This is a genomic window from Paenibacillus dakarensis (assembly GCF_001373415.1).
Taxonomy (GTDB): Bacteria; Bacillota; Bacilli; order Paenibacillales; family Paenibacillaceae; genus Paenibacillus_AQ; species Paenibacillus_AQ dakarensis.
This window is the reverse complement of record NZ_CDSE01000085.1, coordinates 1-57,671: the sequence shown is the minus strand read 5'-3', so window position 1 is coordinate 57,671 and position 57,671 is coordinate 1. Positions and strand designations below refer to the sequence as shown.

Annotated in this window: 51 protein-coding genes (1 of these 51 running past the window's edge); 31 read left to right on the top strand and 20 right to left on the bottom strand. The window is 48.9% G+C overall.

Annotation, left to right across the window (positions count from 1 at the left end; all coding sequences use genetic code 11):
• Positions 1-574: the 3' end of an ABC transporter ATP-binding protein gene (locus BN1234_RS18315; RefSeq protein WP_054958092.1), read on the top strand. Its footprint begins 1,154 nt before the window's first position; the window shows 574 of its 1,728 coding nt (coding positions 1,155-1,728); the start codon falls outside the window, past its left edge; its stop codon occupies positions 572-574.
• Complete coding sequence (locus tag BN1234_RS18310; protein ID WP_054958091.1) at positions 571-2,427, top strand: ABC transporter ATP-binding protein; 1,857 nt, start codon at positions 571-573, stop codon at positions 2,425-2,427. Before BN1234_RS18315 ends, BN1234_RS18310 begins: the two co-directional genes overlap by 4 nt.
• Before the next feature lie 156 nt (positions 2,428-2,583).
• On the opposite strand, the gene BN1234_RS18305 is transcribed toward BN1234_RS18310, so the two are convergent.
• The 6 genes from BN1234_RS18305 to BN1234_RS18280 all read right to left on the bottom strand — a co-directional run bounded on the left by BN1234_RS18305 (position 2,584) and on the right by BN1234_RS18280 (position 7,748).
• A complete protein-coding gene (locus BN1234_RS18305) occupies positions 2,584-3,324 on the bottom strand; it encodes an ABC transporter ATP-binding protein (protein ID WP_054958090.1) in 741 nt (246 codons plus the stop codon).
• Positions 3,317-4,195 (bottom strand): ABC transporter permease, encoded by an 879-nt coding sequence (locus tag BN1234_RS18300; RefSeq protein ID WP_082423277.1) that lies wholly within the window; start codon positions 4,193-4,195, stop codon positions 3,317-3,319. The genes BN1234_RS18305 and BN1234_RS18300 overlap by 8 nt, the downstream gene beginning before the upstream one ends.
• A gap of 30 nt (positions 4,196-4,225) precedes the next feature.
• Entirely contained in the window at positions 4,226-4,768 is a 543-nt protein-coding gene (locus tag BN1234_RS18295; protein WP_054958089.1) for a nitrous oxide reductase accessory protein NosL, read from the bottom strand.
• Positions 4,765-6,117 (bottom strand): right-handed parallel beta-helix repeat-containing protein, encoded by a 1,353-nt coding sequence (locus BN1234_RS18290; protein ID WP_054958088.1) that lies wholly within the window; start codon positions 6,115-6,117, stop codon positions 4,765-4,767. Before BN1234_RS18290 ends, BN1234_RS18295 begins: the two co-directional genes overlap by 4 nt.
• A 159-nt stretch (positions 6,118-6,276) precedes the next feature.
• Entirely contained in the window at positions 6,277-6,915 is a 639-nt protein-coding gene (locus BN1234_RS18285; RefSeq protein WP_082423275.1) for a response regulator, read from the bottom strand.
• A gap of 5 nt (positions 6,916-6,920) precedes the next feature.
• On the bottom strand, positions 6,921-7,748 hold the full coding sequence (locus tag BN1234_RS18280; protein WP_054958086.1) for a sensor histidine kinase: 828 nt from the start codon (positions 7,746-7,748) through the stop codon (positions 6,921-6,923).
• Between the two features lie 309 nt (positions 7,749-8,057).
• Here BN1234_RS18280 and BN1234_RS18275 point away from each other — a divergent pair, with 309 nt between their 5' ends.
• Positions 8,058-8,708, top strand: coding sequence for a hypothetical protein (locus BN1234_RS18275; protein WP_054958085.1), 651 nt, complete (start codon positions 8,058-8,060; stop codon positions 8,706-8,708).
• Positions 8,709-8,938: 230 nt separating this feature from the next.
• Positions 8,939-9,826, top strand: coding sequence for a diacylglycerol/lipid kinase family protein (locus tag BN1234_RS18270; RefSeq protein WP_054958084.1), 888 nt, complete (start codon positions 8,939-8,941; stop codon positions 9,824-9,826).
• An 88-nt stretch (positions 9,827-9,914) separates the two neighbouring features.
• Here BN1234_RS18270 and BN1234_RS18265 read toward each other — a convergent pair whose 3' ends face one another.
• The gene (locus BN1234_RS18265) at positions 9,915-10,520 is read right to left on the bottom strand and encodes a TetR/AcrR family transcriptional regulator (RefSeq protein WP_054958083.1); all 606 of its coding nucleotides are present in this window, start codon (positions 10,518-10,520) and stop codon (positions 9,915-9,917) included.
• Between the two features lie 203 nt (positions 10,521-10,723).
• Here BN1234_RS18265 and BN1234_RS18260 point away from each other — a divergent pair, with 203 nt between their 5' ends.
• Both BN1234_RS18260 and BN1234_RS18255 read left to right on the top strand, forming a co-directional pair.
• A complete protein-coding gene (locus BN1234_RS18260) occupies positions 10,724-12,949 on the top strand; it encodes an MMPL family transporter (protein ID WP_054958082.1) in 2,226 nt (741 codons plus the stop codon).
• A 131-nt stretch (positions 12,950-13,080) separates the two neighbouring features.
• The gene (locus tag BN1234_RS18255; protein WP_054958081.1) at positions 13,081-13,533 is read left to right on the top strand and encodes a hypothetical protein; all 453 of its coding nucleotides are present in this window, start codon (positions 13,081-13,083) and stop codon (positions 13,531-13,533) included.
• A gap of 129 nt (positions 13,534-13,662) precedes the next feature.
• Here BN1234_RS18255 and BN1234_RS18250 read toward each other — a convergent pair whose 3' ends face one another.
• Complete coding sequence (locus tag BN1234_RS18250) at positions 13,663-15,213, bottom strand: FAD-dependent oxidoreductase (RefSeq protein ID WP_054958080.1); 1,551 nt, start codon at positions 15,211-15,213, stop codon at positions 13,663-13,665.
• A gap of 192 nt (positions 15,214-15,405) precedes the next feature.
• Here BN1234_RS18250 and BN1234_RS18245 point away from each other — a divergent pair, with 192 nt between their 5' ends.
• The 10 genes from BN1234_RS18245 (at position 15,406) to BN1234_RS18200 (ending at position 26,187) form a co-directional block, all read left to right on the top strand.
• Positions 15,406-16,767, top strand: a complete 1,362-nt coding sequence (locus tag BN1234_RS18245; RefSeq protein WP_054958079.1) for a spore germination protein — start codon at positions 15,406-15,408, stop codon at positions 16,765-16,767.
• Positions 16,760-17,872 (top strand): GerAB/ArcD/ProY family transporter, encoded by a 1,113-nt coding sequence (locus tag BN1234_RS18240; protein ID WP_054958078.1) that lies wholly within the window; start codon positions 16,760-16,762, stop codon positions 17,870-17,872. Before BN1234_RS18245 ends, BN1234_RS18240 begins: the two co-directional genes overlap by 8 nt.
• Positions 17,869-18,978: a Ger(x)C family spore germination protein gene (locus tag BN1234_RS18235; RefSeq protein ID WP_156337269.1), complete on the top strand. Its 1,110-nt coding sequence runs from the start codon at positions 17,869-17,871 to the stop codon at positions 18,976-18,978. The genes BN1234_RS18240 and BN1234_RS18235 overlap by 4 nt, the downstream gene beginning before the upstream one ends.
• A gap of 77 nt (positions 18,979-19,055) precedes the next feature.
• On the top strand, positions 19,056-19,994 hold the full coding sequence (locus BN1234_RS18230; RefSeq protein WP_054958077.1) for an aldo/keto reductase family protein: 939 nt from the start codon (positions 19,056-19,058) through the stop codon (positions 19,992-19,994).
• 166 nt (positions 19,995-20,160) lie between these two features.
• On the top strand, positions 20,161-20,556 hold the full coding sequence (locus BN1234_RS18225; protein ID WP_054958076.1) for a Fur family transcriptional regulator: 396 nt from the start codon (positions 20,161-20,163) through the stop codon (positions 20,554-20,556).
• Positions 20,532-21,362, top strand: a complete 831-nt coding sequence (locus BN1234_RS18220; RefSeq protein ID WP_054958075.1) for a winged helix-turn-helix domain-containing protein — start codon at positions 20,532-20,534, stop codon at positions 21,360-21,362. Before BN1234_RS18225 ends, BN1234_RS18220 begins: the two co-directional genes overlap by 25 nt.
• A 157-nt stretch (positions 21,363-21,519) precedes the next feature.
• Positions 21,520-22,983 carry a catalase gene (locus tag BN1234_RS18215; RefSeq protein ID WP_054958074.1) on the top strand — a complete coding sequence of 488 codons (1,464 nt, stop codon included), beginning with the start codon at positions 21,520-21,522 and terminating at the stop codon, positions 22,981-22,983.
• Between the two features lie 440 nt (positions 22,984-23,423).
• Positions 23,424-24,062, top strand: coding sequence for a ThuA domain-containing protein (locus BN1234_RS18210; RefSeq protein ID WP_054958073.1), 639 nt, complete (start codon positions 23,424-23,426; stop codon positions 24,060-24,062).
• A gap of 136 nt (positions 24,063-24,198) precedes the next feature.
• Positions 24,199-24,516, top strand: a complete 318-nt coding sequence (locus BN1234_RS18205; protein WP_054958072.1) for a phasin family protein — start codon at positions 24,199-24,201, stop codon at positions 24,514-24,516.
• Positions 24,517-26,187: an ABC1 kinase family protein gene (locus BN1234_RS18200; RefSeq protein WP_054958071.1), complete on the top strand. Its 1,671-nt coding sequence runs from the start codon at positions 24,517-24,519 to the stop codon at positions 26,185-26,187.
• A 9-nt stretch (positions 26,188-26,196) separates the two neighbouring features.
• On the opposite strand, the gene BN1234_RS18195 is transcribed toward BN1234_RS18200, so the two are convergent.
• Complete coding sequence (locus BN1234_RS18195) at positions 26,197-26,754, bottom strand: hypothetical protein (RefSeq protein WP_054958070.1); 558 nt, start codon at positions 26,752-26,754, stop codon at positions 26,197-26,199.
• A gap of 136 nt (positions 26,755-26,890) precedes the next feature.
• Here BN1234_RS18195 and BN1234_RS18190 point away from each other — a divergent pair, with 136 nt between their 5' ends.
• The 3 genes from BN1234_RS18190 (at position 26,891) to BN1234_RS18180 (ending at position 30,255) form a co-directional block, all read left to right on the top strand.
• The gene (locus tag BN1234_RS18190) at positions 26,891-28,447 is read left to right on the top strand and encodes a DEAD/DEAH box helicase (RefSeq protein WP_170308081.1); all 1,557 of its coding nucleotides are present in this window, start codon (positions 26,891-26,893) and stop codon (positions 28,445-28,447) included.
• A gap of 98 nt (positions 28,448-28,545) precedes the next feature.
• Complete coding sequence (locus tag BN1234_RS18185; protein WP_054958068.1) at positions 28,546-28,893, top strand: DUF3243 domain-containing protein; 348 nt, start codon at positions 28,546-28,548, stop codon at positions 28,891-28,893.
• 126 nt (positions 28,894-29,019) lie between these two features.
• Positions 29,020-30,255 carry a hypothetical protein gene (locus BN1234_RS18180; protein ID WP_054958067.1) on the top strand — a complete coding sequence of 412 codons (1,236 nt, stop codon included), beginning with the start codon at positions 29,020-29,022 and terminating at the stop codon, positions 30,253-30,255.
• 34 nt (positions 30,256-30,289) lie between these two features.
• On the opposite strand, the gene BN1234_RS18175 is transcribed toward BN1234_RS18180, so the two are convergent.
• Complete coding sequence (locus tag BN1234_RS18175) at positions 30,290-30,832, bottom strand: hypothetical protein (protein WP_054958066.1); 543 nt, start codon at positions 30,830-30,832, stop codon at positions 30,290-30,292.
• Positions 30,833-31,061: 229 nt separating this feature from the next.
• Between BN1234_RS18175 and BN1234_RS18170 the strand changes: the two genes are divergently transcribed.
• The 9 genes from BN1234_RS18170 to BN1234_RS18130 all read left to right on the top strand — a co-directional run bounded on the left by BN1234_RS18170 (position 31,062) and on the right by BN1234_RS18130 (position 42,126).
• On the top strand, positions 31,062-32,807 hold the full coding sequence (locus BN1234_RS18170) for an ATP-binding protein (RefSeq protein ID WP_054958065.1): 1,746 nt from the start codon (positions 31,062-31,064) through the stop codon (positions 32,805-32,807).
• The gene (locus tag BN1234_RS18165; protein WP_054958064.1) at positions 32,804-33,283 is read left to right on the top strand and encodes a glutathione peroxidase; all 480 of its coding nucleotides are present in this window, start codon (positions 32,804-32,806) and stop codon (positions 33,281-33,283) included. Before BN1234_RS18170 ends, BN1234_RS18165 begins: the two co-directional genes overlap by 4 nt.
• Before the next feature lie 200 nt (positions 33,284-33,483).
• Entirely contained in the window at positions 33,484-34,845 is a 1,362-nt protein-coding gene (locus tag BN1234_RS18160) for an FAD-dependent oxidoreductase (protein WP_054958063.1), read from the top strand.
• Between the two features lie 446 nt (positions 34,846-35,291).
• The gene (locus tag BN1234_RS18155; RefSeq protein ID WP_054958062.1) at positions 35,292-35,927 is read left to right on the top strand and encodes a DUF4352 domain-containing protein; all 636 of its coding nucleotides are present in this window, start codon (positions 35,292-35,294) and stop codon (positions 35,925-35,927) included.
• Positions 35,928-36,154: 227 nt separating this feature from the next.
• Entirely contained in the window at positions 36,155-37,015 is an 861-nt protein-coding gene (locus BN1234_RS18150; RefSeq protein WP_054958061.1) for a formate/nitrite transporter family protein, read from the top strand.
• A 309-nt stretch (positions 37,016-37,324) separates the two neighbouring features.
• On the top strand, positions 37,325-39,409 hold the full coding sequence (locus tag BN1234_RS18145; RefSeq protein WP_082423274.1) for a molybdopterin-containing oxidoreductase family protein: 2,085 nt from the start codon (positions 37,325-37,327) through the stop codon (positions 39,407-39,409).
• A gap of 201 nt (positions 39,410-39,610) precedes the next feature.
• Positions 39,611-40,855, top strand: coding sequence for an MFS transporter (locus BN1234_RS18140; RefSeq protein ID WP_054958059.1), 1,245 nt, complete (start codon positions 39,611-39,613; stop codon positions 40,853-40,855).
• A 69-nt stretch (positions 40,856-40,924) separates the two neighbouring features.
• Entirely contained in the window at positions 40,925-41,419 is a 495-nt protein-coding gene (locus tag BN1234_RS18135; protein WP_054958058.1) for a GNAT family N-acetyltransferase, read from the top strand.
• Between the two features lie 59 nt (positions 41,420-41,478).
• Positions 41,479-42,126, top strand: a complete 648-nt coding sequence (locus tag BN1234_RS18130; RefSeq protein ID WP_054958057.1) for an MOSC domain-containing protein — start codon at positions 41,479-41,481, stop codon at positions 42,124-42,126.
• A gap of 64 nt (positions 42,127-42,190) precedes the next feature.
• On the opposite strand, the gene BN1234_RS18125 is transcribed toward BN1234_RS18130, so the two are convergent.
• Positions 42,191-42,739 carry a GNAT family N-acetyltransferase gene (locus tag BN1234_RS18125; RefSeq protein WP_054958056.1) on the bottom strand — a complete coding sequence of 183 codons (549 nt, stop codon included), beginning with the start codon at positions 42,737-42,739 and terminating at the stop codon, positions 42,191-42,193.
• A 13-nt stretch (positions 42,740-42,752) separates the two neighbouring features.
• A complete protein-coding gene (locus tag BN1234_RS18120; protein ID WP_054958055.1) occupies positions 42,753-43,007 on the bottom strand; it encodes a DUF2164 domain-containing protein in 255 nt (84 codons plus the stop codon).
• A gap of 248 nt (positions 43,008-43,255) precedes the next feature.
• On the opposite strand from BN1234_RS18120, the gene BN1234_RS18115 reads away from it, so the two are divergent.
• Positions 43,256-44,998, top strand: coding sequence for a glutamine--tRNA ligase/YqeY domain fusion protein (locus BN1234_RS18115; protein ID WP_054958054.1), 1,743 nt, complete (start codon positions 43,256-43,258; stop codon positions 44,996-44,998).
• A 92-nt stretch (positions 44,999-45,090) separates the two neighbouring features.
• Here BN1234_RS18115 and BN1234_RS18110 read toward each other — a convergent pair whose 3' ends face one another.
• Both BN1234_RS18110 and moaA read right to left on the bottom strand, forming a co-directional pair.
• Entirely contained in the window at positions 45,091-46,335 is a 1,245-nt protein-coding gene (locus BN1234_RS18110) for an MFS transporter (protein ID WP_054958093.1), read from the bottom strand.
• 161 nt (positions 46,336-46,496) lie between these two features.
• On the bottom strand, positions 46,497-47,510 hold the full coding sequence (moaA, locus tag BN1234_RS18105; protein WP_054958053.1) for a GTP 3',8-cyclase MoaA: 1,014 nt from the start codon (positions 47,508-47,510) through the stop codon (positions 46,497-46,499).
• Positions 47,511-47,811: 301 nt separating this feature from the next.
• On the opposite strand from moaA, the gene BN1234_RS18100 reads away from it, so the two are divergent.
• A complete protein-coding gene (locus tag BN1234_RS18100; protein WP_245640220.1) occupies positions 47,812-48,597 on the top strand; it encodes a TorD/DmsD family molecular chaperone in 786 nt (261 codons plus the stop codon).
• Between the two features lie 403 nt (positions 48,598-49,000).
• Here BN1234_RS18100 and BN1234_RS18095 read toward each other — a convergent pair whose 3' ends face one another.
• The 5 genes from BN1234_RS18095 to BN1234_RS18075 all read right to left on the bottom strand — a co-directional run bounded on the left by BN1234_RS18095 (position 49,001) and on the right by BN1234_RS18075 (position 54,668).
• A complete protein-coding gene (locus BN1234_RS18095) occupies positions 49,001-52,276 on the bottom strand; it encodes an efflux RND transporter permease subunit (protein WP_054958051.1) in 3,276 nt (1,091 codons plus the stop codon).
• Between the two features lie 38 nt (positions 52,277-52,314).
• The gene (locus BN1234_RS18090) at positions 52,315-53,265 is read right to left on the bottom strand and encodes a TetR/AcrR family transcriptional regulator (RefSeq protein ID WP_054958050.1); all 951 of its coding nucleotides are present in this window, start codon (positions 53,263-53,265) and stop codon (positions 52,315-52,317) included.
• Positions 53,266-53,393: 128 nt separating this feature from the next.
• The gene (locus BN1234_RS18085; RefSeq protein ID WP_054958049.1) at positions 53,394-53,708 is read right to left on the bottom strand and encodes a DMT family transporter; all 315 of its coding nucleotides are present in this window, start codon (positions 53,706-53,708) and stop codon (positions 53,394-53,396) included.
• Entirely contained in the window at positions 53,708-54,058 is a 351-nt protein-coding gene (locus BN1234_RS18080; RefSeq protein WP_054958048.1) for a DMT family transporter, read from the bottom strand. The genes BN1234_RS18085 and BN1234_RS18080 overlap by 1 nt, the downstream gene beginning before the upstream one ends.
• A 28-nt stretch (positions 54,059-54,086) precedes the next feature.
• Positions 54,087-54,668, bottom strand: coding sequence for a TetR/AcrR family transcriptional regulator (locus BN1234_RS18075; protein WP_054958047.1), 582 nt, complete (start codon positions 54,666-54,668; stop codon positions 54,087-54,089).
• A gap of 249 nt (positions 54,669-54,917) precedes the next feature.
• Between BN1234_RS18075 and cls the strand changes: the two genes are divergently transcribed.
• A complete protein-coding gene (cls, locus tag BN1234_RS18070) occupies positions 54,918-56,420 on the top strand; it encodes a cardiolipin synthase (protein WP_054958046.1) in 1,503 nt (500 codons plus the stop codon).
• Between the two features lie 96 nt (positions 56,421-56,516).
• Here cls and BN1234_RS18065 read toward each other — a convergent pair.
• Positions 56,517-57,671: phospholipase D-like domain-containing protein (locus tag BN1234_RS18065; protein ID WP_054958045.1), on the bottom strand; the 1,155-nt coding region annotated here is incomplete at its 5' end.

The window sequence follows — 57,671 nt, the reverse complement described above, 5'->3', positions numbered from 1 at the left end:
ATCATCGGGACGAATATTGGTTGATGGCACCGATGTCCGGGATATGACGCAGGAGGACCTTCGTGCCAAAATCGGTTTTGTTCCGCAAAAGGCACTGCTCTTTACCGGATCGATTGCGGATAATATCCGCTACGGCAAGGAAGATGCCACAGATGAGGAAGTGAAGCATGCAGCGGAGGTTGCCCAGGCGGCTGATTTCATTTCAGCCATGGAGGGTGACTACAATGCTGAAATATCCCAAGGAGGCGGCAATGTATCGGGCGGACAGAAGCAGCGTCTTTCCATTGCCCGTGCGCTCGTCCGCCGGCCGGAAATTTATGTGTTTGATGACAGCTTCTCGGCGCTCGATTTCAAGACGGATGCCAAGCTGCGCGCGGCACTGAAAGAGGAAACGACGGAGTCAACCGTATTGATTGTAGCTCAGCGGGTCAGCACCGTTATGGATGCAGATCGAATCATCGTCCTGGATGAAGGCCGCGTTGCCGGAATCGGCACACATCAGGAGCTGATGGAGAACAGCGAAGTGTATCGTGAAATTGTGTCGTCCCAGCTGTCAGAGGAGGAGATCGCATGAGTCAATCTAAAAAAAGAGGCGGACGTCCTGCCGGCGGCGGTCCATTCGGCGGCGGTCCGCATGGACCCATGATGCCTGCTCAGAAGGCCAAGGATTTTAAAGGCACCTTCAACCGGTTAACACGGTATCTTAGACCTCACTCCGGCAAGCTGTTCACCGTGCTGCTTGCTGCGATACTGAGTACGGTCTTTAGTATTATAAGCCCGAAAATTCTGGGTGAGGCCACAACCATTCTTTTCAAAGGCATTATGTCTGGAACCGGAGTCGATTTTGCAGCGATTCAGGAAATTATGCTGTGGCTTGCCGGCTTGTACGTGGTCAGTTCCTTGTTCGCCTATCTTCAGCAGTATGTCATGGCTGGTGTAGCTCAGCGGACTGTATACGATCTTCGCAAAGAAGTGAACGAGAAGCTGAACCGGCTGCCGCTTAAATATTTCGATGCCAGAACACACGGAGAGACCCTAAGCCGTGTAACGAACGATATGGATAACATCAGCAGCACACTGCAGCAAAGCTTAACGCAGATGATTACTTCCGTGGTCACTTTGGTCGGGGTCATCATCATGATGCTGACCATCAGTCCCGTGTTAACCCTGATTGTCATTCTGACATTGCCGTTTAGCGTGATCGTGACCATGATGGTTGCGAAGCGTTCGCAGAAGCATTTTGCCGCACAGCAAAAGCATCTGGGACAGCTCAACGGACATGTTGAGGAAATGTATACCGGTCACAAAGTCGTAAAGGCGTTTGGACGTGAAGATCAGTCGATTGCTGAATTTGATCAAGTGAATGAGAAGCTGTTCGATGCCGGCTGGCGTGCCCAGTTCATCTCGGGTTCAATTATGCCGCTTATGAGCTTCATTGGTAACATCGGCTATGTTATTATCGCTGTGGTTGGTGGAATTTTAGTGACCAAGAGATCTATTGAAATCGGGGATATTCAGGCGTTTATCCAGTACTCCCGCCAGTTTACCCAGCCGATTACCCAATTGGCGAATATCGCTAACGTGATTCAGTCGACGATTGCTTCCGCCGAGCGGGTATTTGAGGTTCTGGATGAGGAAGAGGAAGTGAGTGAAGAAGCTGCACCGAAGAAGCTTTCGAATCCACGCGGAGAAGTTCGCTTCGAGCATGTAAACTTTGGCTATGAAGAAGACAAGTTGCTGATCGAAGACATGAATATTGATGTGCTGCCGGGGCAGACGGTAGCTATAGTAGGTCCTACAGGCGCAGGCAAGACTACACTTGTGAACCTGCTGATGCGCTTCTATGAACTTAGCGGCGGACAAATTACGATTGATCATATCGACATTAAGAAGATGACGAGAAGCGACCTGCGAAGCATGTTTGGGATGGTGCTGCAGGATACGTGGCTCTTTAACGGGACGATCCGAGACAATATCGCCTATGGCAAGGCGGGGGTTTCGGACAAGGAAATTGTGCAGGCTGCCGAAGCTGCACATGCCGATCACTTTATCCGCACATTGCCGGATGGATACGATACGATTCTGAATGAGGAAGCGTCTAATATATCGCAGGGTCAGAAGCAGCTTCTGACGATTGCACGGGCGATTCTTGCCGATCCTGCCATTCTTATTCTGGATGAAGCAACGAGCAGCGTAGACACGCGGACAGAGCTGTATATCCAGAAAGCGATGAATCGCTTGATGGAGGGCAGAACAAGCTTTGTCATTGCCCACCGTCTATCTACAATCCGCGATGCAGATCTGATTCTTGTGATGAACCAAGGAAGCATCATTGAGCAGGGTACCCATGAGGAACTGCTTGAACAGAAAGGCTTCTATGCGGATCTGTACAACAGTCAGTTCAGTGCGGGACAGGAAGCGGGATAAAGGCTGCACCGGTTTAGGCGGCCCTAAATATAAGGCACACTAATACAAAATGCACCCCTTAGAATCAGCGGTAAACCAGAGGGTTTCCGCTCCAGATGACTAAGGGGTGCATTTATTTTATATGTGCAGCCGGGTGGAAAGCTCTGTGAACCGGATTTAATCAGGCGCGCTGCTTTTCGTATTCACGAGTGCGCTAAAAGCGCCGTACAGGCCGCCCTGATGGCGGTACTGCTGCACAAGCGGAGCAGCCGGTCCGATGTAGCGGGCATATCCGGAGTCAAGGAAGATGACCTGGTCGGCGGTCTGTTCCGCCACATTCAGCTGGTGCGTCGAAAATATCACCGCCTGCCCGTCCTCCGCACTGCGCCGTACGAGATCGGCGAAGGCGTCCATCCAGTAAGGGTCGAGCCCGTTGGTAGGCTCGTCCAGAATAAGCAGGGGCGGCTTAGCCAGCATGGCCTGTGCAAACAATAAGCGCTGGCGCATTCCCTTGGAGAAGGTGGATACTTTCCGTCCGCGGACTTCTTCAAGTCCGGCCACGCGAAGGAGCTCGCCCACCCGCTCACCGGGAACATCACGCAGGGAGCCGTAGAAGCGCAGCGTCTCTTGTGCGGTCAGCGCGTCGCCAAACTGAAAATCGTCCGGCATGTATCCGATGCTGCGCGCACATGCTTTCCGGTCCCGTTTCCAGTCCAGCCCGCGGATCCGGATGGTGCCGCTGCTTGGCCTGGAGATGCCGGCGATCATGCGCAGGATCGTGCTTTTACCGGCCCCGTTGCCGCCGCATAGAGCAAGCACGCGGCCGGGCTCAAGGGAGAAGCTGACCGGCTGAACCAGCGTCTGTTTTTTGATGCGCTTGGACACCAGTTCGAGCTCCAGTATAGGATTATCAGCCACGTCGTCTCCTCCTCTCGATTACAAGGATGGCGGCAGCCAGCATCAGGATGATCCAGAGCAGGCTGGCACCCAAGAAGGTTACCGTTCCTTCGGGACGAACCATCCAGTTTACCCACTTATAATATTCGGGACCGAGCACCGATCCGCCTCCAAGCTTGATCACGAGGAAGAGGCGCGACAGCTCCGCCGGGTTCAGAAATACGAGCAGCATGAGCAGCGGTTTGATCATACTATACGGGACAAAGCCCAGCAGTGCGACCAGCAGCGAGGGCCAGCCGAGTACAAGAAAAAACCAAAGGGCAACACCCGCTGTCAGGGCCTGCCACCGGTTCTTGCACAGTGTACCGATCAAGAGGGCCAGGCTTAAAAACATAAGCACCAGAATAGTGGAAAACAGCAGGAACAGCATGTACGATTTCCACGAATAAGTATGGCTAACCAGAGAGCTAATCAATCCGGAGACACCGAAGCCAATTGCAACAATGATTAGAAGCACATAAACCATGCCGAAGAACTTGCCGATAATGTATGACGATGACCCCAGAGGATAGGTTGACAGAAGCGTCCATCCGCCTTCCTCCTTTTCGGCGGTGATGGAGAAGGAGCCAAGCAGCAGCGTCATCAGCGGCAGCAGGTACAGGATCAGGTTGATCATAGCGCCGCTCGTGCCGGTATACTCTTGAATCCCGTACCGGGTCTGAATCGACAGCAGCGCAAGACTGAACAGCGTAAACAGCAGCATGAATGAATATGCCCACGGGTTGCGGAAGCCCAGCCGGATTTCCCGGCCCGTGATGCTCCAGATCGCACGCAGGCCTAGGAAATCCTCATCCGTGTTACGCAGCGTCTGAGTTTCCCTGAGATTTGTCATGATGCCGGCACTCCCTGCTTAGCTTCTTTATTACTCATGAGTATCCTTGTCATGCTGCTCTTCAGAAGTATGATCACCGCTCCCGGATTCGCTGTGCTTGTTATTCATCATCTTCTTATCTGACTCCCATGTGTGGCTGTCGAGATCAGAGCTGGACATGACGGTACCCGCGCCGTGCTCGCTGACGAACTTCTCGGCATCCTCCTTCTTCTGGAAGGAGATGACCCCGTAAGCCATCGGTGTCCGGATGCTCTTATCGTATACATAAGAGGCCTCCTGCAGATGTATCCATTCCTTCGTGTTGTAATCCCGGACGAACTCTGCACCGATCTGGTCGGTGCCGTTATTCTGCTTCCACTTGAAGAGATCGCCAAGATCATCAAATTTCAGCACCTTGCTGTCTTTGAGAACGATCTGGACAGCATGCTGGTCATCCTTAACCTGCATGTTGCAAACCGCACATTTATCCGCATTTTCATCGATGGCCGCAGGCTCAAATTTCGTATCGCCGCCACATCCGGCGGTTAGCATGACCAGCAGGCTCAAGGTAACGAGAATCCACATTTTTTTCATCTTTTGACCCTCCTAAAATGAATGATAGAGAGCAGACCGAGTGACAGCAGAAACGCCGAAACCGCCGCAATGCTGCCATCGGCTGCCCCGTCCTTGTTTTCCGGTGCAGTGCCCGCGGGCTGCAGCAGCGGGGAGGTATCCTTCAGCCAATCCCCGGTATGGGTGTGAAACAGCTCCTCCAGCACCGGCATGCCCGGAGAATCGAACAGCAGTTGAAAAGCGGGGACGGCTCCGGTCACCTGCAGGAAGAACGGATTGACCTCGTACGGCAGATCGCTGAAGCCGTCGCCGTCTTCATCCAGCACACTGGCGCTATCCCAATAGTTGCGGTCCGCTGTGTTTCCGGAGCTGCCGACCGATTGGGCCGGCACCACGTTAGCTTGAAACGTATTCCCGGTTATGAGATTTTCCTTGGAATCGAGAAGCTGCAGGCCGATAAAGTTACCGGCGATGTCGTTGCCCGACAGTTGATTATCCCCGGACAGCTGCACAAACAGTCCGACCCGGTTTCCCTTTACGGTGTTGTCTTCCACAAGTGATTGCTGGACGTCATACAGCAGGAGCCCTTGCGAGTTTACATTGCTGCTCTGCTTCTCAAACGTGTTGCCGAGCACCTCGGCAGCTGAAACGCTCATGATCATAGCACCGGTGATATTAGAGACGCCTTCATTTCCCTCAAGAAGCAGCTTCTTCGTAAACATAAAGTGATATCCGTACCGTGAACGGATCACGAGGTTGTCACGGACGGTGGAAGAGGAGCCTCCCTCTACATAAATCCCATCCTGCATCAGGTCGATGCGATTACCGGAGATGGTATTCCGGTTTGATTCATACAGATCAATTCCGTTGCCCCGCAGGACCGTGGACGGGTTTTGGCCGGTCATTTTGCCGCCTACAATCACGTGGTCCTGCAGCAGATTGCCGTCCGCCTTCCGCAGCTGGATGCCTGATCCGAGTGTCTTGATTGTCAGCTGCTGGAGCTTGTTGTCATCCGATTTCACGAGGACAGCGGGTATCGACGCATCCCGGTGCAGCTGGACAATGGTAAGCCCTTTTACAGTAACCCCCTCGGCGCTAATGGTAAGCGCAGGACTGCTGCTGTCGTTCACTATTTTGCCACGATCTGAAATCAGGGTAAGCGGCTTGTCGATGATGACAGGTCCACTGTAAGACGTCTCTTCCAGCTTAAGCACCCCTTGTGGAGCAGCCTGGTCAATGATCGGCTGAAGCGGAATCGGCTCTGGCTCCTCTGCCCGGGCGGTGCCGGGAAGCCGGGGAAGGGCCAGTAATAGCACGGTAATAATAAAAAAAGCACGGAGGACCGTGCGCTTCAGAATATAGCTTTGCATCATGCACCTCCTTGCCTGAGGCGTTCCGAAAAAAGACCGATACCGCCGGGCATTTCTGCCGCAGCATAAAGCCTTTTACGGATCAAAGCAGATTAGACTTCGGCTGGTCTCTTTTTATCGTAAAATAAATCTTTCAAGACATGAAATAGCCCGAAAGGGTCATTTAACCCATCCCTGGTCGCAGGCGTAGCGGGTCAGCTGCACCCGGTTTTCCAGATGGAGCTTCTTCATAATATGCTTCAGATGATTTTTGACCGTGTTCTCGGAGATGACTAAATCCTTGGATATTTCCCTGTTGGTCTTGCCTTTGGCTACCTGCTTTAGAATTTCCTGCTCGCGCGAGGTTAGAGGAGAATGGCCGGGCATGGGCATCCTCGTGGAAAACTCCCTTAGCATATGAACGGCAAGCTCTTTAGATAGAGGGGCTTCGTCAATAGAAACGGCGCGGAGGTATTCGATCCAGACATCGGGGCTCAGGTTTTTCAGCAGATAGCCCTGGGCTCCTTTTTTGATCGCCTCAAACAGGTCGGCAATATCGTCGGAAATGGTAACCATAATGATTTTGACATAAGGGTACTCATTCTTGATTAGGCGGGTTGCTTCATGTCCGCTCATGTCAGGCATATTGATATCCATCAGAATCAGATCAGGCATAAACTTTCCGGTGTATGTAAATGCTTCGTACCCATTCCAGGCCTCGGCAACGACTTCAAAGAATGGATCAGATTTCAAAATTTCACGGATACCCTCCCTGGCGTGCTGGTGATCGTCTGCAATAAGCACTCGAATCGGCTGCATGTCTGTCATCCTTTCCTTTTTTCGATCGTTAGAATGGTCTGTCCATGCCTACGCTCCAGCTGTATATCCCAGCCGAACCGCTGCGCACGCTCCTTCATAATCTGGAGACCGAAACGCTGTGGATGCTTGAAGGGATCTCCACTATAGCCGCATCCATTGTCTGTCATCCGGACCTTCCATCCCCCGGGCTGCTCGTCTCCGAGAATGCAAACCTGCTCTGCAGCAGCATGCTTCCGGATGTTATGCAGTCCCTCCTGCAGAGATGAATACAGCTCTACCTTTTCCTTGGCAGCCAGCAATTCCTCGGGAATGCTCCACCTCAGTTCAACTTCAATCCCGCTTTCCTGTTTAAAATGTCCAGCCAGATTCCGGATGGAGTCCCCCCAAGCCAGATCCGTGGTTTGCGCGGGCTGCCTGAGTCTGCTGATGGCTTGCCTGACATATTCGTTAATCTCTTGTACTGTTTTTCGAAGACTGCTGCAGTGGGCTGCATATTCTGTTTGTTCTGCATATTTCATCCGGTCCACCTTGACCGATAGTAGAAAAAGCGATTGGGCAATGCCGTCGTGAAGCTCTTTTGCCATGGCCTCGCGTTCTTCCAGTGCAGCTTTCGCAGCCTGCTCTTGGCGCAGCTGCCGCTGAAGCTCCTCCATTCTGTTGAACAGCTTAAGAAGCAGCGTGATGCTGACCAGAAAAACAAGCAGGGGAGCCAGCCAGTTCCCAAGCTCCATCGATATGTACGGCAGCAAATATTTATGGCGGACAAACTCCCAGATGCCGATCGTCAGCGTAGGAATGACCAAAATCAAAAATTTGATTGTTCTGTAGCTCATGGTTGTTCTCCTTCATATATGAAAATAAATGACCTACCATTTAATCTAATGCTATTTCATATTCTTTTCAATCGTGGAGGCGCTCCAAGCCGCAGTGGGCAGGACCGCCCTGATTATCGGCTGCAGCCTATTCCCAAGCTGCACAGCAGCGGAACAGACGACCACCTTGGAGAAGTGAACATTCACAATCTTTAATGATGAGGTAAACTTTTGCAAATTCTTTTAACTTTGAATTTAGGCAACTTTTTTTGTGGGAATGCGTTTATATATTATAGGTATACAAAATTTGTAAAAAGGGAGGGTTATGCGATGAAGAAAAATAAAAAAATTATGGGTTTAGGAATAATCCTGACGGGAGCTCTTACTGTGGGGGTAATAACATCTTTTGCAATTGATCCATTAACTTCCCAAATGACGACTATTAAAATGAACAAAGAAATCAATAATAAGGCAGCAGAAGAAGTACTAGTTGAGGTTGGATCAAGTAAAATTACATCTATTGAATTTTTGAACAATAAAGAGCAAAACAGTATCACACCTTCTAATCTAAGTGATTCGGAAATTCTTGAACATATGGTTAAAGAAGAACTATTTCTGCAACTGGCTGAAAAAGAAGGCGTATCAGCTGCATTAGAAGAGGGGATAAAGGAAGCACAGAAAAATAGAAAAATTTTGAGCCAGCAGCCTAGAGAAATACAAGACACTCATAAAAAGCTTATCAAAGAAGCTGGAGTCACAGAAGAAGAACACTGGGAAAAAATCGCCCCGCCTGAGTATCAAAATATGCTATCAAAACAAAATTTAGCCGCTAAGATAAGGGATGAAGCTGCTTCTGCTCAAAAACTTAATAATGACGAAGATGCTGTAATTTATTTAAAAGAGTTTAAAGATGATTTGCTGAAAACAGCAATTTCAGATGGCACAGTTAAAGTTGTTAGTAAAAATATTAATTTAGAATAATGGATATGCGCGAATTGGATATAATTAGATGTTCTAATACGATTAGAGAAATAGAAATATTCATAAAGAAGAAGCTGTCCTGTAGTAGATTGTTCTACTCATGGTCGGCTTCTTCTATTTTATTATGCCTGATGATGTAGGAAGCCGGAAGGGGGTGCTTGATTCCGGCGATTATCCGAATGGGTAATAGTAATAACAAATATCGGGACCCACTCTAAGGAGGAACAGTAATGTATGAACGCGCCATGCTTATATATAACGGAAATGCCGGTAACCAGAAGACGGCAGAAATGCTGGGGATGGTGACAGGCATTCTGGCTCAGCACATTCGGGAACTCGCACTGATCCAGTCACTGGAGCCGGGTGATGGGGAAAAGATATGCCGAGAGCGCGGCGGGGAATTTCAGCTGGTGCTTATTATGGGCGGCGACGGCACAGTCCATGAGTGTGTGAACGGACTGGCCGTTTTACAGAATCCTCCTGCCATCGGCATCCTGCCTGCGGGAACCTGCAACGACTTTGCCAGATCATTGAATCTGTCGGCTGATCCTGTTCAGGCTGCAGAGCAGCTTATGGCCGGGAATACAGAGAGAATCGATGTCGGAGTCGTTGGAGAGCGGGTGTTTACTAATTTTCTGGGAATCGGTTTGATTGCAGAGGCCTCTGAAAATATCAATGCTGATCTGAAGGGAATGTTCGGACGTATCAGTTACTATATCAGCACACTTCAAACCGTAGTCGAGGCAGAGCCATTTCGCTACTGGTTGGAGACAGACGAAGGGGTTCAAGAGGATGAGGCTGTTATGATCTATGTGTCCAACGGGCGTTCTTTGGGAACGAAGTCGCTTCCGTTTAGAGAAGAGGCGCTGAGGGATGGAATGCTGGATGTGTTGATCATTCGGGAAGCAGGGCTTCCCTTGTTGAAGGAGCTGCTTGCCCGTAAAGGGGAGGGGGAATGGGAGCCGAAGAATGACAGCATTCAGTATTTTCAGACAACCTCCCTTACGCTGAAGACAGAACAGCCGATGAAGATAGATACCGATGGAGAGACATATCTGGAGACACCGGTTACGGTGTCCGTTAGACCACAGGCACTCCGGTTCCTGATCGGAAAATGAAAGAGGGCATGGATTCGGTGATTTACCGGATTCATGCCCCTTTGTGCTGACTTAATCGCTTGTTTCCTTCCAACCAGTTTCCTTCCAATCAGATTGAAAGCCCGTCCCAGAACAGATCCACAATGTCTCTGGCCAGCTTGTCCGCCGGTGTACCCTTCGCAATCTCCCGGATTCCCAGCATCAGAACCGCGGAAAAAGCATGCGCAGTCAGCAGCGGATCGGTCCTGCGTATTTCCCCTGCCTCCATCGCTTGAGTTAAATGCTCAGCAAGGCACTCATGGAGCTGTTCCTCCTTGCTCGTGATTTCATCCAGCTGCTCCGGGCTAAGGGATGGGCGGGCCTCCCGCATAATTGTTTCAAAGTCGCCGTGTGAGCGGGACAGCTTGGCTTCAGATACATGAATAAGGCGTTCCCGCAGAGGCAGATCTTGATTCAGCAATTGAGAGGTGCTTGCTCTCGCGCGCTCCAGAACGGCAGAGACAGCTGCGGTAAATAACTGCGGTTTCCCGTCAAAATAATAATAGATGGAGGCTTTCGTTACATCGCAGGCCTTAGCAATCTGCTGTACGGATACCGCTTCATAACCAAGCTCCATAAACAGCTTGGAAGCGATGAACAGTATCGTTTCCCGTACAGGCTGCTGCTGCTCCAGCCGCTTGGGGCGGCCTGGTGTACGAGGTGTTGATGGCTTCATTGGGTGTCCCTCTTTTCTGGCATAAAAAAATATGTTTGATTAATTAACCGACCGGTATATATAATTAGTGAGATGTTAAATTTTTGCATGCGGATTGGCATCTGCTTATATTATTTTTTTAAAGTTTATGATGTTGATTCTGACAAACAATACTCATTTTTTCAAGTCTTAGAAATCGAACTGAGCCAAGGGGGATATTGAGGATGAAAGAGCAAACCGGGTACGGAAGATGGGTGGCCGGTCCCAAGACGAAATGGGTAACACTGGTGGTATGGATCGCTGTGGTCGCTGTTCTCAATCTCATATGGCCGATGGTTAATGAGAAAGAAAAGAACAATGCACCGAACCTGCCGGATAGCAGCTGGTCCGTTCAGGCCGAAGCTGTGGCTGCGCAGGAATTTCCGAGCGGTGAAGGGATTCCCGCCTTGTTGGTCTGGCAGAGAGAAGGCGGATTGACGGATGAGGATTTGGGACATTTTCAGGAGCTGTTCGCGAAGCTTGCTGAGGAGCCTGCTCCCCATCAGAAGGGCCTTGTTCCGTTTGACAAGATGCCGCTGCCTGCACTGAAGGCTCAATTGTCTGAAGACGGAAGTGCCATGGTGACACCTGTGTTTTTTGATTCAACGGCAGGTGCAGAACAGCTGGAGGAAGGTATTGCAGCAGTAGAGGCTCAGGTCGAACAGATCTTCGGCATGGACCCCTTCTCCACGGATATAGGTAAATCGGAACTTGCCGCCAGAGTTACCGGCCCGGCAGGTATTTCCGTTGATGCAACAGGGCTGTTCAAAAATGCCGATGTTTCCCTGCTGATCGCTACTGTATTGCTGGTGCTGATTATATTGCTTCTCATTTATCGTTCTCCGATTCTGGCACTCATTCCGCTCGTTGCAGTCGGTTTCGCCTACGGGGTAATCAGCCCGGTACTTGGCTTTATGGCCGACAAAGGATGGATTACAGTGGATAGTCAGGCAATCTCGATCATGACGGTGCTTCTGTTCGGAGCCGGAACGGATTATTGCCTGTTTATCATCTCGCGTTTCCGCCAGGACTTGCGTGAAGAGAAGAACAAGACCGCAGCGCTGTTAAAAGCCATTACGCAATCCTCCGGTGCCATCGCCATGAGCGGGATTACGGTTGTGATCGCGATGCTTGCCCTGTTATTCGCCCGGTATGGGGCGTACCACCGGTTTGCTGTACCGTTTAGTTTTGCCATTCTGGTTATGTTTATCGCGAGTCTTACACTCGTCCCGGCAATGCTGGCTATATTTGGCCGTGCATCGTTCTATCCGTTCGTGCCTCGTACACCGGAAATGGAGGAGGAACATGCACGCAGCAAAGGTAAGCCGGTGAAAATCCACAAGGAGCGCAAGGACAACTGGATCGGCCGCCTGGTGACTCGTAAGCCCTGGACGGTCGTTCTGGCAGGACTTGTTCTGCTTGGCGGCCTGGCAGCCTTTACGCCGCAGGTGAAGTTTACGTATGATATGATGTCGTCTTTCCCGAAAGATATGTCTTCCCGTGAGGGCTTTGATATGATCAGCAAGCAGTTTACACCGGGTGAGCTTGCTCCGGTTAAAGTGATGGTTGATACGGAGGGTAAGGACGTTTCGCAGTTACAAGAGAGCTTAAGCGCTCTTCCTTATATCAGTAAAACGGGTGATCCGGTTCCAGGTGAACAGAATCCGAACATCACCGCGTATGATCTGGAGTTCACGATGAATCCTTATGAGCTGGAGGCGATGAAACACATTCCTGATCTGCGGGCAACAGCAGAAGAAGCGCTCCAGGCGGCAGGCATTTCATCCCCTGAATCCAAGGTATGGATTTCCGGCCAGACAGCGGCTCAGTATGACACCGAGCAGATCGGAGAGCGTGATACGTATCTCATTATTCCGATTGTCATCGGGATGATTACGCTGCTGCTTCTGCTGTATTTACGATCTGTTGTTGCTACCGTTTATTTGGTGCTTACCGTAATCCTCTCCTATTTCTCAGCGCTTGGACTGGGCTGGATCGTTCTGCATTACGGGATGGGCGCGGATGCGATCCAAGGGGCGATTCCGCTGTATTCATTCGTATTCCTGGTTGCGCTTGGCGAGGATTATAATATCTTCATGATCTCAAGCATCTGGAAAAAGAGCCGGCACATGCCGCTGAAGCAAGCCATCCGTGAGGGAGTACATGAGACGGGACCTGTCATTACGTCCGCAGGCCTGATTCTGGCTGGCACCTTTGCCGTGCTTGCTACGCTGCCCATTCAGGTACTTGTACAATTTGGTGTCATTACGGCGATTGGCGTCCTGCTGGATACCTTTATTGTAAGGCCGTTTCTCGTGCCGGCGATTACAAGTCTGCTTGGCAAGGCAGCATTTTGGCCAGGTAAGGCTCCAGCTGAAACAGGCAATGAAGGCGTACAGCAGCGGGGCTGACGGCGGGCAGAAAGCTGGCGAGCTACGCGAATTATTCACATTTTCTGTAACAAATCATTGGTTTTCGTTGCATATTTTCATAAGGTTCTCTTATAATAAATTGTATTCTTTATTAAGGGAGCCATGAGCATTTGAAAAAGTCTGTACTGAACCGAATGGTTTCAGAATTACTTCGTCGGTCGGGCAGCAAAGTTACGGTGAAGCTTGAATCGTATTTTCCCGGGGGCCGTTTAATCGGTGGGAAATACGTGATGAATATGCACAGCGTGACAATGTATACCGAGGTCATTAAACAACAGTGTTTACAGATTTTTGGGTCGCTTGAGCACGTGCACGATTACTTTGCCATCGTGTTTGCTCACGAGCTCGGGCATGCGGCGGATTCAAGTCTGCAGGAGCTGTGTAATGAGCTGGATTTTTGCACAGATGACTTGAAGAGAAAACAGATTGCGCTGCAAATAGAGGAGAATGCGTGGAATAACGCGTTGGCATGGATTCAGGATATTGATCCTGCCATGATCCGCATCATCATCGATCAATCGCTGGAAGCGTACCGGGAGGATCTTGCACCGGCAACAGCCTAAGCGAGGCAGAATGGGCTTAACACTCGTTGTGATATAAAGAGCAGGCCAAGGAATGAATCACTCATCCCTTGGCCTGCTTATTTTATATTTCGTATGGCATTTTTCTTTAGCCAAATCACTTATTATATCCTAGTCTTCAAGGTCCAGCTTCTTCAAAGGTTCAATCGCAGGTCCCTCAATGACTTCTCCGTCATATTTAAATCGGGATCCGTGACAAGGGCAGTCCCATGACCGCTCACCCTCATTCCATTCGGTTTCACAACCCAGGTGAGTGCAGGTGGTGTCAACGAGATACAGATTCCCCTTTTCATCTTTATAAGCCCCGGCTCGCTTGCCGTTATGCCGGACAACTGTTCCCTCACCAGGCTCTATTTCTTCAATGTTTTTGTGTGCTCTTTCGAGTTTGCCGGATACAAACTCTTTGGCCACAGCTGCATTTTGGACAACAAAGGTCTTCAGTGCAGGGTCAGCCTGGAACCGCGATGGGGTGAACAGCTCGGAATAAGGATTATCCTTGCCCATAATCTGATCGGCAATGATGCAGGCTGCTGCAGTTCCGTTCGTCATTCCCCATTTCCGGAAGCCTGTAGCCACCAGAATACGGTCCTGTTTCGACGTAATCGGACCAATGTAAGGCAGCTTATCAAGTGTAATCAGATCCTGTGCAGACCAGCGGAACGGGATGGAGCGGGCACCAAGCAGCTCTCCGGCAAACGTCTCCAGATTCTCGTAATGGCGATGTGTACATTCGCTCTTGCCGGTCGGGTGACTCTCACCGCCGACAATAATCAGCTCTTCACCATTATAGGAAACCGACCGGAGAGACCGTGAAGGACTGTCAACACTAAGGTACATACCACCCGGGTATTCCGTTTCCGGCTTCACGGCAATCGCATAAGAACGCTCCACATGCAGTCTTGTAAAATAAAAACCTTTTCCGTCATAGAAAGGGAAGTGAGACGCAGACACCGCAAATTGGCACGTAATGCTGTGATTGCCCCGCTGTGTTTTGATCGTGATAGGACCTTCCGTTTCAGCCTCTTCCCCGATCGTTGTATTCTCATAAATAGCCCCGCCGAGCTGGAGGAATTCTTCGACCATCCGCTTTAAATATTGGAGAGGATGGAACTGGTATTGATCCGGCATTCGAATTGCACCCCGAACCGGAAACGGCAGCGGTATGGTTTCCAGCCATTCGCCGGGTATTCCGAGCTTCTCATACGCCTTGAATTCATCCTCCAGCTTGGAGCGCATCTCGTCATCCTGGGTATATATGTAGGCATCTTCCTGCTTTAATCCGCAGTCTATACCCCATTTCTGAACCTGCTCACGAATAAAGTCCTTCGCCTTCTCATTCGCCTCATAATAAAGCCGGGTTTTCTCCTCACCAAAGTGCTGAAGAAACTCATGATAGATCATGCTATGCTGAGCGGTTACCTTGGCCGTTGTAAACCCGGTTGTCCCATCCAGGATCCGTCCGGCATCCAGCAGAACAACCTTTTTACCCTGCTTCGCCAGTAAATAAGCTGTCGTGATCCCCGTAATCCCTGCACCTACTACGGCTACATCGGTCTCAATATCTTCTGCGAGTCTTGGGAAAGAAGGAAGTTCTGTCGTGGCTCTCCAGAGTGATTCCGGGTACTGGGGAAGACCTTGCTGCCTGTCTTTAGCATTGTTCATCTAACTGTTCCTCCTCTATGATAAGAATTTCAATCCTGCTCGTTATTCGCCTGTCTTCCATTATTACCACTCATGAGAAAAAAGAAACGAACTTGGTGCATAACTCATAAACTGGAACTATTTTGCAAAGGCTACATGAAAGAGCAAGCGACGCGAAACGGATTATGAGGACAGATAAATGAGGTGAGAGGTATGATGGCAAGCCGAAAGGAAGATACCGGCGAGACTAGACAATGGCTGCTGAAGCAGCTGGAGAATACGGGTGACACGGAGCAGGTCCATCTTATCCATGAAGGTAAAGAAATCGAGCTTATTTATTTCAAAAGCTTATGTGATCCTTCTATCGTTAGCGAGAACCTGGTCAACCGTTTCTATGAAATATTGGATGTGCAGGAGTATATGGAGTACATCAGAGCCTGTCCTTCCAGTAAGGAGGCAAAGGGCGGGGAGGAGCTGCTGGAGAGCCTGCTAAAGGGACAAGCAGCCGTTATTACAAAAGAAAGTATCTATCTGTTTGATGTGTTGCTTGTGGAGGGATCCGGTGTATCTCCTGCTGCTACAGAGGCTGTTATTCAGGGTCCAACAGATTCCTTTACGGAGAATATCGATACGAATATGAACCTGGTTCGGCGCAGATATCAATCTGCACATTTGAAATCTGAATATATGACTTTAGGGAAAACGTCCAGAACCCGGATCGCAATTTTGTATGATGACCGACGGGTGGACCATAGTGTCCTTAAGGAATTGAGAGACCGCTTATCTCTGATTGATGAAGAGGTTATTCAATCCGCTTCGGAAATTGAGCGATTTACGATGAAGCCAAGTATGCGCTTATTTCCCACGATTATGCTTAGTGAGCGGCCTGACCGCACAGTGCTTAATCTTTCTCAGGGCAAGATTGCTGTCCTTATGGATACGACAGGTTATGTTTTATTGCTGCCAGCGATATTTAATGATTTTTTCACAGCGATGGATGACCAGATTCAGCTGCCCCCCATCGGGTGGTTTCTAAAAATCATCCGTTATATCGGGTTATTTCTGACGGTTATGCTTCCCGCACTATACGTTGCCTTTACTTCGTATAATCCGGAGATATTGAAGATGCGAATTACACTGCTGATTGCGGGCAGCCGGGCGACGGTGCCGTATCCGTCCTTTGTCGAGGTGCTGTTCATGCTGCTTGCGATGGAGTTTTTGATGGAGGCCAGTGTGCGCCTGCCGAAGTCGATCGGTCCGACGGCCACGACGGTAGGCGGCTTAATTCTGGGGACAGCCGCTACAGAGGCGGGTCTGGTTAGCAATATTATGGTTATTCTCGTTGCCGCGGTTGCCATTACGAATTTTGTGATTCCCTTGACCATGATGAGCTTTTCCATTCGGGTGATGAAATATTTTTTTATTGCTCTGGCGACCTTGTTCGGGCTTGTAGGGATCGTACTGGGGATCGTTGCCACGATTATGTATCTGGCGAGTCTTCGCAGTTTCGGCAAGCCTTATTTCAAAATGTTTGCCATCGACAGGAGTGCGAAGGAGGGAAGGAACAATGGTTAAAAATATTTATTTCTTTTACCTCTTTCTATTGAATGCTCTGATCAATCTGGTGAACTATGTTCCACGGATCCTTATCCATGATCGCTATAACGGCGCTGTCCTTTCGGTGATCATCTCGATTCCTGTGGGTCTGCTGCTTCTCTATCTGTTCGCCAAAATGATCGGCAGCTTTCCTCAGCAGGGGCTGCCTGAGATTATAAACAGCGGGCTTCCAAGATGGTTTGGCAAGCTGCTGCTGCTCTTGTTGGGTTGTATCTGGTTTATGTCCAGTGTCATCACGTTGGTCGGATTCGTGGATATCACAATCCGGTATATCAGTCCGGATGTCTCTCCTTTTGTCGTGCTTGCCGGCTTTTTGATTGTGGTAGGAGTGAGCGCAAGGCTTGATTCAGAATCGATTCTATACGGACTGGAGATTGTACTGTACATGACCGTTCCGCTCATTATTTATATGGTATGGCGAGTATTCAACAGTCCGTACTTTGAATGGGATGCTGTTAGGCAAATCTTTACTTATTTATGGACCATGCCTAGATATCAAACGGTCGCAGGAGCGACTTTTATCTTTACCGGATATATCAACATGGTGATTTTTAACCGGGTATTCAAGAAGGTGAGAATCCGGCATATCTGGCTTTTCTTTATAGTAGGTTTATTCACGCTTGTCGTCTCCATGTTCGCGCCGATTGGCTTTCTTGGTGCTGAAGGATCCGGAAATCCTGTCTATCCTGCCTTTTCTACAGTGGATTCGCTGCGAATCCGTTATTTTATTATTGACCGGATGATTTATGTATTTTATGTGGTCTATATGTGCCTCTCTTTGATGAATTCGATCATTCACTGGCATGTTTCCAAGGAACTGATCATGGGAGCATTTCAGCTGAGCACTTCATCCCCTTCTGGAAAAAGGATGCGCAAGGAGCGAAGAATCGAGTGGGGGATCCTCGGCGTATTCTCTGCTCTTGTATATGCATGCACGGTGTTTGCGGATCAATTCATCATGGATAGCCTGGCGGTCACTTTTTTGAATATTCGATTTGCAGGTGAGTTTGCTGTCCTGGGGTTGATGTTTTATTTTCTGCGGAAGAGGAGGCGGAGGGTGTGAAGCAGCTCAAAGGGCTTCTGATGACATTGATGTGTTCTTCCATCATTATTACCGGTGGCTGTGAATTTCGCGATATTGACCTTCGTTTATTTGTGGTGGCGATTGGGGTAGATATCATTCCGGATCAGCCTGAGCTGCTTCGATTCAATTTCAAGATAGCGATCCCAACCGGTGACCCTAAATCCAGAGAGGGAGACGTACTGATCATTACCGAGGACTCGAGCAATATAGCGGCTGCCATTCGGCAGGCGAAGTCTAAAGTGGATAAGGAATTTGATTTCAGTCACTGTAAAGGTGTGCTGTACGGTGAAGCCTATGCACGTAAAGGAATACGAAAAATGCAGGATTGGACCATCCGGCGCAGGGATATCCAGCTGCTCATGCATCCTGCCGTTGCGGTCCCTACAGCTGAGGCTGTGCTGAGAGTTCAGCCTAAATCAGAACGTATTACCGGCAGCTCTCTATTCCTTGCGCTTAGTGAGGAGGGAACGGAGTCCCCTTACATCACCAAGGTGTATTCTTTTGATTTAGCCCGCAGGATTCAAGAGAAAGGGGAGGACCCGATCTTGCCAGTCATCGAAGCGGCAAATGAATCGTTACCCGACATTAAAAAGGTGGCATTGATGGATAAACAGAAAGTAAAGCATATCCTCTCACCAGAGGAGACCAAATGGCTCAATCTGCTCCTCTATAAGGATTTGAGAACGAACTTAGGTACAAATCTGGACGGCTATCATTATGAAATGAACGCTACAAACACCCGTTCAAAGTTCAAGATTATCGATGATGGTCACGGCAAGGGACGGATTGTCTACACGATTCGGATCAAGGGGATTCTGGAAGAGAAGGATGAAGAGGAGGAGTTGTCCAGCCGGGACCTCACTCGGCTTGAGAAAGAATTCGATAAGAGCATTGCGGAAGATGTATTACATCTGCTTACCAAAGTACAGGCAACCAAACTGGATCCGCTGGGATTCGGTCTTCGTTTCTTCGGTACCCACTGGAATAATGATTCAGAGGTTGAACAGTGGAAGGAGATGTATCCTCGAATCCAGTTCGATGTGATTGTCAAAACCGAGATCAAATCCACGGGATACACCCGCTGACATATAAAGCTGTCCATCGCTCCAGAAGATGTTAAAATATAGAAAGGCATCTATTCTTGTCACAAGGAGGTTTTTGTATGGAGTTTAGAAGATTAGGCAAGAGCGGCCTTAAGGTGAGTGAGATCAGTCTGGGCAGCTGGTTGACTTATGGCGGTTATGTTGAGCGGGAGAACGCGGTAAAGTCGATCCAGACAGCTTATGGCCTGGGCGTCAACTTCTTTGATACGGCGAATGTATATGAGCAAGGAGCAGCCGAGGTTGTCGTTGGAGAGACATTAAGGGCATTTCCGCGTGAATCTTATGTGCTGGCTACCAAAGTCTTTGGTAAAATGGGCGATGGTCCGAACGATCAGGGTCTCTCCCGCAAACATATCATGGAGCAATGCCATGCCAGCCTGAAACGGCTTGGTACAGATTATGTAGATCTCTACTACTGCCACCGTTTCCATCCTGAAACCCCGGTCGAGGAAACCCTTCGGGCCTTGGATGACCTCGTGCGTCAGGGCAAGGTGCTGTATGTCGGTGTCAGCATGTGGACAGCAGCTCAGATGGAAGAAGCTTTGGCCGTAGCTGACCGCTACCTTCTGGACCGGATTGTAGTCAATCAGCCGCTGTACAATATGTTTGAACGGGAGATCGAGAAAGAGATTATTCCGCTTGGGGAGAAAAAGGGGATTGGACAGGTCGTCTATTCACCGCTGGCACAAGGGATTCTCACAGGCAAGTATGCCTCCAGGGATCAAATCCCGGGCAATAGCCGTGCTTCCAAGCTCGGTGCCGATCGTCTGAAGCTCAGTGATGAGCGGCTCAGCCAGGTGCAGGCGCTTGGGCGCATCGCAGAGGAGCTTGGGATCAGTGTTGGTCAGCTGGCTCTTGCCTGGATTTTGCGCCAGAATAATGTATCCAGCGCCCTTGTCGGGGCCAGCCGTCCTGAGCAGGTAGAAGAGAATGTGAATGCTTCCGGCATCAAGCTGTCAGCTGACACGCTGCAAGCGATTGAGGAAATACTGAACTAATTAGGCATATTTATTAGCTGCTGCAATAAAGAAGAATGGTGGAGAAATGTAATCCACCATTCTTTTTTTATTGATTATGTCTAAACCGGGTAGCCTGGCAGAAGATTGACCTGAATACAAATAGGATTTATACTTGATCTAAAAATAAATCAAAAGGGTGAATACCTTGAAATCATTAAACTTAACAACGCAAAGGCAGGCTGTTTATGACGTTGTCCGTGAGGCCAAAGATCATCCCACAGCAGCGGACATTATGAACCGGCTGGTTGAGAAGGGATATAATCTGGCGTACGGTACGGTATATAATTCACTCCGTTACTTGACGGATAAACAGTTGATCAGTGAATTGAAGCTTGGTGAAAGTGCAAGCCGCTATGATGCCCGCACCGATGAGCATCAGCATATTATGTGTGAAGTCTGCGGCAAGGTGGACGAAGTGATGTCTGAAGTCCCTGCAGAATGGACTAAAACGGTTGCAGAAGAGACCGGTTATATCATTAATCATGCACATGTTGTGTTTGGGGGGGTATGTCCAGAGTGTCAAGCCAAGCGAAACAAATAACGGATCGAATGAACCGGGTTTATAGAGTGAAGGATTGGCAAGCAGCAAGACCCCATGGTCGTCCTCTCTCTGAAGATCAGACGGAAGACAAGTGCCCTGTATCCCTATTCCGTGCGGCTATGATCAGTAAGAATCCGAGCCGTGTTCATGAAATTGTACTAACATTATCCGAGAACTGTTTCGATGTTATGATGATGCGGAAGTGGGAACCGGGACTTCAGTCAGCGTTGAATACAGAATTGGTTATAGCGGATATGACGGCATGTATGGACGGCGAACAATTCGATGAAGAGCGAAAGCTTCTAAACCCGGCGGGAGATCGCATAAGCATTCCCGTCCTATATTTGGTAAACGAGGAACTGATGAGCCGGGCAAGCGGAAGTTTGCTGGAGGAAGAGCTTATGGTATGGATACCTCGTTCCAGGGAAACGATGATGTACCAGATTCAGCGCACGATTCGTGCAAATTCCCAAGCGTTGTTGTCGTCTGAGGACATGAGGGCGGGAAGAGGTCAGGTATTTAAAGATCTGCGTATTGATAGGGATAAGATGTCCATTCATCGCGGACGGATGCCTATTCATTTAACAAAGACAGAGTACAACCTGCTTGTCCTGCTGCTGGATAGCGGGGGTGCGGTTAGAACGCGTGAAGAGCTGATGAGTGAAATCTGGGATACTGATTTTCTGGGAGGCAGCAATGTCATTGATGTTCATATTAAAAGCTTGCGAAAAAAACTGAACGACAAAGCGGGATCTCCGCGTTATATTGCAACAGTCAGAGGAGTCGGATACCGCTTGGCGGATTAACGTCTCCCTTTTCTTTTTTAGAGGGTAAAAGTGTGTTCATCTGATCTTCATTTAAGGATCACCTTATAATCATGATGACTCATGAGACCCATGCTACAATCAATATATAAATTTAGATTAAGTCTAAAATCAATTGTATTGATTGGAGGAAATATAGATGAATCAACGTTTGACTACCAACCAGGGGGCTCCCGTAGCCGATAATCAAAACTCGAAGACAGCGGGACGCAGAGGTCCAGCACTCTTGGAGGACTACCACCTGATCGAAAAGATCGCACACTTTGACAGAGAACGAATTCCAGAGCGGGTCGTTCACGCACGCGGTGCTGGCGCACATGGAGTATTCGTGGTTGAGAACAACATGAAAGCTTACACACGAGCAGCATTTTTACAAGAAATTGGACAGGAGACACCGGTATTTGTCCGTTTCTCCACCGTAATCCACGGAGCAGGTTCACCGGAAACAGCCCGTGATCCAAGAGGCTTTGCAGTTAAGTTTTATACGGAGGAAGGCAACTACGATATTGTGGGTAACCACATTCCGGTTTTCTTTATCAGAGATGCGATCAAATTTCCGGATATGGTTCACTCTTTGAAACCATCCCCGGAGACGAATATTCAGGAGCCAGGACGTTACTGGGATTTTATGACCTTGTCGCCAGAGTCAACGCATATGATGACTTGGTTGTTTTCAGACCACGGCACGCCTGCAAACTACCGGCAAATGGACGGATTTAGCGTTCACGCCTTCAAATGGGTAAACGCAGAAGGAAAAGTCACCTACATTAAATACAAATGGGAATCCCAGCAGGGAGTAAAGACACTGAGCGCAGATGAAGTCCCGGTTGTGCAGGGTCAGGACTTTAACCATGCAACACGGGATTTGAGAGAGAACATTGCTGAAGGGAACTTCCCGAAATGGCGTCTGGTCGTGCAGATGATGTCTCCGGATCAGATGGATGAGCTGTCCTTTGATCCACTCGACCCAACTAAAACATGGCCGGAGGATCTTTTCCCATTCGTTACGGTCGGCACCATGACTTTGAATCGCAATCCGCAGAACTATTTTGCGGAGGTGGAGCAGGCTGCCTTCTCGCCAAGTGCGTTGGTACCAGGGATTGAGCCGTCCGAGGATAAATTGCTTCAGGGCAGATTGTTCTCCTACCCGGATACACAGCGTCATCGTCTCGGCGCGAACTATTTGCAAATTCCAGTTAACTGTCCTTATGCACCCGTACGGAATCATCAGCGTGATGGACTGATGAATGTCAAACAGGACCCTTCACCGATCAACTATGAGCCGAACAGCTACACCAATGGCCCGGTGGAAGATCCTTCGTATGGAGAGAGTGACGCGCCTTTGACAGGGTATGCTGTACGCCAAAAGATCGAGAAGGCGGATGACTTTACCCAGGCAGGTGAACTGTACCGTTCCTTTACATCTGAGGAAAAAGATCATTTACTCCGCAATCTGGCATCTGATTTGAGCCAAGTGAAGCAGGATATTCAGCTGCGTGCGCTCTGTAACTTCTTCCGTGCTGATGCTGGTCTGGGCGGCCGCCTTGCTGAAGGTCTTGGAGTCGATGTCGGCGCATTTGTTCCAGGTGCAACTCGCGTATAATAATGGACTTTTATATATCAACAACAGGCCAGTTCCGGATTTTTCTTGAACTGGCCTGTTATTTTTTTAGATGCTGTAAGTCAGGCATATTTCTTGCATTAAATTTGTATGGTTTAAGGACCCTTTTATAGAGAGCGTACATGTGCAGTCTTAATCCCAGGCGGGGGGCCATTAGTCTTAAAGAGACCCGGGTGACTTTATATATAACGGCAAGCCAAGTATACTGTATTAAATACCAAGACACAGCAGGTAAGCTCCAGCCTGGAAATAGCTTTATAACCGGACCGGATTTGAAGCGATATTGAAGCTTGCGGAACAGATGGAAGCCCTGAATAGTCTGTTTGAAATATTAGGAAACACTTCGATCGCCGCTAGAGGGTATAAGACAGTAAATGCTCTAAAAAAGCGCTCATAATGAGAAAGCAAGGAGGATGCAATCCATGGATAGACGAAAAGCACTTTTATTAGGAAGCTACACACATCCCAAATTTCACCCGCTGCAAGGAATCGATACACAAATTTCTCATCTGTTGAATGATATGTTCACGGTTCAATGCACTGAGAATCATAAAATGCTCAAGGAAAGCAATCTGTATCCCTATGATCTTTGCATCGCATACAGCGATCTGTGGGACGAAAAGGTATCACCGCAGCAAACGGCAGGCCTGCTGTCTTACGTAAGCGGGGGCGGGGGCCTGCTGGTCATTCATAATGGAATTACACTGGCAAACCGATATGAGCTGGCCCAATTAATTGGAGGCCGATTTGACGGTCATCCGCCGATTCAAAAGCTATCCTTCAAACCGACAGCAGCAGGACATGATATTACAGAAGGCATCGAACCGTTCGAAATGGAGGAAGAAGCATACCGCTTCAAATTTGATCCGTTTACAGATAAAACAGTGCTTCTGGAATACGAGTACGAGGGCCAGCAGTGGCCAGCCGCCTGGTGTCACACTTATGGAATCGGAAGAGTTGTATTCTTGATGCCGGGCCACCATGAGCCGTCCTTCCTGCAGCCGTCATTCAGACACATGATTACCCAGGCTGCTAAATGGGCATCGCGTTTTCCCGGATAAGGGAACAGGGTAATAATAATTAGAGGGCAAGAATGTGCGGACCTGAGATGATCAGGGGAATGAGAAGGATGTCGTTTTTTTCTTGTCCGTAATCAGGTTATAATGAAAAAAAGACAAGAAGCGGGAGGAAAAAGCCATGAGTGATCTTCTGAAAAAAGCAATCTCATTAGGATTAGGTCTAACCGTAATCAGTAAGGAAAAAGTTGAAAAGATTGTGGATGATTTGGTGGAACGGGGCGAGCTGGCTTCTTCAGAATCGAATGCGCTCGTTAACCGTTTGATTGAACGGGGAGAAGAAGAGCAGTCCCAGATCAAGGCGATCATTTATGAACAAGTGAAGCGGACTTTATCAGACATGGAGGTTCCTTCGGAGAGTGATGTAGCCAGCCTGGAACAGCGCATTGCAGCTCTGGAGGCGAAGGTAGAGGAATTGGAAGGGGCACGGTCCGAATAAATGGCTGTTCGCATCAGGCATGCCGGCAGATACCGGGAAATCGCCATGGCGCTTATGCGTCATGGCTTTGGCTATATGGTGGAGGAAATGGGGCTCTTTCATATTCTCTCGCTTCCCGTTAGATGGATATCCCACACGGAGCCGGAGAGCATTTCGCTCGGTGAGCGAATTCGGAGAGTGCTTGAGGATTTGGGTCCTGCCTTCGTCAAGTTCGGCCAATTAGCAAGTACGCGCTCCGATTTATTGCCTGACCATATTATCCAGGAATTGGTCAAGCTGCAGGAGCAAGTGCCGCCATTTTCTTCTGAAAGCGCCAAATCGCTCATTGAACAGGAATGGGGTGTACCTATTGAACAGGTGCTCCGGTCATTTGAAGAGGAGCCGATTGCGGCAGCCTCGATTGGCCAGGTTCATGCGGGAGTGTTAAAGAGCGGTGAATCCGTTGCGATAAAGATACAGCGTCCCGGAGTCGAGAAGATAATGGGCAGGGATCTGGAAATCCTTAAAGATATGGCTGCGATGGCAGAGAAGCATTGGGATTGGGTGCAGCAATATCAGATCGACCGGATTGTAGATGAATTCGCCCGTGCCGTGTTGACGGAGATGGATTACAGTCACGAAGCGCGAAATACGGAGAGGATTGCAGCCCAGTTTGTCGACAGTAAATATATTGAAATCCCGGCTGTTTACCGGGATTACTCCACATCCCGCGTATTGGTGATGGAGTATGTGGAAGGGATTACGCTCAGCCGAAGCAGGGAGCTTGTGGACAAGGGATATGACTTGAAGGCTGTGGCTGAGCATTTAACGGAAGGCATGCTTCATCAGATGTTTATGGAAGGATTCTTTCATGCCGATCCCCATCCCGGCAATATATTGGTGAAGAAGGACGGTAAGCTGGTATTCCTGGATTTTGGCCTTGTCGGGCAATTGAGCGAGGAAATGAAGGATCATCTGTCAGGATTGATTATTGCCCTTATGAGGCGGAGTACGGAGGGTATGGTCCGCTCGATTCTTCGTATGGGAATCGTACCTGATGATTGTAATCTGGAGCTCTTAAGATCGGATATAGAGCGGTTGAAAAACGATTATGTGGATCTCCCCTTTGACCAGATCAAAGTGGGGAAGGCCATTAGCGATCTGTTCGGGGTGGCTCAGCGTCACCGGATCGTGCTGCCGCCGGATTTGACACTGCTTGGAAAGGCAATGCTGACACTTGAGGGCGTCATCGAGCAGCTGGACCCGAAGATCAGCATTCTTGATCTGGCTGAGCCTTTTGGCCGGAAGCTGCTTAAAGAACGATACAATTCCAAGCGAATCGGACGCAAGGTGCTGGATGGTGTTGCGAGCCTTTCGGAAACGCTGCTTGATCTGCCTGGACAGGCTAAACAATTGTCGGCGTTAATCAGCAAAGGCAGAATAAAGGTAGAGATTAGTGTGCCGGAGCTGCAGTCTCTTATGCGAAAACTGGATCAGATCAGCAATCGTTTGTCGTTCAGCATTGTGCTGTTGGCATTCAGCATCATTATGGTCGGCTTGATCATCGGCTCGTCCTTAAGCCGTCAGCCTACGATGCTGTGGAACTTTCCGACCATTGAAATTGGTTTTATTGTTGCGCTGCTTATGGTATTATGGCTGCTCTACTCCATATTCAAATCGGGAAGGTTTTAGGGCAGAAAGTCATGCGATAGAACGGCTCTGCTTACGGCGCTGAAGCCAGGCCTGGAATCCCATGAGAAGCCATTCTATCAGATGATAGAATACCGCAATGGATAGAGCCTCCATGATTCCGGCGATTGATAGTCCTGTGATAATCATAGAAATGAAGTACAGTATGCAGGTGTCTATGAGGATCGTGATCAGCTGTTTGGTGTATATAGCTGCATCCCGGCGGAGCCACAATCGAAGCAAGGCCATGGTGATAGGGTGCACAAAGCTTTCGAAGAAGATAAATCCCAGCAGCACCATAACAGAGAAGCTGATGAGATTTCCCAGGTCCATAGAAAGACTAGCTTCCTGGTATAGGCCTTGCACGTGAAAAAGGACGGCGAACAGCACAGAAAACATGAAAACGGGAATAATGATGATCATGGACAGCACCGGAATGAGCCATAATTTTATGCGCATTGGAACAGGCACTGTTCCATCACGGCGGGAAACATAATTGAGAACCAGGTTAATGATCCCGAATAGAAGTGCCAGCACGAATAAGGACATTATAAATTGAAACGCATTCATACAGATCCTCCTATACGTTATGGATAACATATATTTACATTAACAGAGGGCGGCCTATTTGTCAGTTTGCTTTTTCAAGTGTCATTCTGGAATCCGGTTGACCATACCGGGAAATATGATAAATGAGGTGGAACGTTTGCCAAACTTTCAAGAACTGGGCATAGACGAACAATGGGTACGGACGCTAAAAGAACAAGGAATTGCCGTGCCGACGCCGGTACAGCTGGAGAGCATACCGCCGCTGCTGAAAGGCAAGGACGTCATTGCCCGTGCACGCACGGGGACAGGTAAAACACTTGCCTTTATGCTGCCGATTTTACAGCGCATAGACCCAAAACGAGCATATCCGCAAGCGCTGATCATCGCGCCTACGCGTGAGCTGGCGCTTCAAATTACTGAAGAAGCACGGAAGCTTACCTCAGGAACCGAATTGAAGATTCTGGCTGTATATGGCGGTCAGGACGTGGAGAAGCAGCTGCGTAAGCTGGAGGGTGGCCGTCACCTCATTATTGGTACACCGGGAAGAATACTCGATCACTTGCGCCGCGGTACGCTTGAGCTTGGCGGAGTAAAGCAGCTGGTGCTGGATGAGGCTGACCAGATGCTTCATATGGGATTTCTGGACGAAGTTGAAACCGTCATTGCTGCACTTCCGTACCGCCGCCAGACGATGCTCTTCTCGGCAACCATGCCGGATGGCGTCAAGCAGCTGGCAGGCAATTATATGATTGAGCCGGAGGACATCGTTGTAAAAGGTGCATCTCCTATTCCAATCGAGCAGATCAAGCAGATCGTGGTTGAATGCAGTGACCGGACGAAGCAGGATGCCCTGCGAGGCATGATCGAGGAGTATCGTCCATATCTGGCGATTATTTTCTGCCGGACGAAGCGCCGGGCGTCCACATTGAATGATGCGCTGCTGGCGTATGGCTACCAAACTGACGAGCTTCACGGTGATCTATCCCAAGCGAAACGGGAAGCTGTCATGAAACGGTTCCGCGAAGCCAAGCTTCAGCTCCTGGTTGCAACAGATGTCGCTGCACGAGGACTTGATGTTGAAGGGGTTACCCACGTATTTAACTATGATATGCCGCATGATGTGGAAAGCTATATCCACAGAATTGGCCGGACAGGCCGCGCTGGCGGCAAGGGTGTAGCTGTGACATTCGCGGCTCCGAAGGATCGCGGCGATCTGGAGCGTATTGAGCACGGAATCTCCTTGCGTCTAAAGCGTGTGCGGTGGGAAGGATCAAGCGGTGAGTTCCGCGAGTCCTTCGGATCAGGCAGCAGCATGGGCGGAGGCAAATCACGCAGATCCGCATCCGGGTCATCGAGGGATCGGGATCGCTCAGCTTCGGACCGAAGCAGTAGTGGCAGCCGTAATGGACGAGGCCGGGATATTTCCGCTGGGCGTGAGGATGGCCGGAGCGAAAGATCGGCGGGTACCGGGAGCGCCCGTAAAGGGAATAACCGCAGACAGGACAATATGCCGGGCGCAAGAGCGAATGGCAAGAGCGCAGGTGCAGGCGGCTGGAAACAGGGAGGGACAGGCTCTGGCCGCAAGGCTCAGGAGGGCGCAGGCCGAGGCAGAAATGCGGACGGACGCAGCTCAAATGAGCGGAGCCGCAGCAGTTCCGAACGTCGTCAAGGCGGTCAGAATCAGGGTGGGGGACGCCGCGGGCGTAACCGCTAACCCCTGAGGAATTAATTGTAAATTCATTGATTCAGGTAAATGAGGGAAGGTTAAGTACAATACAATACCATTCTGAAATCAAAACAGGAGGCGTTACCATGTCTGAACATAATCATGTAGTGAATAAAAACGGCGAACTGGATATGAACAAAATGGACGACGCAATAAACCGGATGGATGATGGGGAGAAGGATCGCATTCTAGCCAACTTTGATTCCTTCAAATCGTACTTGCATAAGCGGATTCAACTTGCTCAGAGCATTGGTCTGAGTGAGGAACAGGTTGCACGAGCCGCCGAGAAAGTGGCTGGATATTTGGCAGCTAACGAGGAACCGCGCAACAGCGAAGAGAAACTGCTGCAAGAGCTGTGGAAAGTCGGCACGAAAGAGGAGCAGCATCAGCTTGCTCATCTGCTGGTCAAGCTGGCTCAAGGCGGGAGTGCCTAGTAAATCAGCAAATGCTTCCCTAAATCCTTCTCCGGCCAGGCCGGGGGAGGATTTTTTAGTGTATACTTAGAATGTGTTTATATGATTTAAATCACATTTCGAAAATATATAAAAGGAGTTGCCTGAATGTCACTGAAGATTCATGAGCACCAGCAGCCGAGGATGCAGCCTTTTTATTGGATTCTGACATTTGAAATGATGACCATAGCAATGCTGCTGGGGATTGCACTGGTTGCAGGACCGATTGTTCTGCTGTCTTTATGGCCATCCGGATGGATGGGGCTGACATTGCTCGCCTTACCCTTCGGGCTTATCATTTTCATTAAAAGTTATCGCAGTTTGAAGGAGCGGGTCTGGCACAACCGCCACACGAATAGCTATGCGATGTATGAAGACAGGATCGAATACATCATATGGGACCGGAAGACGAAGGAAGCGGATCAAGGCTCCATAGAAATTCGGGATATTCAGGAGATTTATTACGGGCGGCATCTGCAGCAGTACAGTTATGCCTATAAAAAAACAACCATGACAGAAAAGGCGCCCATGTTCGAGCTTTTTCCCGTTCTCCATCTCATACATAAGAAGGGTTTGCAGCAAAAGGTATTGACCATACCCTTCATTGAATTCATGGGCGCTAACCGCTGGCTGGAGGCTTTGGCATCCTATAATATTCCCTTGTGGTTATCCTCTATTGTAGTCAGTGACTCCGCGGACGAATCGCTCGGAGACTTGCTAAAGGGGGATGAAGATAAGGCTCCGGCTGTATTTGACGGCAATATTGAAAGAGAGTTCAGACCGTATTCGGAAGAATTGATCTCAAGAGAGAGTGAGCGGGAACTTACGGATGAGGAGCTTGCTGAGCTTGAAGATCAAATGAAGCAATTAGAAAATGCGGAACTCGAAAAAAAGAAAAAGTCTGCACTGGGTAACATTGGCCTGCTAGCCTGGCTTGTCCTTCCGCTTCAATATGGGCTAAGCCGCTGGATGATGTATGAAGCGGACCGGGGAACCATCAATCCTGAAGGAATGCTCTACCCGGTACTCATGGTGGTCCTCACCAGCATCTTGTTCTTCTTGCTTGTGAAACGGATGCGCTGGCTGCAGATGATTATTTATCAGCTTGCTTCGGTCGTTGTGGCGGTGGCGGTAAATATAGACTCCCCGGAGGATGAAACGCATCCGCTCTATCAGATTACAGCGGGTATAACCGTAAGTATCGTATTCTATTCAGCACTGATATGGATTACATACTTTTCCATCAAATACTTGCGGCGCGGCAGAGATGCCAGGAAGGATACCGCAAGCCATACGGCTGCAGAATCGAGGCCTGGTCAGGGAGAACCTAGAATATACCGCTAACTCGGCATAAACCATATTTAAAGCGCAGTCCCTCTTAACGGGACTGCGCTTTAAAGTTATACCTGAAGGTATCCATCGGTTGTGTTGTGAAGGTGGATTCGATTTCTTTTTTCTCGCCTGGCTTTAATGTGATTTCTTCATAGGTTTTGGCAAACACTTCATTCCCATCGTGATCGACCAGCACTACATATAAGCTGCCGGAGTAAGACTCACTTTCATGATAGTTCCCGGCATAGACAAGCACTTTTGAACGATCTTCATCCTTAGCCTGGAATGCCCCTATATGAACCTTGATATAGGACTCCAGAGCTGAAGTGCTTGAGATCATTTCCTTGTTCTCTTCAAAACGCTGATCCAGTCCGCTAATCATGGTGTCTTTTTGATATAAGCTTTGCTCCGTAAATAAGGCGACCGGGATCGTAACGATGATGTAGAAGATAATGAGCGAGCCCCCGGTGCTTCTTAGGATGGTCCGTTTGTCGTAGCCTCCAACAACCATGGCGATGAATGCAATGAGCACAAAAATGAGCACAGCCAGGTGCCAGATAGAAAGAAACATCTCAGGATACAATTTCATGACACAGCTCCAATCATGATTAATACGGGTTATATGGAATCCAATACCCCACAGATCTGAAATCTAAACCCTGTTTTGATATGTCTTTTATTTCGTATTAGATGAAGCCATTTTGCTATAATTCGAATTATATTCCAAATTAAGCTATAATACTAGAATCCACATTCTTCTAATAATATTTCGGCCTGTTATTGAGAAACGGAGCGGCTTCAAGAAAGGGGGCAGTCCCTTGCAGCCATCAAACAATGAAATAAATGATCTGCGAAAGACGTCAGAACGCCTATCAGACCCAATTGTACGCATTAAAGCCCACGAAGAGAAAGCGTCCAATGAGTTCTCGGTAATGATTAGTGAATTGCTAGCCTTTCAGAATAAGTGTGTTAAGATGAACAAAGAGCTTCGGGAAGCCCGAAATGCATCTGAACATACTAATGAAGATGAAAGCATGCTTCTTGCCCTGATCAGTCACGAGATCAGAACTCCAATTAGCGGCATTATGGGAATGACCGAGTTATTGGAGAGTGAGGATCTGTCAGAGTCACAGAGAGAAAAGGTGAACGTTATAAAAAACTCAGCTGGATTGCTGCTGAACATGATTAATGACCTGCTGGACTTGTCCGAAATAAATGCAGGCAAAATGGAACTAAGGTTTGAACCGGTTCGGCTGAAAGCTGTGGTTGAATATATTTTTAAGCTGCTCGAAGTCCAAGTTAAAGACAATGGTAATATATTAGCTTCTCATATAGATGAGGGAATAGACGATAATCTGATCGGCGATACTGGACGAATAACTCAAATTATTCTGAATTTATTAACCAATGCGAATAAATTTACCAGCCATGGTCATATCAGCCTTCGAATTATCCTGTTAGAGGATTTGCCGGATTCTCAGTATCTGCGGTTTGAGATGAAGGATACGGGGATTGGTATATCTCCCGAAGACCAGAGCAAATTGTTCCAACCGTATATACAGACCGCCGAAGGTAGTTCCCTTCAATATGGCGGCACCGGTTTGGGACTTTTTATATGCAAATTATTTGTGGAGCTCATGCAGGGGAGGATCGGAGTCGTTAGTGAGCCAGGGAAAGGCTCGAGTTTCTGGTTTGAGCTGAAGCTCCGCAAAGGAGATCGTAATATGATATCAGCCGAAGATAGTGAAGCGGCTGATTATCCGGGGGAGCTGGAAGAGCTGGAAGAGCCTCATAATAAGGCGTCATATCATGTCTCACTCCCTGTTCTGGTGGTTGAAGATCAGCCGATTAGTCGTCAAGTGATCATCATGCTGCTGCGCAAACTGGGCATTCAACATATCGACTCAGTGGGGAATGGGGAAGAGGCGGTTCAAGCGGTAACCGAAAAGAACTACGCTTTGATTTTTATGGATCATATGATGCCGAAGATCAGCGGGTTAGAGGCTGCCAAAAGAATCAGAGAGCTGGAACGGGAAATGCAGTGTGGACATGCACGGATTATAGCGCTGACGGGCCTGGACGGCGAATATATCCGGGAGCAGTGCCTGAATGCGGGGATGGACGATTATATCTTAAAGCCCGTCAGCCTGCAATCACTGTCTGAGCTGCTGCAAAAATGGCTGCCTGCAGTCACGGAGCATACCGTTCTGGATGAAGAGGTTATTCATGAAATTCAGGAATTGAATGAGGATGATGAGAGCGATTTGCTGTCCGTCCTTTTTCAGATGTACACAGAGGATACGCCGGGTAAGTTACAGGATTTGCGGCAGCATTTATTAAATAATGAAAGTGAAAGTGTCTCGGCCCTGGCTCATAAACTGAAATCAAGCAGCCTGAGCCTGGGCATTGTGCATTTCTCCAATCTGTTATCCCGAATTGAACAGTCAGCCAATGAAGGCCGGATGGACATCTGTCAGGATACGATGGAGCTGCTGTTTCCAGCCTATGAAGAGGCATGTGATGCATTAGAAACCTATATAATCCGGGGGAGGAATGAATCATGACGTTTTATGAAATGAGTGCGCCGAATGCATCAGGACAGGAAATCTCCATGGAGAGCTACAAGGGTAAAGTACTGCTGATTGCGAATACAGCCAGTAAATGCGGTCTGACACCGCAATATGGAGAACTTCAGAAATTGGCTGACCAGTACCGGGATCAGGGATTTGAGGTGCTGGGCTTCCCGTGCAATCAGTTCGGAGCGCAGGAGCCGGGTACAAGTGAAGAAGCGGCCTCGTTCTGCCAGATGAACTACGGTGTAACCTTCCCGGTATTCGCTAAAGTCGATGTCAACGGTGAAGAAGCGCATCCGTTGTTTCGTTATTTAAAGGAAGCACAGCCGGGTGATGCTCCACAGGGAGAAATCGCATGGAATTTCACGAAATTCCTTGTGAACCGGGATGGAGAGGTAGTCGGTCGTTTTGAGCCTAGGGAAACACCGGAATCCATGAAAGAATCGATTGAAGCTCTGCTCGCTTAATGCCGTTACTACGGATTAACTTTCTTTTCATATAACCATCGGATACGATCTTTATGATCTTCCGGTGGTTTTTTGTCATGTTAACAATGAAGCCGGGATGCCAGTTAATTAATAACGTGAAATAATTCACAAAATCAAGCATGATTGTACCGTAAAAAGACCATATTAAATACCGAACCCATGCTGAGGAGGAACTAATCATGAAGGTAGCAGTCATTGGATGTACCCATGCGGGAACAGCAGCTATTGTGAATACTGCCAAGCTGTATCCGGATGCTGAAATTACCGTGTATGAGCGCAATGATAACATTTCTTTTCTGTCCTGCGGTATCGCGTTATATGTGGGTGGCCTTGTTAAGGATGCTGCCGGGTTGTTCTACTCTTCGCCAGAGAAGCTCGCTGGGCTTGGTGTGAACACCAGGATGCTTCATGAAGTAATAAAGGTCGATACAGACCGGAAGATCCTGCAGGTAAGGCGCATGGAGGACGGTGAAACCTTCGAGGACGCTTACGACAAATTAATTGTCACGACGGGCTCGTGGCCGATTGTGCCCAAGCTGGAAGGGATTGATCTTGAACATGTTTTGTTAGCGAAGAACTACAGCCACTCCAATCTTATCATCGAAAAAGCCCAGCATGCGAATCATATTACCGTTGTAGGAGCAGGATATATTGGAGTTGAGCTTGTAGAGGCATTTCAGGCGAACGGCAAGCAGGTCACCTTGATTGACAGTGAGGAGCGCGTTCTGAATAAGTATCTGGATGCTGAATTCAGCGACAAGATTGAGGAAGCATTCCGGAAGAAAGGGATTCAGCTGGCACTCGGTCAAACGGTAGAATCGTTCCAGGGGCAAAACGGTAAAGTCAGCCGCGTCATTACAGACAAAGGTGAAATTGAAACAGATCTGGTTATTCTCTGCATTGGCTTCCGTCCTAATACGGAGCTCATGAAGGGTCAAGTGGATATGCTTCCGAACGGAGCCATTATCGTTAATAAGTATATGCAGACGAGCAAAAAGGATGTATTCGCTGCCGGAGACAGCTGCTCGGTCCATTATAACCCAACCGGAAAGAACGCTTATATTCCGCTTGCAACCAATGCCGTTCGAATGGGAACGCTTGTAGCGCGGAATCTTGTGACACCGACAACAGAATATCTGGGGACACAAGGAACTTCAGGTCTGAAAATATACCATTTGAATATTGCATCCACAGGGCTCACGGAAGGAGCATGTAAGGAGGAGAGGCTGAACGTGGATTCCGTCACGATAACCGATCATTATCGCCCGGAATTCATGCCTTCCTCCGAATCCGTAACCCTGAAAGTCGTATTTGATAAAGATAGCCGCCGTATGGTGGGTGCCCAAATCATCTCGGAAGCCGAGCTTACACAATCGATGAATACCTTGTCGGTATGTATTCAAAACAGGATGACCATCGACCAGTTAGCCTTCGTCGATTTCTTCTTCCAGCCCCATTACAACAAACCCTGGAACTTCCTGAACTCGGCTGGACTTGCAGCACTGCCTGAGATCAAGGCTCCGGAGCCGGCTCATGTGTAATTGATGCATTCGGCATCACTACGAATGCGGATCATTCTTCCGATCACTGTTGTCCCCAGATTTCTTGTGAATGGTGTAATCATTGTTGAAATCCGGGGAAGCTTATGCTTTCGATGTAGCTTTCCGCAGGAAAGCTTTTAGGTGAGCGCTTCGCTTCTCCAGCATGATTCCGCCTTCTCCGTTGTAGCATATTTCTCTAAGTTCCCTTAGCCTATAAGCTGGTTCCTGTACTCTACAGGACCAGCTTGTTTAAATTTCATTGGATTCTACATAACAACCCCCCTAGAATTACATCTGATTATCCAGGGGTGTCCAATGTCTGTTGTAAGAAGTGTACTTTACTCCTCCTAGGGGCTTTTTTCTCGTTTCTGGCAGGAATATGGAATTATATGGCGAAATTGTGTGAGCTGGAGAGATATAAAGCAGAATTGGAGGGATAAGAGACGATGACGAACGCTTCACGCAAGACCATGATCTTCACAACGCTATTATGCAGTTTACTGCTGATGTCAGCATGTTCGAAAGAAACAAGCAAGGACCCGGTTACAGATACGGCCGCACCAGTGATTCAGAATGAGGAGAAGCAGAATGAGGAAGCACCGAGTGAAGAGCCACAGAGTGAGGAGCCCCAGCAGAATATAACAGACTCCAGCGCCCTCTTGCAGGAAGCTCAATCGAACACCGTCAAGGCAGCCTCGGATCAGCCGGCTCCAATCGGCGAATGGCTTAACTACCATGGGATGGTTGTTAGAGTGGATTCTGTCCGGGAATCAGCGGGAGATGACTATCTCAAGCCTCAAGAAGGGAACGTGATGAAGGTGCTTGAAATTACAGTCGCCAACATTGGAGACAAGGAGCAGGTCGTCTCCTCGGCACTCTTGTTCAAACTATCTGACGATAGCGGTCAGACCCATATGCCCGTAGTGACTTCGGACATTAAACAGAGTCTTGATGGTGTGCTTGCGCCGGACCAGGTGATGCAGGGGGAAATTCCCTATGAGGTCAGCAAGAATGCCAAAGATCTGAAGCTTACTTTCTCGGTTCCATTAATGGAGGGTGAGGCAGTCTGGACGCTTGACTAATCGTCATGCAGAATCAGGGATCATCCCGGCACGGCGATGTGCTGGGAGGATCCCTTTTTATTATTGGTGAACAGATTTACATATTTTTGGGATTCGGTAACCTCATAACGTGACATAGTTTACGTTCCAAAATGTTGGTCTGCGTTACAATGAAAGCAGTAAAGAAAACTTGTGTAAATGAGGGTTCATTCGTTTAAGTTGATCATTCATACAGAGGGGACAGAGGTATGGCATATTATAAACCGCAACAGATTGCAGAAATCACAGTGGAAAATGGTGTGAAAAAAGCACGTAATCCGCTGATGACGGTTCTAATCCTTGGATTTTTGGCCGGAGCATTTATTGCACTCGGTTTTTTACTTGATATTCGTGTGATTTCCGGCGTTTCGCCTGAGCTTGGGGGCATTGTCGGTTTTATTGGCGCAGCGGTGTTCCCGGTTGGACTCATCCTGGTACTGCTTGCCGGAGGCGAGCTGCTGACAGGGAATATGATGGCGGTGTCACTCGCGAAAGTCGCTAAGCGCATTACATGGGGTGAGGCTGCCAAGAACCTGGTGCTCATTACGCTGAGTAATTTTGCAGGTGCGTTATTTGTAGCGTTTTTCTTCGGTCACGTGGTGGGGCTGACGAGCAGTGGCGTTTATCTGGATAAGCTGGTGGATATGGCTGGGCATAAGCTGGATGACAGCTTCCTTCAGGCTTTTGTTTCCGGAATCGGCTGCAACTGGCTTGTGGCGCTCGCGGTATGGCTTTCATATGGTTCGGACTCCTTCAGCGGCAAAATTCTCGGCATCTGGTTTCCGACAATGGCTTTCGTAGCGATTGGATTTCAGCACGTTGTAGCTAATATGTTCCTGATTCCTGCAGCGATTTTCGAAGGGTATTACAGCTGGGGTGAATACGTCATGAACTTTATTCCGGTATGGCTTGGCAATATGGTCGGTGGAGCAGTGTTCGTGGCGCTGGCTTACTGGGCTGTTTATTTGAAGGATGGCAGCAAGGCAGCCAATAAATCGGTGGTTGCTCCTGCGTATATGCCGGGTAAGGACGGAGCGCATGCACCGGAAATGACGAAACAGCATGCTTAACTTCTAATTTCATCATAAAAAAACAAATTAGCCATGCCAGGTTTCGGGGGAAGAAACACGGCATGGCTAATTTTTTTGGGAGTGGTCCATGATACGGCAAGAAGAGAAAGGGTCTGGGTTCCTCTTCGTTGCTCTTGTTACGAACTTACCCGGCTGAATGCAGGTTGAAACATAAAGTAACAACAAGTTCAAATAATTAATTTTTTATTTCTGAGATGGGGCATCCCCGAAGTTCCAGTATTTCACTTTACGGAAAGGACCACTTCGCCTTAAGATGAAGGAATGATGCAGACAAGGGGAGGGGTCAGAATGATTTATGAGAAGAATGGTGTCTTTCCGGCGGTATGTCCGCTGGATTGCCCGGATACATGCGGCCTTTTGCTGCATAAACAGGACGGAAAGATTGTAAAGGTGACCGGGAATCCGGATCACCCGGTTACACAGGGAGCAATCTGCAACAAGGTGCGGAATATGGCCGAGCGGGTGTATCACCCGGAGCGCTTACAGTATCCACTCAGGCGGATTGGTGCAAAAGGGGACGGTGCCTTCGAACGGATCAGCTGGGATGAAGCCATACAGGAAATAACGGAGCGATTTAAGAATTTAACAGCGGAATATGGATCTGAGAGTATTTTGCCCTACAGCTTTTACGGCAATATGGGCTTGCTCAGCGTAGATGGAATGGATCGGCGTTTCTTTCATGCGCTTGGCGCGAGCAAGCTGAAGCAGAGCATCTGCAACTCGGCCGGTAATGCGGGCTGGACATCCGTCATGGGCTTTAACGGAGGAACCATCCCGGAGGAGACGGTCAACGCCGATTTGATCATCGTCTGGGGAGGCAACATCGTGAGTACGAATATGCATCAGGTGGTGCTGGCGGAGAAAGCGCGGAAAAAAGGGGCCAAAGTAGTCGTGATCGATGTCCACCGAAACCAGACAGGGCAGTGGGCGGACTGGTTTATTCCGCTTCATCCGGGGACCGATGCGGCGCTTGCCGTCGGAATGATGCATATATTGTTCCGGGATGGTCTGGTGAATGAGGCATTTATGAAGCAATATACGCTGGGACATGAAGAATTAAGGGAACATGTACAAGAGTACACCCCGGCTTATGTATCTTCCGTAACGGGTATACCGGCTGAGGAGATTGAGAAATTAGCTGCGCTGTACGGAAATGCAGAAGCGGCATATATTCATATCGGCAACGGACTTCAGCATCATGATAACGGAGGTATGACGGTCCGCAGCATTGCCTGTCTTCCGGCATTAACCGGACATTGGCTGAAGCCTGGCGGCGGCGCGGCCAAGTCAAACGGAGGGTATAACAGCATGAACAGCGAGGCGCTGGAGCGGCCGGATCTCCGGCCGAATCCCGAGGCGCGTATCATTAATATGAACCGGATCGGTGAGGCGCTTGCCATGACGGACAAGCCGGTTATGGGGCTGTTTGTCTATTGCAGTAATCCCCTCGTTGTGGCACCGGATACGGAGCGGGTGCGTGCCGGATTTGCAAGGGAAGATCTGTTCACTGTCGTGCATGACTTGTTTATGACCGATACGGCCAAGTACGCTGACATCGTGCTCCCCGCAACCTCTTCTTTTGAGAATACGGATGTGTTCGGCTCTTATTGGCATCAGTACATCCAGCTGCAGGAGCCTGTGATTCCCGCCTATGGAGAGAGCAAGAGCAATGTAGAGCTCTTCTCACTTCTTGGACAAGCGATGGGCTTTAATGAAGCGGCATTCACCGAGAGCGAAGAGGATATGATTGCCCGGGCACTGGATTATCCGGACAATCCCTATTTAAACGGCGTAACATTAAGTGCCTTAAAGGAGAACCGTCATGTAAAGCTGGATATGTCGCCGTATGCTTCGTATCTGGACCATCTTCCTACGGCATCGGGTAAAATCGAGCTGTACTCTGCCGCTCTGGAGGCCGCCGGTCTCCCTCCACTTCCTGCATACATGCCGCTTACAGAAGGGTATGACGGTATAAGACGGGGCCGTGGTCATAAATATCCGCTCATGTTTATTTCACCGCCGAATCATAACTTTCTGAATTCGACGTTTGCGAACGTACCGAAGCATCAGAAGCTGGAGAAGGAACCGTTCCTGCAGATCCATCCGGAGGACGCCGCAGAGCGCGGCATCGAGGACGGAGCATGGGTGACCGTGTATAACGACCGCGGCCGATTAGAGGTGCGTGCTAAAGTAACGGACAAGATGCTGCCGGGGACCGTCGTAAGCCAGGGTTTATGGTGGGAAAGCGAGGGGCGTAAGCAGCGCTCGAATGCGCTCACCTCGGACCGTCTTGCTGATCTTGGAGAAGGGGCGACTTTCTTCTCAACGGTGGTAGAGGTAAGACTTCTGCAGAACGAGCAATCCAGCTTTTAAAATGTAGCATGACTAAATTACTTGCCTGGAAGGCTGAATTGAGTAATACTGTATGTCGGACTATATAATTTTCAGCCTTTTGCAAAATGCTCATGATATGCGTACAAGTAGAAACGCTCTTTCGCCATGTTGAGTGGATCGAAAAACGGCGTTTCTATTTTATTTATTATATATTTAATTTTACGAGATACGGAGAGACAGATGAAATTTTTACAGCAGTATCCTAAGGAAGTAAAGGGTTTTCTTGCAGCAAGTCTCGTGAATTCCGCCGGCGGCTCGCTGATGTGGCCGCTGACAACGATGTATGTATTTGATGAGTTAGGGCGCAGTATGCAGGATGCGGGACTTGTTATACTGCTCCAATCGCTGGGCGGCATCGGAGGACAATTGCTTGGCGGGGCATTGTACCATCGCTTGGGCGTGAAGAAACTGATAGTAGGCTCGCTTGTGCTGAATGCACTGGGGCTGTTCTCGCTACCGTTCATTAACGGCTTCTGGCCGCTTTTGCTTCCGATGATGTTATTTATCGGGTTTTGTAATTCGGTCTCTCTGCCGGCGATTCAGGCTTTCATCGGGTTTCGTTTTGCAGATCGCCGGGGGGAATTGTTTAATGTCATTTATGTCGCCAACAATCTCGGGATTGCGCTTGGAACAGCGCTTAGTGGTGTTTTGGCCGAAATTTCCTATCACCTCAGTTTTGTGGCGAACGGACTAACCTCGTTTGGCTTTGCGATGTTCTTCCTGGTCTATTTAACAAGAATCAGCGGTTCCGAAGCCGTGGAGCAGGAGGGACATCATCCGAAAGTGAAAGCAAGTGCACCTTCCCCGGACGGACCGGGTGTTTGGGCTCTCTTGGGTAATATACGAATCTATTTATTCCTGGGATTTGGCTCACTCTTTATGTGGTTTGGGCTCTCGGTATGGCATACGGGCGTTTCGCCTTTTCTGATATCAGAGGGGATGCCCAAGACCGCATTCAGTTATTTGTGGACCATCAACGGGATCCTGATCTTTATAGCCCAACCGCTGAACACTGTAATCAAACGCTGGTTTGCCCGTACGGATACGGCCCAGATGACGATGAGCGCTGTGTTTTATACGGCGGCATACCTGGTTATTGTGGTGCTGCATAGCTATCCGGGCTTTGTTCTGGCTATGGTGCTCGGTACGCTCGGCGAAATGCTGGTGTCGCCAGCCATACCTGCGTATATTGCTGATCGCGCCGGAAAATCCGCGCCGTTCTACATTGGGGTCGCCGGAGGAATGGGCTCGGTAGGACGGGTGATTGGACCTTATGCAATGGGAACGCTGTATGACAGCGGGGGCTTGATACCTGTAGCGTGGTTGGCCGTAGCCATAGCAGGAATGTCGCTCCTTTCCTTTATCCTTCATGCAAGGCTGAGCAAGAACGATCCGTATTCCACGAACGGTAGAATGGCTGCATAGTTGGCGGGCAAGGCGGAAGCTAAGCTGATATAATGAAGGAAGAATGTTATCGAAACGAGGGATATGACGATGAGTACCAGTCAACAGACCGTAACGATTCGATTCTCCGAAATGAAGGATGCGTCCAAGGTAATGGAGCTCGATGACCTCGTATGGGACAAGAATACGACACCGGCCCCGCTTCACTGGAAATCCAGAGACAGCTTTCTCCTGCACAGTCCTCCCGGCTCACAGCTGCTGGCGGTTTGTGAAGAGGATGTGTGCGGATACATTGGATTTCGGACACCAACCAGCCTTGAGAGTAACGAACATGTGCTTGAGCTGAATATTGCAATTCATCCTGCATACCAGCGGCAGGGTCTTGGACGCCGGCTTATGCAGGCGGTTAAGGATCTGGCGCGGCTGCAGCATAAAACGAAGCTGAGACTGAGGGTGCTTTCCAGTAACCCGGGTGCTGTGGCTTTTTACAAGAAATGCGGATTCCATGAAGAGGGACGGTTAGAGCGGGAATTTTTCGTGGATGGGCATTATGTGGACGATATATTAATGAGCTGCTTTATATAGCATAGTTAATAATTCTGTTTCTGAGCTATATTGTTATTAAAAAACACATGGAGGTAAGCATGGAATCTGCACAGATTGTCTCCTTGAATGTTGGTAAACCGATTACAGTCGATTATCTCGGAAAAGAATTATCAACGGGTATTTATAAGCAGCCGGTTCAGGGCCCGGTGTTCCTAAGCTGCACTCAGCTTGAAGGGGACGGACAAGCCGATCTTGTGCATCACGGCGGTCCGGATAAAGCCGTCTGTGTATATCCTTTTGAGCATTATGCGTACTGGGAGCATACCTTGGGAAAGAAGATGGAGCATGCCTCATTCGGAGAGAATCTCACAGTGAGCGGCCTGCTGGAGGATCAGGTATACATCGGTGATGTATACCAGGTGGGTGAGGCAGTTGTGCAAGTGAGCCAGCCCCGCTACCCCTGTTTCAAGCTCTCACAGAAGCACGGTGTGAAGGATATGCCTGCCCGGGTCCTGTCAACAGGCTACAGCGGTTTCTATTTACGGGTGCTTAAAGAGGGACATATATCTGCGGGTTCTATGCTTGTACCCCTAAAATCTGATCCTGCACAGGTAACGGTTCTTGAGATTCTAAAGCTGCTTACGCATGGAAAAAAAGATGAGGAGTCACTTCGCCGAATGCTGGAGCTTGAGGCTCTGGCAGAAAGCGTACGTGCCAAGTTTAAGGGTTGGCTGGATCAACTGTAGTAACAAGTGAAGCATGCCCCAATCTTCAATAAAGGAGAGGGGGCATGCTTCATCTGGTTTTGATCTATCTCATTCGTATCCATTCACTGCGAATCATGCCATATACGGCGTGATTCACATACCCTTGAGGCAGCTTCTCTGCTTCGCGGATGATTCCCTCGAGGACGAAGCCCAGACGTTCCGGGATCGCCCGGCTGCGGCGGTTCGTTGTTGCACAGCGAATTTCCACCCGATTTAAGCCCATCCGCATAAGCGCATGATCTGTGAAAGCCCGGCAGGCACTCGTAACAAGCCCCTGTCCCTGAAATTCCTTATCCAGCCAATAACCGATGCCGACAGACCGGTTGTTCCAATCGATTTCGTGGAAGGAGATCGTTCCAGCCAGCTCCTCACGGACCCAGATTCCTGCTGAGAAGCCTCCGTTGTCGGCGGCTTGCTTCATAGCTCCTCTAATATAGTTGGCACTATGTTCTACCTCCGTTACGGAATCGACCCATGGAAGCCATTGACGAAGACGGTCGCGTGACCGGTCGGTTAGTTCAAAAAGAGCGCGAGCATGCTCGGGTGCAAGCGGACGCAGTTCTACATGAGCATCCAAGACGTATGTAAACATAATTCAACTCCTTTTAGCGTGTGGGCTTTATTTTTTGCTCCAGCGCGTAGATATCCTCCTCTATGGAGACCATCCGCTGGGTAACTAATTGTCTGCAGTCATCCAGAGCTTGATTATATACATGGGGACCTATTTGGGCCATGAAGAAATCCAGCATGTTGTCAGCCGCTAAATGTCCAAGCGTTTCACCGCGTTCGACTTCAAAATATTCCTGAATCTGCTCGATTAGAAGCTCACGCTGCTCTTTTGGGAATTTCATAGGTTTCATCGGGTTAGACGGACCTCCTATTCGCTATTTTCTTCCATGCTAACCTATAAAAAAGTCTTCGTCAAAGCCGTTTTTTTCAACTCGGGCACATGATTTTCCCTATTTTGTCGAATTAAAGAACGGAATCATATATTGCATGCTTCATTACGCGCCAATCCCTGCGGATTCCTTGAACAATCCGGGCGATACAGGTATATTTAAAAGAAACTCGTTTATACAGGAATAGAGACAATATACAGGACGAAAGGTTGATTAACGTGGAGAACCATCCTGCAACACCCTCCAACTTTATTAAAAATATCATTACTGAAGACCTGAAATCCGGTAAAGTAAAAGAAATCGTAACCCGCTTTCCGCCCGAGCCGAACGGTTACCTTCATATCGGTCATGCAAAGGCGATCTGGATTAACTTTGCCTTGGCAGCCGAGTTCGGCGGCAAGACGAACCTGCGGTTTGATGATACGAATCCGGTGAAGGAAGATGTGGAATATGTCAATTCCATTAAAGAAGATGTGAAGTGGCTCGGGTATGACTGGGCAGAGCTTCGTTTTGCATCGGACTATTTTGATGAAATGTATAACCGTGCAGTTCTTCTGATCAAGAAGGGCAAAGCGTACGTGGACGACCAGTCAGCAGATGAAATCCGTGCCAACCGCGGAACGCTGACTGAGCCTGGACAGAACAGCCCGTACCGTGACCGCAGCGTGGAAGAGAACCTTGATCTGTTCGAGCGGATGCGTGCAGGCGAGTTCGCCAATGGGGAACGCGTTCTTCGTGCCAAAATCGATATGTCCTCACCGAACATCAATCTCCGTGATCCGGTCATCTATCGGATATCTCATACGCATCATCATAATACAGGGGACAAATGGTGCATTTATCCGATGTATGCTTTTGCACACCCGATTGAGGATGCGATTGAAGGGATTACACACTCCCTCTGTTCGCTTGAATTTGAGGATCAGCGCCCCTTCTATGATTGGGTTATCGCAGAATGTGAGATGCCGAGCACGCCGCATCAGTATGAATTTGGCCGCTTGAATGTAGCTCAGACGGTGACAAGCAAGCGTAAACTCAAGCAGCTCGTCGATGAGAAATATGTGGATGGCTGGGACGATCCTCGTATGCCGACGATCTCGGGTCTTCGCCGCCTTGGATATACACCGGATGCGATCCGTAATTTTGTTTATGAGACAGGGATCTCCAAAGCATACGGTCAAGTGGACCGTCAGGTGCTGGAGCACTTTATCCGCGAGGATCTGAAGCTGAAAGCTCCGCGGACGATGGCTGTGCTGGATCCGCTCAAGGTAGTCATTACCAACTACCCTGAAGGACAGGTAGAATGGCTGGATGCTGAGAATAATACGGAAAATCCGGAGATGGGTGTACGTCAAATCCCGTTCTCGCGTGAAATATATATCGAACAGGAAGACTTTATGGAGGAGCCGCCGAGCAAGTATTTCCGGCTGTTCCCTGGCAATGAGGTTCGCCTGAAGCATGCTTATTTCATCAAGTGCAATGATGTGATTAAGGATGAGAACGGAAAGGTCGTTGAAATTCACTGCACGTATGATCCGGAGACAAAGAGCGGAACCGGATTTACGGGCCGCAAGGTGAAGGGGACAATTCACTGGGTAGAAGCAACTCAGGCTGTACCTGCTGAATTCCGCCTGTTCGAGCCTCTCATTAATGATGAAGAGGTGGATGAGGAAGTGGAAGTGGAGCAGGAGGTTGCAGGAGATGTGACTTCGGGAGACGAGGGTACTGAGGCTCCGGAGAAGACATTCCTTGACTCTGTGAATCCGAATTCTCTCCAGATTGTCCAAGGCTTTGTTGAACGGAATATGATGGATGCCAAGCCGCAGGATAAATTCCAGTTCTTCCGCCATGGATACTTCAATGTAGATTCCAAGTATTCAGAACCAGGACGCCCGGTGTTTAACCGTATCGTTTCCTTGAAGAGCTCATTCCAGCTGCCGAAGAAATCTTAGTCGCAATTGCATGTGATACAAGACTTAACAAATAAGGCCCGAAAAGCCCCTCTGATGGGTGGCTTTTCGGGCCTTGTCCTGTTTTATATTAACTAGTTGCCGGAGTAAGGTTCATCCTCATAATCTTCGCTTTCGTCAACTGTAGTCAGACTGTATTCCTGCTTGCGAAGCATATACCACATCCCGCCGAAGCCTATTGCACCGATGAGGGCCAGCATCATTCCTGTGCGGTACATCGTTTGGGCACCGAAGTTCTGGAACATCCAACCACCGGTGATACCGCCAATCACACCAGATATGCCGCTCCAGGATAAGGTGTAAACGGCTTGGCCTGAAGCGCGGTACTCCCGTGGCACGAACAGCATGGTCAGTTGGGTGCCAACGTAGAAGTAACCGCCAAAGGTAATGCAGTGCAGTATCTGAATAAACACAACTTCAAGCGGCGTAGAAGCTTCAGCCATAAGCAGCCAGCGCAGGGAGAAAAGCAGGCTTACGACAGTCAGGCATCCAATCATTACGTTAATTTTACGTTTCAGATAACGGTCGCAGAGCAGGAAGATTGCTACCTCAAAGATCGAAGAGAAGAAGATAGCGAGACCTACCATCTGTTTAGAGCCCCCGAGATCGAGAATATACAGGGACATGAAAGTGTTGTTCATCGTGTTCGGTATGGAGACCACAATGCCAAGGATGATAAACCAGATAAAATACGGATTCATAAAAATCTTGCTGAAGCCGCGTAAACTTACGGTAGCTGATCCGGTTGTCTTTTGGATATTTGGAAGAGACAACATGAATACAGCGGCAATGATCAGCATCGCGGAAAAGACGATGGAAATCCGTCCCGATCCGAGCTTGTCGATTACAGGTCCTGCGGCAACTGCCGTTAATGCCCACCCAAGTGAGCCCCACAGCCGGAAAGATCCGAATTTCTGCTGTGTACCATCAATATATCCCAGAATGAGGGTGTTCGTCTGTGAGAACATGGGTGTCTGGAAGAAGTAGAACAGAATCATGGTCGTATAAATCATGGTGTATGTACTTGCTTGAAAAACAAATTGTACAAGCAGCAGTGTACCCGTCATCATAATCAGGAGAACCCGTTTGATGTTTGCTGCCCGGTCGCTCCAATATCCCCAGAAAGGATTGGCGAACACAGATACAAAAGGGGCGATAGCCATCAGGCTTCCGATTTCCACTTTGCTCATTCCGATATCTTGCAAGTATAGTTGAAAGAACCCGGTGAATATAACCATGGTCCCATAAATGAAAAAGTTATATAGTTTTAATGAATTTAAAGATAGCTGATTGTTATTCATATCCTGCAAATAGTTCATCCCTTTCAAACCGAGTACAATCCATATAGGGATCGGAACAGCTAAATATCTCTACTCAATGTATCACGCATTGTAAGGGGATACAAACCATATCCTAAGCTTTTATCCATTTTTTTCAAATGTAATCGAAGTGTAATATATGCGCGCTTGAGCACCGGCATTTATCCTCCGATCTGCGACATGCGCCGCTGGGTAGGTGTATGAGTCTGTGCTTTTTTCTCCAGAGCGAGAGCCATTTCATGGTTTTGAGGCTTGCTGCCAAGCGCTTTACGGAACAGGTCAGCCGTTGCTTCCGGGTCGTGGGCAACACGGCGCACGTTAAACTCATCGGACCAGTACAGGCAGGCTTTAATATGCCCGTCGGCGGTAAGCCGAAGCCGGTTGCATGAGTCGCAGAAATGATCACTTACCGGATGAATAAGCCCAAACGTTCCGGCAGCACCCTGGATCTTCATATTACGGGATGGACCGTTGCCGACAGGCCCCTTATCCTCTTGAATGGACCAGCCTGCTTCCCGGCAAATATCAGTTACATGACTTAACGGAATATAGGTGTTTCTCCATTCGTCCGAAGCCTGTCCGATAGGCATATATTCAATGAAACGAACGTGAAGGGGGCGGTCAAGAGTCAGCGCTACAAAATCCCGAATCTCATCCTCGTTAAAGCCGTTCATCAGCACCATATTCAGCTTGATTGGATCAAGCCCGGCTTCGTATGCGGCTTCAATGCCTTCCAGTACCTTCTGCACCTTTCCACCTCGGGTAATGGAGGAATAACGTGCTTCTTGAAGAGAATCGAGACTGATATTAATTCGATTAAGACCTGCCTCTTTCAGAAGCCGAGCCTTGGTAGACAGCAGGAGTCCATTGGTTGTAAGCGAAATATCATGGATTCCCTCAATGGCGGAGATCATGGCAACAAGCGACTCCAGATCCTTGCGAACGAGTGGCTCACCGCCGGTTAACCGCACCTTCGATACACCCATAGGGGCAAGCACCCGCAGAACAGCAGCAATTTCCTCATAGCTCATGATTTCATCATGGGGCTGAAATTCCATTCCTTCTTCAGGCATGCAGTATATACAGCGCAGATTACAGCGATCGGTTACCGATATTCGGATATAATCATGAATCCTTCCAAAGGAGTCCGTCAGCGGTTCAATCCCTGGTCTCATCTTTCGCCAAACCCCTTTCCAATTAACATGGTCAGGTCACATTGTAGCGATTGGGGGAGTAGGAGTCAATGAAAACAGGGGTAAAAGCATTTTAAATTTGAATTGTCCAAATTATAAATAAATCCAATATTTGTGAAAAAGGTCACAGAAACCGTTTTCAAGTCACCTTATACTGTAGTTACAGGAACATAATTCTCCCCTAAGAAATATGCCCTGAATGAACGGATATGCCATCCTAGGGTGGCAGCCCGTTTTCAGAATTCTTTCAGAACATTTTTGTAAGTTTCAGGAGATATTTTTCATGAATTCACCAAAGGTCAGTCATTTGCGATATACTGTGAAGGATATCACATCCAAACAAGAGGTCACCATTAGGAGGTTCGATATGGCGATATCATCTGTTTATACATTGGAGGTACCTGACGTTTGTCACAGGTGGCTGGAAAATCGGGGAACGATTTATCAGCTGCTGACCGAGTTTATTGGCCACTCGCCTACACTATCATTAGTCGCACATTGGAGTCGAAGCAGCGGAATTAATAAGGCTGCGGAATTAACCCGCGGAGGCCGTGAATTAAGGTATTATTTGATCGGCCGTTCACCGGAAGAACTGGTTCAAATCTGTGAAAGGGAAAGTACGGAATATCACAGATTACTGCATTCGAAGCATCGTCCGTTAGCTGAATCCCGTTATTCTCCTTACTCCTGCTGTTCACAGGATTTATCGGATGTTTACGCATCAGCTGGGGTCGCTTTTAAGAAGGTTAACGGAGAGCCTGACGATCACTTGGCAATTGAGCTTGAATTTATGACTGTACTGCATGACCGTATGCTTAACAGCATACACTGCGAGGCCAGCGTGATGGAGCTGGTTGATATTCAGATAAACTTCCTGGAGGAGCACCTGCTCACCTGGATTCCTGCCCTGTGCAGAGAACTGAATGCTTCCACGACGAGTCCGGTCTATCTGGCAGTTTCGCGTTTATTGGCAGAATTCCTTGAATATGATTTGGCTATGCTGCGCACCTGGAAGCATTTTTCCGAGGCGCCGGCACATGAACCGGTTCGTGAAGCTGTGCTTGTGTAACCAGTCAGACAAAACGTATATCTTCATATATAACTAAAGACATGGCGGTGTCAGGGAGACTCTCCCCGCACCGCCATGTCTTTGTTTGGGTTATTCGCCACTTTTTCGAGTAGTAGGCGAACTCTTTTCCTCCATCCTCCCCTTTCGAAAGGCCGACCAAAGGTCGGTATCTTTGTATGGGCTGCTTTTTTTGATGGGAATGCACGAAGCAGCGGAGGGGACGAATCGATTCCGAAAAAGCGAAGCGGTTGCCTTTGTGGCCCAATTTCTCCCTTGACTAAAAACTAATTCAGGAAATTGGGCCACAACAGCAATGATAGGAACGATTCGTACCCGCAGCGTCTCCCAACAGAAAAAGAGGCCGCTCCGCAAGATACTAGATCCTTTGGAACGGCCTCTTCGATTACTCCTCGATTTGCTTTTTACGGAACTTCATCAGGAACTCATATACCACAGGTACAACGACAAGCGTCAGCAATGTAGAACTGATCAAGCCGCCGATAACGGTAATACCGAGTCCGCGTGAGATGATGCCTGCACTGTTCTCCCATCCGAATACCAGAGGGAGCAGGGCACCGATGGTTGCCAGCGCGGTCATCAGAATCGGACGAAGACGTGTCGCACCGGCTTCAAGAAGCGCATCGCGTGTAGACAAGCCTTCACGTTCCTTATGGATTACGCGGTCAATCAGTACAATAGCGTTGGTTACAACGATACCAATCAGCATCAGTACACCCATCAGGGCAGATACGTTCAGCGTTTCGCCTGTAATCAGCAGGGCAATAATTGCACCGATGACGATGAACGGAAGCGAGAACAGGATTGCAAATGGTGCAAGCGCACCGCCAAAGGTAACTACGAGAACGAAGTACACAATAGCGATGGCCGCCAGCATCGCGAGACCAAGCTGAGCGAAAGTCTCATTGATCTGTTCAGTAACCCCGCCGAAGGAGACAGAAACACCTTCCGGCAGTTTCATTTTATCGACTTCTGCCTGCAGGTTGCTGGAGGCACTGCCTACGTCTGTTGTAATAATGTCGGCATTGACGGTTACTACCATCTTGCCGTCAATACGCATGATCGAGTCTGGCGAAGTGCCTTTCTCTACTTTTGCGACATCCTTGATTGGGATTTCCATGCCGAGCGGTGAAGTTACCGTCTCATTCTGGATATCCTCGATGCTCTTGTAAGTCTGACTGTCGGCTTCGATATATACTTTATAAGATTTATTCTCGATCTTGACCTCGGTCAATACCGGACGCTCACGCACAGGGCTGAGCTTCATAGCCAGCTGTCCAGCCGTCAAGCCGAGGGAGCTTAGCTTCTCTTGATCAGCAACGAGGGTATATTGATCATAAGCTTCAGAAAGACTCGTTTCGGCATTTTCGAAGCTTTCCGTATCCTTCTTCGCGAGCTCAGTAATCTGATCTGCCACAGGTTTGATCTGATCAAGTGAATCGCCGAAGACATTAACAGTGAGCTGGTTACCGCCCATGCCGGCCATATCCAGGCTGGACCATTCGCCTTCCGGCACTTGTTCTTCCAGACCTGCCACCAGATCCTTCTTTACATCTTCAAAGTTCTTCGTATCCGGGTCATACAGAACATAGAACAATCCGGAATTGGCTGAACCCATACCGAGCGGGTTGCTTCCGCCAATGGAGTACTGCATGCTTTGGACTCCATCCTGACTCAGGATGTATTTCTCGGCATCCAGGGCACGCTGCTCTACATCTTCCAGACGGTCTCCCGGTTGCGGTGAGTATGTTACCATTGCATATTTGTCTTCTTGATCCGGCATGAAGCTGACTCCAACAAATTTGGTGAGGAACAAGCTGCCGACAAGAAGCAGAATAGCAAGACCAAAGGTGATCAGCTTGTGGTTGAGTGTCCATCTCAGCACGGATCGATAACCCCGAGCGAGTGCCCCCACATTCTCATCATGGCTCTTCTTGTTTTTAAGTCCTCTGCGGAACAGAGTATGAGCGAGCGCAGGGACGAGCGTGATCGCCACAACAAGGGAAGCGAGAAGAGCAAATACCATCGTCATTGCAAATGGTACGAACAGCTCTCCCACCATGCCGCTAACGAGTACGAGCGGCAGGAATACAGCGATCGTTACAATAGTAGATGACATAATTGGCACGAACATTTCGCGGGTAGCCGCGCTGATTAGTTCACGGCCTTTCAGCTTCTCTGATGATAATGTCATCCGCCGGTATATATTCTCGATGACGACGATGGAGTCATCGACCACCCGGCCAATGGCGACGGTCATAGCGCCAAGCGACATCATATTGAGTGTAATATCCATTTGTTGAAGACAGATCATAGCAATGAGCAGTGATAACGGGATCGATATGATCGAAATGATTGTCGAACGGATGTTACGCAGGAAAATCATAATAATGATAACAGCGAACAATGCTCCGTATACGGCCTTGAATAACATGGTATGAACAGAGTCTTCAATAGGCTTACCCTGGTCGAGCATGATCGTCATTTCCATGCCCGGATAGAGCTCTCTGAGTTCTTCCGCCTTATCTTTAACCCGGTTTACTACATCTACAGTATTGGCGTCATTGGCCTTGACCACTTGAACGCCAATGGATTCCTTCCCGTTGGTACGGGAGATGGACTCAGCTTTACCGATAACTTGAATGTCGGCAATTTCTCCAAGCTTCACCGTTGGAATGCCTATGGAAGCAGCTCCATTAGGCATTGCGGCTGCAGCGCCTCCACTTTGTCCTGCAGCACCGGCAGCTGCGCCTGCATCCGTTCCTGATGCGGCTGCGCCTCCAGCACCAGCAGCACCGCCAGCATCCGTACCGGCCGCCGGAGCTCCCTCGGCACCAGCTGCTCCAGGCATCCCGGCACCGGCAGCACCACCAGCATCAGCAGATGCACCAGCCCCGGCAGCGCCAGCACCGGTTGGCATCACAGGAATAGCGATGTTCTTCAGATCATCGATACCGATGATGCCCCCATCAACCGCAACGGCTTTCTGGGACTTTTCCATTTCGAACAGGCCAAGCGGGGCGTAAACAGCAGAGCCTTGAACGATGCCCTTAACGGTATCCTCGCTCAGTCCGAGTTCATCCATCTTCTTCTGGTTGAACTTAATGCTGACCTCGTTAACGAATTGTCCGGAAACCTGAAGGGAAGCAACACCTTCCAGATCTTCGAGTTCAGGCACAATATCGTTTTCCGTGACCCGCGTCAGTTCATCAAGCTCTGTGCCTTCCTTGTTCGCAATACTGAGCGATACAACAGGCATAGAGTTCATGCTGAACTTGGAAATCTGAGGCTTCTTCACCCCGTCAGGGAGATTCACTTCGTTGAGTGCCTCGCGAACGGCGGCTGTGGCATTATCCAGATCGGTGCCATAGTTGAATTCAATGAACAGGCTGGACGCGTTCTCCATGGAAGTGGAGGTAACGGTCTTGACCCCGTCTACGTTCCGGAGCCTTGTCTCGAGTGGCTTTGTAACATCTTGTACTACGCCTTCCGGCGCTGCCCCTGGATAAATCGCTGTAACGCTCAGGAATGGGACATTGATGTTCGGAATCGTTTCCTGTTTCATGGTCAATCCGCTGTACAAGCCGCTAAAAACAATGATGATTGTTAACAGCCAGATTGCAAACTTGTTGCGAAGCGAGAAATTAATAATTCCTTTCATAAGGCGGTTGTTTCTCCTCTCCAAAATATCTTTTTTGTCTATAAATCTACAGACCTGTCCTGAACCCGCCCATCTGATGAAAGATAGAGATCCAGCACGCTGTGGATTGTGGTTCTAAGCTCCCCGTAAAGCTCTTCGACGCCCTCGATCCCTTCCAGGTTTCGAAGCATGCCTCTCAGCACCACCCGGCGGGGATGTGCTCCAAGCAGTTCTTTTTCCATGAGACTCAAGGAATCGAGAGCATCCTGTAGCACCTCAGGTTCAAGGGGAAGCTCCTTCAGCTGCAGTCTGAGCGACTTGATGATAACCAGGGGATGGCGTGAAAAATGTGCCGTTTCAGGCTGAATACCCCCAAGCCGTTCCCATGCTTCAAGAGGTACTAAAGGCTCGGGACGTCTGCGCCGAAGACTTTCCGTAATATCATCAAGCATGGTGAGGAGATGATTAGCCAGAATACCAATATTCAGCTGCAGCCCCGGCAGGAACAGGAAGCGTATGTATGCACCCAGCATACCGCCTACAAGCATGGCAATTTCCATCGTATAAGGCTCGATCTCAGCCCCGTAAACGGAATGCAGCTTGTTTTTAAACCACACAAGAGCCTTGTTCATCTCCTGATGCGCGCATTCATGATCAAACGGAGGCTTCCCCGGGCCTGGATTATCATGAATTTGCTTCAGTAAAAATTCCCGCACCTCCAGAAAATGGACGAGCAGCACCTCGACTTGCTTGTGGAGCTGTTCTTTCGGGGCAAGGTGTGACTCCTGGTCAACCTGAATGACTTCATCCCGGATGCGAAGGGCAATATGTTCGTAGATGCTTTTTTCCAGATCCTCTTTCGATTTAAAATGGAGATAAAGGCTCCCCTTCGACATCCCGCATACCTCTGCAATTTCCTGCATCGAGGTTGCAGACACCCCTTTCGTTGAGAACAGCTGCATGGCCGTCATTAAGATCTGCTTGCGTTTCTCCGCTGTCTTATCCGACAATCCGTAATTCACCTCACATCAAACAATTAGAACTATGCAGTTCTTTAACTGACCCATTGGTCAAAAACAATTATATATAAAAGAAACGGCCAATACAACTTGAGTGTATGACCGTTTCTTGAGCCTTATTATGTGATTATTTTCAAACCTACAGCAGAGCACAGGATCATCGCGATAAACAGAACCCTGCGCCATTCCTTGGGCTCACCAAACATGAGCATCCCTGTTACTGTGCTGCCTACCGTACCGATGCCTGTCCATACAGCGTATGCGGTACCCATCGGAAGGGTTGTCATGGCGTAGGATAGAAGCGAGAAGCTTCCGGCAAAAGATAACAGCATCAGCGCCATATAAGGCCAGCCCCTGCGGTCGGATACACCTTTTATGCCAATGACACCTGTGACTTCAAAGGCTCCGGCAATAAGCAATGCAATCCATTCCATCAGCCTGTCACCTCCTTATCCGGCTGACCTGCCGAATCGTCCGTCACCAGCTTTAGCCCGATGACCCCGGCGAGCAGAACAGCAATCAGAAGAACCTTAACCGGTTTGAACGGTTCCCCGAAAAAGAGCATCTCGGCAGCAACCGTACCAGCCGTGCCTATCCCTGTAAAGACTGCGTAAACGGTACCTACCGGGAGACGCTTGGCCGATTCAATAATAAGATAGAAGCTTGCAGCGATGGCAAGGATCGTCCCGAGCCACTCCCATATCGTGCTTGAATGTTTTAATCCTGAGACCCAGACAATTTCAACAAGTCCGCTAAGAAGTACATATAACCAATTGCGATTCATAACTCATGCTCCTTACTTATTCCTATTGTTATTCTTGCGAAGTCACACCGGCCCAGTACACAGGCCATGCCTGCTCCAGCCGGCGAGCCGAGCGTGCTTCACCGCCGTACAATATTTCAACATCAATACCGTCCAGCAGGGTGATGTAGGCCAGAGCAGCTTGCCTCGGATGCTGGATGATATGGCCTTTGACAGGGCAGCCCGCAGCGAAGAGAGAAGCCAGATAATCCTCCTGTTGATCGAGAAAAGGATAAAGAAGGCCCATGACCTCATCATGAAGCGCATGTGGCGGGAAGAAGGACATCCGCAAGAGGAACTTCGCTTCCTGATCCTCGTGATATTCACGCTGCCGTTCAACCAGCAACCCTCTTAACGTCTCCTCGAGCGGGTCAGACGCATGGGCTTCGAAATACCTGCTGATTTTATCCTCCTGCCTTTGGAACACGCCCTTCAATACCTGCATAAACAAATCGCCTTTGCTCGCAAAGTGGGCATAGATCGAAGGCTTCTTGATTCCGCAATCATCTGCGATATTTTTCAAGGAGGCTCCCTCATATCCGTCTCGGGCAAAATGGACAAGAGCAGCCTGCATAATATTCGTGGAACTCATAGAATCATCTCCTACCTAACGGTCGTTAGGTACTATTGTTTCAAAATTAGAAGGTATTGTCAAGAACAAAACAGCCTCTCATCCTACGGAAAAAGGACATGTAAAGGTTACAAGTTTGTCGTAAGTGGACAATTTTGCGTTATGCCCGTAGGAAGAACGTGCGACATCATGTAGAATATGGGGGATAGACGGGAAATAACGTCAGTTTTTTTATAAAATTATTGCTCTGCGGAATTGGAGTTGCCAGATATGAGGAAAGGGATACAGGCTGTCTTAATCACTGCAATTTTGATTGCATTTTACTATTTCGGGTTCGATTATTTTGGTAACACAGCGGGTACGGTCGTCAGTGTATTCTCCACGCTGACTGTGATCTCCATAAGCGTGATGATATTCATGGAGAATCGCCGACCTTCAGCCACGATGGCGTGGATCCTGCTGCTTGCACTTATTCCGATTGTCGGACTTATCTTTTATCTGCTGTTTGGCCAGAACTACTTTAAACGGAGAAAATACGATAAAAAAGCACAGCGCGATATATTGGCTTACGAGAGTGAGGTTCTTCAGCGGGGGACACCGGACCTGTCCGCCTTCCGTCAGGAGCATCAGCAGCTGCTGATATTGTCACAGCGGCTGGCTCGTACAACGATTTCGTTTTCTTCGGACACGAAGGTGCTAACGAACGGGGAGGAAACCTTCTCCGCGCTCATTCCCGAGCTGCAGAAGGCAAGGCACCATATTCATATGGAGTATTACATATATCGGGCCGATGAGATCGGTACGCAAATCCAGCAAATTCTCATCCAAAAGGCAAGGGAAGGCGTATCCGTACGCTTCATGGTGGATGCCGTCGGCAGTCTGCAATTGTCTTCATCTTTTCTGAATGAGATGAGAGAGGCGGGCGTGCAGGTCGCGGAGTTCGGAAGCCCCCGGACTATATTTTTCACCAGCAGGGTGAACTACCGGAATCACCGGAAGATTGTCGTAATCGACGGCAGCGTTGGATTTATGGGCGGCCTGAACATCGGGGATGAGTACTTAAGCCGGAACAAGACATATGGCTTCTGGCGGGACACGCATATGCTGGTGCGCGGGGAGGCCGTGCGTACATTACAGGTTATTTTCATGCAGGACTGGGAGTATGTGAAAGGTGAGAATCTAACCGAGCAGGAATATTATTCTCCGGACTTGCTTGAGAACAAGAACGGAGCGGTGCAGATTATCCCGAGTGGCCCGGATAACGAACGCAGGGCGCTGAAAAATATATTCTTCTCGATGATCACATCCGCGAGAAAATCCGTCTGGCTTGCCACACCTTATTTCATCCCTGACGACGATATTCTAACGGCTCTGCGTGTCGCCGCGCTTTCCGGGCTGGATGTAAAGATCCTGTTTCCGGCCAAGCCGGATAAATGGCTCCCGTTTCTGGCGTCACATTCATATTTCACAACCTTGCTTGATGCAGGAGTCCGGATCTACGAATATGAGAAGGGGTTCCTGCACTCCAAGCTGTTGATTGTGGATGGAGAAATTGCGACCATCGGGACGGCAAATATGGATATGCGAAGCTTCCATCTCAATTTTGAAGTGAATGCACTGCTCGTTCAGACGGAGAGTGTACAACAGATGGTTCTTGATTTTGAGCGGGATTTACAGTCTGCGCGCATGATTGATCAGGACAAGTTCATGAACAAGCGGATCTTCGTCAGGGTTCTGGAGTCCGGCGCCCGCCTGATGTCACCGCTTCTGTGAATCATAAGAACCACCGGGATTCCGGCGCCATGCGCTGCCTTTCGGTGGTTCTTTATTGGTTTCTGTGAGCTAGTACAGTTTTGAACTGCGTCCAAACTAGAACGTTGTAAGTCCAAGCACCTTCTGCAATCGAAAGACGATACTCTTGATCCAGGTGGACTTTTCTTCATAAGCGCTGTATTCGAGTGTGAATTCTGCCCCGCGGTTAAACCACTGCTTGTCAAAGTAGGCATCTAATTGCTTTTTTAATGGATGAATTGACGGCACCTCCACCCACAGATTGTTCTCCAGATTATAATCCTTCAGGTTACGCGGAGTGAAGTTGGTTGAGCCTCCAAGAATAATTGACTTGCCGGAAGGCTTCGCGATAAACAGCAGCTTGGTGTGATACTGCTCTTTTCCGGTATTGTACCAGCGAATTCCGATGGAATGTTCTGATCGTTCAAGCAGTTCGGCTGCAGCCGGCCGGTTCGGAATTCCGATTTTGTCCCTTCCGAATGCATTTTGGTTCGGATCCAGGATAAGCCGGACATCTACACCCCTCTTGGCTGCGTCAACTAATTCGTCCATAACCTTTCCTTCCGCCAAGTAGAACATCCCCATCCAGAGTACATCGCCAGCTTCTGCTTGCTGGATACCCTCCAGCACATATTTATATACCTTGCCTTCTGTCAGGTAACGGATTCCGAGCGGTTTTTGGGCTGAACTGCGCTCCTCCTCTGGCTGCGGGTTGTATTCCGGAAGCTTGACCTCATCCGTCGTAAGCTGAACAGCAGCCTGTTCTGCTGCAAGCACATCCTTGATCATTTCCCCGCCTGCTTCCAAAGCGATGTTCGAATGATACACACTGGCGTCATGGACATTGGCGGAGGTGATGAGGGCGGTATTTTCCGTGACAACGACCTTCCGGTGGTTTGCTTTTACATTCAGCAGTTTTAAATAGGAGCGAACGGTAATGGGCGGGCCGCCGTCTGCCATCAGGTTCGGCAGGGTTCCCTTTCCGGACTGGCCGAACCATTGAAAGAAGGTTCGCCATACCGCTGAATACAGCGGGGTTGAATCCCGAAGCTTGTTTACATCGGTAATGACGACAGTGATGCCGGCAGCCTTCATCTTCTCAAGAAGCGGGTTTGGGGCTGAATTATAGTTGGTGTTCACTTCATCCGTGATGAATACAATGTCTATCTCGGGATAGGATTTTTTATGACGGACCAGCTTTGCTGCAAGTTCACTGCTTACAGGCGGGAATTT

Excerpts from the sequence above, each read along its gene's own strand:
- BN1234_RS18290 (WP_054958088.1), bottom strand. The coding sequence starts at position 6,117 with ATGCAAAGCTATATTCTGAAGCGCACGGTCCTCCGTGCTTTTTTTATT.
- BN1234_RS18260 (WP_054958082.1), top strand. The coding sequence starts at position 10,724 with ATGAAAGAGCAAACCGGGTACGGAAGATGGGTGGCCGGTCCCAAGACG.
- BN1234_RS18125 (WP_054958056.1), bottom strand. The coding sequence starts at position 42,739 with ATGTTTACATACGTCTTGGATGCTCATGTAGAACTGCGTCCGCTTGCA.
- BN1234_RS18155 (WP_054958062.1), top strand. The coding sequence starts at position 35,292 with ATGACGAACGCTTCACGCAAGACCATGATCTTCACAACGCTATTATGC.
- BN1234_RS18300 (WP_082423277.1), bottom strand. The coding sequence starts at position 4,195 with ATGACAAATCTCAGGGAAACTCAGACGCTGCGTAACACGGATGAGGAT.
- BN1234_RS18085 (WP_054958049.1), bottom strand. The coding sequence starts at position 53,708 with ATGGAATGGATTGCATTGCTTATTGCCGGAGCCTTTGAAGTCACAGGT.
- BN1234_RS18135 (WP_054958058.1), top strand. The coding sequence starts at position 40,925 with ATGAGTACCAGTCAACAGACCGTAACGATTCGATTCTCCGAAATGAAG.
- BN1234_RS18240 (WP_054958078.1), top strand. The coding sequence starts at position 16,760 with ATGGTTAAAAATATTTATTTCTTTTACCTCTTTCTATTGAATGCTCTG.
- BN1234_RS18285 (WP_082423275.1), bottom strand. The coding sequence starts at position 6,915 with ATGCAGCCGATTCGAGTGCTTATTGCAGACGATCACCAGCACGCCAGG.
- BN1234_RS18295 (WP_054958089.1), bottom strand. The coding sequence starts at position 4,768 with ATGAAAAAAATGTGGATTCTCGTTACCTTGAGCCTGCTGGTCATGCTA.
- BN1234_RS18195 (WP_054958070.1), bottom strand. The coding sequence starts at position 26,754 with ATGAATGCGTTTCAATTTATAATGTCCTTATTCGTGCTGGCACTTCTA.
- BN1234_RS18080 (WP_054958048.1), bottom strand. The coding sequence starts at position 54,058 with ATGAATCGCAATTGGTTATATGTACTTCTTAGCGGACTTGTTGAAATT.
- BN1234_RS18140 (WP_054958059.1), top strand. The coding sequence starts at position 39,611 with ATGAAATTTTTACAGCAGTATCCTAAGGAAGTAAAGGGTTTTCTTGCA.
- BN1234_RS18150 (WP_054958061.1), top strand. The coding sequence starts at position 36,155 with ATGGCATATTATAAACCGCAACAGATTGCAGAAATCACAGTGGAAAAT.
- BN1234_RS18280 (WP_054958086.1), bottom strand. The coding sequence starts at position 7,748 with ATGAGCTACAGAACAATCAAATTTTTGATTTTGGTCATTCCTACGCTG.
- BN1234_RS18250 (WP_054958080.1), bottom strand. The coding sequence starts at position 15,213 with ATGAACAATGCTAAAGACAGGCAGCAAGGTCTTCCCCAGTACCCGGAA.
- BN1234_RS18145 (WP_082423274.1), top strand. The coding sequence starts at position 37,325 with ATGATTTATGAGAAGAATGGTGTCTTTCCGGCGGTATGTCCGCTGGAT.
- moaA (WP_054958053.1), bottom strand. The coding sequence starts at position 47,510 with ATGAGACCAGGGATTGAACCGCTGACGGACTCCTTTGGAAGGATTCAT.
- BN1234_RS18120 (WP_054958055.1), bottom strand. The coding sequence starts at position 43,007 with ATGAAACCTATGAAATTCCCAAAAGAGCAGCGTGAGCTTCTAATCGAG.
- BN1234_RS18175 (WP_054958066.1), bottom strand. The coding sequence starts at position 30,832 with ATGAAATTGTATCCTGAGATGTTTCTTTCTATCTGGCACCTGGCTGTG.
- BN1234_RS18160 (WP_054958063.1), top strand. The coding sequence starts at position 33,484 with ATGAAGGTAGCAGTCATTGGATGTACCCATGCGGGAACAGCAGCTATT.
- BN1234_RS18180 (WP_054958067.1), top strand. The coding sequence starts at position 29,020 with ATGTCACTGAAGATTCATGAGCACCAGCAGCCGAGGATGCAGCCTTTT.
- BN1234_RS18130 (WP_054958057.1), top strand. The coding sequence starts at position 41,479 with ATGGAATCTGCACAGATTGTCTCCTTGAATGTTGGTAAACCGATTACA.
- BN1234_RS18210 (WP_054958073.1), top strand. The coding sequence starts at position 23,424 with ATGGATAGACGAAAAGCACTTTTATTAGGAAGCTACACACATCCCAAA.
- BN1234_RS18185 (WP_054958068.1), top strand. The coding sequence starts at position 28,546 with ATGTCTGAACATAATCATGTAGTGAATAAAAACGGCGAACTGGATATG.
- BN1234_RS18275 (WP_054958085.1), top strand. The coding sequence starts at position 8,058 with ATGAAGAAAAATAAAAAAATTATGGGTTTAGGAATAATCCTGACGGGA.
- BN1234_RS18310 (WP_054958091.1), top strand. The coding sequence starts at position 571 with ATGAGTCAATCTAAAAAAAGAGGCGGACGTCCTGCCGGCGGCGGTCCA.
- BN1234_RS18205 (WP_054958072.1), top strand. The coding sequence starts at position 24,199 with ATGAGTGATCTTCTGAAAAAAGCAATCTCATTAGGATTAGGTCTAACC.
- cls (WP_054958046.1), top strand. The coding sequence starts at position 54,918 with ATGAGGAAAGGGATACAGGCTGTCTTAATCACTGCAATTTTGATTGCA.
- BN1234_RS18075 (WP_054958047.1), bottom strand. The coding sequence starts at position 54,668 with ATGAGTTCCACGAATATTATGCAGGCTGCTCTTGTCCATTTTGCCCGA.
- BN1234_RS18165 (WP_054958064.1), top strand. The coding sequence starts at position 32,804 with ATGACGTTTTATGAAATGAGTGCGCCGAATGCATCAGGACAGGAAATC.
- BN1234_RS18265 (WP_054958083.1), bottom strand. The coding sequence starts at position 10,520 with ATGAAGCCATCAACACCTCGTACACCAGGCCGCCCCAAGCGGCTGGAG.
- BN1234_RS18110 (WP_054958093.1), bottom strand. The coding sequence starts at position 46,335 with ATGAACTATTTGCAGGATATGAATAACAATCAGCTATCTTTAAATTCA.
- BN1234_RS18245 (WP_054958079.1), top strand. The coding sequence starts at position 15,406 with ATGATGGCAAGCCGAAAGGAAGATACCGGCGAGACTAGACAATGGCTG.
- BN1234_RS18230 (WP_054958077.1), top strand. The coding sequence starts at position 19,056 with ATGGAGTTTAGAAGATTAGGCAAGAGCGGCCTTAAGGTGAGTGAGATC.
- BN1234_RS18200 (WP_054958071.1), top strand. The coding sequence starts at position 24,517 with ATGGCTGTTCGCATCAGGCATGCCGGCAGATACCGGGAAATCGCCATG.
- BN1234_RS18215 (WP_054958074.1), top strand. The coding sequence starts at position 21,520 with ATGAATCAACGTTTGACTACCAACCAGGGGGCTCCCGTAGCCGATAAT.
- BN1234_RS18100 (WP_245640220.1), top strand. The coding sequence starts at position 47,812 with ATGAATTCACCAAAGGTCAGTCATTTGCGATATACTGTGAAGGATATC.
- BN1234_RS18095 (WP_054958051.1), bottom strand. The coding sequence starts at position 52,276 with ATGAAAGGAATTATTAATTTCTCGCTTCGCAACAAGTTTGCAATCTGG.
- BN1234_RS18270 (WP_054958084.1), top strand. The coding sequence starts at position 8,939 with ATGTATGAACGCGCCATGCTTATATATAACGGAAATGCCGGTAACCAG.